The organism is Rathayibacter sp. KR2-224, assembly GCF_049446075.1.
Lineage (GTDB): Bacteria > Actinomycetota > Actinomycetes > Actinomycetales > Microbacteriaceae > Humibacter.
Genome location: NZ_JBMSEB010000001.1, coordinates 1 through 56,211 on the forward strand (window position 1 = coordinate 1; position 56,211 = coordinate 56,211).

Sequence of the window (56,211 nt, forward strand, 5' to 3'; positions counted from 1 at the left end):
AGTGTTTCGGCGGCCATAGCGAGAGGGAAACGCCCGGACACATTCCGAACCCGGAAGCTAAGACTCTCAGCGCCGATGGTACTGCAGGGGTGACCCTGTGGGAGAGTAGGACACCGCCGGACTTCTTCTAGAAAGTGGCCACCCAGCAATGGGTGGCCACTTCTGGTTAACGCGCCGGAACCGCCGGACAGCTCAGGAAGGGCAGTGCACGATGGCACGAGACGACGACGCCGAACGGCGTACGAATCGCGGCGACGGCGAGGACGGTCCGAAGAGATCCGGCAGGCCTGCCGATTCTGGCGCCGGCTCGAGATCCGGTCGTCCGCCGAGCGGCGATCGCGCGCGAGGCCCTCAGCGGTCAGGGCAGCCGGGCGGAGGGTCTTCCCGCGACGGCGGGGGACGCGGACAAGGCTCTGCCGGCGGCGATCGAGACGGCTCTGGCGGGCGAGGTTCGCGGTCCTGGGGAGATGCCAAGAGCAGCCCATCGAGGGGCGGGGCCTCGAAGGGCGGACGGTCATGGAGCGACGGATCGAAGCCGGCGCACCGCCATGAGGGCGATGGTGACGGGCGGCGCTCGGGCGGCAGCGGCATCCGTCCTACTGGCGATGGATCCCGTGGCGGCTTCGCCGGTGGAGACCGTGGCGGGCGCACGTCAGGCGGCGCACGCTGGGGGAATGACGCTCGTAGGGGCGCTGGGGGTGCCGGGCGAGGCTCGCGCGACGGCGCGCCGTCGAGCGGTCGCGACCGCGGTACTTCCGGCAGGAGCAGCACGACCGGTTCCCGCGACGGTGCTTCGTGGGGAGGCGCGGGACGCGGTGCAAGCGGTGACAACAGGCACGGTGGTGCACGTCGCGACGGCTACGGTGCAGGCAAGAGCCGAGAAGGTTACGGGGCCGGAAGCGCCGGAGGCAGTGGCTCCCGGTCGGGAGGTCGCAGCGAGAGAAGAGACGGCCAAGGCGCTGAGGGGCGCAAGTGGTCGTCGGGCAGCAACGCGGGTGACCGAGACAAGGACTCGCGCGGTCGCGGTCAGGCGAGCGGCGACCGTCGCGGTGCACGGCCCGGGTACGGTGAGGGCCGTGGTGAGCGGCCCGCATACGGTGGCAACCGTGGTGCGCGGCCTCCATACGGCGACCGTCAGGGTACGCGGCCGCCACGTGGCGACGGCTGGAGCGGGAGCACGTCGAACGGACGTCCAGGCAGCGCTCCTCGTCGCGGCGACGATCGGCGCGCCGATGACCGTTCCCGGTATGGGCACGATTCCGACTCCGGTTCGCGCAGGCCCGCCTGGGCCGATCGCGGGGATTCCCGTGAGGGCGAGCGCTCGGAGGTGCCGCGCAGCGTCAGGCCCCGGCACGACGATCCCGAGATCCCCGAGGCGATCACGCCGAAGGACCTCGAGAGGGCCGCGCGCATCGAGCTGAAGACCCTCAGCAAAGAGAACGCGGACGAGGTCGCGCGTCACCTGGCGATGGCATCCAATCTCATCGACGAGGATCCCGCGCTTGCCCATCGCCACGCGTTGGCGGCGGCTCGCCGTGCCGGAAGGATCGCGATCGTTCGCGAGACCCTGGCGATCACGGCGTATCAGACGGGCGACTTCGCGCTCGCGCTGCGTGAACTGCGTACCTACCGACGCATCTCTGGCAAGAACGATCAGTTGCCGCTGATGGTCGACAGCGAGCGTGGTGTCGGGCGGCCGGATCGCGCGCTCGAGCTCGGCCGCTCCGTCGACCGGTCTGAGCTGCCGAACGACGTTCAGGTCGAGCTGGCCATCGCCATGTCGGGGGCGCGTCTCGATCTCGGGCAGACGGAAGCCGCGCTGGCCGAACTCGAGATCCCGCAACTGGATCGGCACAAGGCGTTCTCCTACAGTCCAGCCCTGTTCGACGCGTACGCGACCGTGCTCGAGGACCTGGGTCGGGCATCCGAAGCGGCGGCATGGGAGTCCCTCGCCGAGCGTGCTCGCGAAGCACTCGGACAGGACGACGAGGACGTCGTGGTCGTGGACATCGAAGAAGACGAATCGGGCGCGGCCTACGCCGCGGACGACCTCGGTGCGCCGGTGGAGGTTGAGTCCGTCGACGTTGCGCCGGTGGGGGTTGAGTCGGTCGAAGTTTCGCCAGTCGACGTTGGGCCTGTGGACGGTGAGTCGGTCGAAGTTGAGCCCGGCGAGGGTGAGTCGGTCAAGGGCGAAATCGAACGCGACTCGGACGGACCCGGCGACGCGCGGCCGACCGCGGATTCCGCGAGCAGCGGAGAGACATCCGAGGAGCGTGCGGATGGCGAGTGAGCGACGCAGGGGGCTGTTCCGACGGGAACCCGAGAGGTCGCCGCTGGAGGGCGTGGATGTGATCCTCGCCGACCTGGATGGCGTGCTCTACTCTGGCTCCGAGCCGATTCCCCACGCCGTCGATGCCATGAAGGGGGCGCAAGCGCTCGGCATCAGGGTGGGGTGCCTGACCAACAACGCATCCAGAACCGATCGCGCTGTGGCGGAGCAACTGACGGGGCTCGGCTACGAGGTGCGTCCGGAGGACATCATCACGTCGCCCCAGGCAGCGTCGAAGGTGCTTGTCGAGCTCATCCGGCCGGGTGCCACGGTGCTCGTCGTCGGGGGAGAAGGGCTGGTCGCGGTGCTCGAGGAGGCCGGATATCGCGTCACTCGGTCGGCCGACGATCATCCGGCGGCCGTTGTTCAGGGATTCGCTCCCGATGTGGGATGGCGGCAACTGGCCGAGGCGGCATTCGCGCTGGCCGACGAGTCGGTGCACTGGGTCGCCACGAACACGGACTGGACGCTTCCGCAACCACGCGGCGTCGCGCCGGGCAACGGCACACTCGTGTCGGCAGTGCACACGGCGGTCGGGCGCCTTCCGGCGGTGGCAGGCAAGCCCGAGCGCATCATGTACGACCTGGCGGTCGAACGATTCGGGGCGCGTTCGCCGCTCGCGGTGGGGGACCGCCTGGACACGGACATCCTTGGCGCGAACCGGGCTGGAGTCCCTTCGGCTCTCGTGTTGACGGGAATCGACCGCGCCAAGCAGGTGCTGGCTGCAGGCAAGGATGAGCGCCCGCAGTACGTGCTCTCGGATTTGCGTGAACTGAACGAGCCGTACCCGGTGCCGAAGGTCTCTCGTGCGGGCGACGCTGTCGAGGTGCGCGAGGCATCCGTGCGGCTGGAAGGTAACGCGGTGCGCATCGTGCGACGCGGCGACAGCGAGATCGACCTCTTGCGCGCGGCGAGCACGCTGATCTGGACGAGCGGTCGACCGATCTTCACGCTCGACGTTCCGGAAGAGCTCTACGCCTGACGCTTTCGCTCACCCGCCGCATGGTGGTCGGTGACAGGAGCGCGCTTCGCGGTACCGTGGACTGGTGCCTGACGAGACCGGATCCCAGCGTGCCGCGGAGCCTGTCGGAGACGGCGCGCGGTCGATCGATGCGGTGTCGGCAGCACAGGGTGACGGGCCGAAGACGGCCGATCAGTCCGATCGCGAGGTCGATCACGTCGGCGACGAGCTGCTGTCCAGACTGCGTCTGATCGAGGAGCGTCCCCTCGACGAGCGCGCCGACGCGTACACGCGCATCCACCGCGAGCTCGTCGAAGCGCTCGAGGGCGACGACGATCACAGGCAGGATGCCTGAGCAGCGCCTGGATGCCGCGGTGACGGAGCGCGGGCTGGCGCGTTCCCGCACTCATGCCGCGAAGCTCATCGCCGATGGACGCGTGAGCGTGGACGGGCGCGCCGTGGTGAAGGCATCCGCCCGCGTGACGGATCAGAACACCATCTCGGTGGAGGCCGTCGACCATTACGTGAGCCGCGCAGCGCACAAGCTCATCGCGGCACTGGACGGCTTCGGACTCGACCACGTGGTGCGAGAGCCAGGTGTGACCGCGCTGGATGTCGGGGCATCCACAGGCGGTTTCACGCAGGTGCTGCTCGAACGCGGAGCCCAGCGGGTCATCGCCATCGACGTCGGGCACGGCCAGTTGGCGCCCTCCATCGCGTCGGATCCGCGAGTGGTCGTCGCCGAGGGCATCAACGTGCGATTTCTCGACGCGGCGACGCTCGCCGGACTGACGGGCGGGAGCCGGGTCGACATCGTCGTGGGCGACCTGTCGTTCATCTCGCTGTCGCTGGTGCTGCCGCCACTGATCGAGGCGGTTGGCCGTGATGCGGAGTACGTGCTGCTCGTGAAGCCGCAGTTCGAGGTGGGTCGCACGGGCATCCGCGAGGGCATCGTGCGCGATCCCGCGCTGCGGGAGGATGCGGTCACGTCGGTCATGTGGGCGGCGTGGGATCTCGGCATGCCGACCGCAGGCATCCTTCCGTCCCCCGTGGTCGGCACCCACGGGAATCGTGAGTACCTGCTCTGGCTGAGCACACGTGCGGGCCGGCATCCGACAGAATGGTTGGACGAGATCGGCGCGATGGTGGGAGAGTGAGGCGCGTGGACGCACCCGGGCGGTACTTCCTCGTGGTGTCGCACACCGGTCGGGGCGATTCCATCGAGGCCGGCATCCAGGTGTGCAGGCAGCTCATCGCCGCAGGAGTCGTGCCGGTGCTGGGTGCCGACGAGCGCGCCGACCTGGTCGAGGCGGCATCCGATCTTGCGTCACTTGCGATCCTCGGTGACGACATCAAGCCCGAACAGCTCGAGCTCGTGATCGTGCTCGGCGGCGACGGCACCATTCTGCGGGCGGCGGAGACCGTGCGCGGATACGAGGTGCCGCTGTTGGGTGTGAACCTCGGGCACGTCGGCTTCCTCGCCGAGAGCGAGCGAGACGATCTCGAGCTCGCGGTCGCGCGCGCCCTGGCCAAGGACTACACGGTCGAGGAGCGCATGACGCTTTTCGTGCGCGTGAAATGCGGAACCGACGTCGTGTACGAGAGCTGGGCGCTCAACGAGGCGAGCATCGAGAAGGCCAGTCGCGAGCGCATGATCGAGGTCGTGGTGGAGGTGGATGGCAGGCCACTTTCGAGCTTCGGATGCGACGGCGTCGTCATGTCCACCCCGACCGGCTCAACGGCGTACTCGTTCTCGGCAGGCGGTCCCGTCGTGTGGCCGACGCTCGATGCCCTCCTGCTCGTGCCCTTGAGTGCTCATGCTCTGTTCTCACGCCCTCTCGTGGTGGCGGCGGACTCGGTTCTCGCCGTCGAACTCCTGCGTCGCACCGACACGCCCGCAGTGCTGTGGTGCGATGGGCGACGGGCCTTCGACCTCCCCCAGGGAGCACGCGTGATGGTGTCGAAGTCAGATACCCCTGTCACGCTCGCCCGCCTGCATACGGCGCCCTTCACGGATCGGCTCGTGCGCAAATTCAATCTGCCGGTCACCGGATGGCGAGGGCCAAACGCTCGTGATTGAGGAGATCTCGATCCGTGACCTCGGCGTCATCGAGCGCGCCACTCTGCCGCTCGGTGCCGGGTTCACCGCTTTGACCGGAGAAACGGGCGCGGGCAAGACCATGGTGGTCACCGCTCTCGGGCTCCTGCTCGGACAACGCGCGGACAGCGCAGTCGTCCGCTCCGGCAGCCCCCAGCTCTGGGTCGAGGGGAGGTGGCGTGTACCGGTAAACGGCGACGTGGCCGAGCGGGTGCGGGATGCCGGAGGCGACCTCGACGAGGCGGACGAGGCATCCTTCGGCGAGCTGGTGCTGAGCCGGTCCGTGGCGGCCGAAGGACGAAGCCGTGCCGTCGTCGGCGGGCGTGGTGCGCCCGTGAGCGTGCTGGCGGAGCTCGCCGAGCAGTTGGTCGTCGTGCACGGGCAGTCCGATCAGATCCGATTGCGATCCGCGACGGCACAGCGCGAGGCCCTCGACCGATTCGCCGGTGCACCGTTGCTCGAAGCACTCGATGCCTACCGTCAGGCGTACCGCAGGTGGAGCGCCAACCGCGAGGAACTCGCGCAGCTGGTCGATGAGCGCGACCGGCGTGCCAGGGAGGCTGACGACCTGCGGGCGGCTCTGAGCGAGATCGAGGCGGTCGCACCTGAGCCCGGCGAGGACGAGACGCTCGCCGAACAGGCAGAACGATTGACCAATCTGGAGTCGCTGCGGCTCGGCGCAGCGGCGGCGCGGGAGTCGTTGTCTGCTGAGGACTCGGATGGGCCGGATGTGAGAGGTCTGCTCGAGACCGCGAGGCGGGAACTCGAGCGCGCCGGCGTGCACGATCCGGCACTGCAGACTCTCGCGGAGGTGATCGCGGGCCTCGGCTTCCAGGTGGACGACGCGGCCGCGCAGCTCTCCACCTACCTTTCGGCGCTCGACAGCGACGGCGCCCACGATCTGGATGTGATCCAGGAACGCCGAGCGGAACTCGCCGGCGTCGTGCGCAAGTACGGGCCGACCCTTGACGAGGTCATCGAGCGCGCCGCGACCGGTGGCGAGCGCCTGGCCGAGCTCGAGGGCGACGAGGAGCGCATCGAGCAGTTGACCACGTTCGTCGCGAAAGACGCGGAGGAGGTCGAGCGGCTGGCGGCATCCGTCTCCGCGCTGCGTTCGAAGGCGGCAGAGTCGCTCGCGGCCCAGGTGACCGGCGAACTCGCGGCTCTCGCCATGCCGGATGCCGCAGTGGTCATCGACGTGCAGCAACGCGACGAGTACACCCTCGCCGGCCGAGACGCGGTCTCGATCCTTCTCCGCCCGCACGCAGGAGCCGAGGCGCGGCCGCTCGGAAAAGGGGCGTCAGGAGGCGAGCTGTCGCGCGTCATGCTCGCCATCGAGGTCGTGCTGGCCGGGAGCGATCCGGTGCCCACCTTCGTGTTCGACGAGATCGACGCAGGCGTCGGCGGAGCATCCGCCATCGAGATCGGCCGCCGGCTCGCGCGCCTTGCCGAGACGGCTCAGGTGATCGTCGTGACGCACCTCGCCCAGGTCGCCGCGTTCGCGACCAACCACCTCTCGGTGGTGAAGGCGGGTGACGGATCTGTGACGGCCTCCAGTGTGCGGCAGCTCGAAGGCGACGACCGCATCTCGGAGATGGCGCGGCTGCTCTCCGGCCTCACGGACTCCGAGAGCGGTCTCGCGCACGCCCGCGAGTTGCTCGACCTCGCCAGGGAGAGCGTGGGCATCCCGTCATGACGTCGGATGCCACGGTCGGTTGTCTGCAGACGGGCGCGTGCGCCGTCGATGCTGCCTTGTGTGCGTGTCGTCTGTCCAGAGTTGCGCCGTCGGCGCTGATAGGATGAAAGCCCGTGGTGGAAAAAACTGACGCGGGGCTTTTGAACGGCACTACCAAGCACATTTTCGTGACAGGTGGTGTCGTTTCTTCTTTAGGCAAAGGCCTCACGGCGGCCAGCCTTGGCAATCTTCTGACCTCGCGCGGTCTGCGCGTCGTGATGCAGAAACTCGACCCCTACCTCAACGTGGATCCGGGCACGATGAACCCGTTCCAGCACGGAGAGGTGTTCGTCACCGACGACGGAGCCGAGACCGACCTCGACATCGGGCACTACGAACGCTTCCTCGACATCAACCTCAGCCAGGCCGCCAACGTCACCACCGGCCAGATCTACTCCCAGGTCATCGCCATGGAGCGACGCGGCGAATATCTGGGCGACACCGTGCAGGTCATTCCGCACATCACCGACGAGATCAAGCGCAGGATGCGGTTGCAGGCATCCGACGACCCGCGTCCCGACGTCATCATCACCGAGATCGGCGGCACGGTCGGCGACATCGAATCGCAGCCGTTCATCGAGTCGGCACGGCAGGTGCGACACGAGCTCGGCAGGCAGAACTGCTTCTTCGTGCACGTGTCGCTCGTGCCGTACATGAACGCCTCGGGCGAGCAGAAGACCAAGCCGACGCAGCACTCGGTGGCGGCGCTGAGGTCGATCGGTATCCAGCCCGACGCGCTCGTGCTGCGCAGCGACCGGCCCGTCTCCGAGAGCAACAAGAAGAAGATCGCGCTCATGTGCGACGTGGACGAGCGAGCCGTGGTCAACGCCATCGACGTTCCGAGCATCTACGACATTCCGAACATGCTGCACGAACAGGGCCTCGACGACTACATCGTCGACCAGCTCGGCCTCGTGGCAGCCGAGCCTGACCGCGACAGCTGGGAGACGCTGCTCAAGGTCGTGCACGAGCCCAAGCACGAGGTGACGATCGGACTGGTCGGCAAGTACGTCGACCTTCCGGATGCCTACCTCTCGGTCACCGAGGCGCTGCGGGCGGGCGGCTTCGCGAACCGGGCAAAGGTGAACCTGCGCTGGATCGCGAGCGACGGATGCCAGGAACCGGAAGGGGCTGCGCGCGAGCTCGCCGACGTCGACGGTATCTGCGTGCCAGGCGGATTCGGCATCAGGGGCATCGAGGGCAAGGTCGGCGCGCTGCGGTTCGCGCGTGAGAACGGCATCCCGGTGCTCGGCCTGTGCCTCGGGCTGCAGTGCATGGTGATCGAGTACGCGAGGCACGAGGCGGGGCTGGACGACGCATCCTCGAGCGAGTTCGACCCTGACACCCAGCACCCTGTCATCGCGACGATGGCGGAACAGGTTGAGATCATCGCGGGTGGAGACCTGGGCGGCACCATGCGGCTGGGACTGTATCCCGCGAAGCTGCAGCAGGGCTCGATCGTCGCGGAACTGTACGAATCGGCTGAGGCATCCGAGCGGCACAGACACAGGTACGAGGTGAATAACAGCTACCGGGAGCAGATCGCGGATGCCGGCCTCGCATTCTCGGGAACGTCGCCTGACGGGCACTTGGTGGAGTACGTCGAGCTGCCGCGCGACGTTCATCCGTTCTACGTCGGCACACAGGCGCACCCCGAGCTTCGTTCCCGGCCGAACCGCGCGCATCCGCTGTTCCGTGGGCTGATCGCGGCGGCACTCGACCGCCAGGAGTCGACGCGTCTTTTCGAGGTGAAAGAGGATGCCTGACAACAGCACCCACCAGGAGCTCGCGGACGAGCCGTACAGCGGACGGGTGACCGACTCGGAGGTCGTCTACCGCGGACGAGTGTGGGACGTTCGGCGCGACACCGTCGAATTGGGGCACTCCACAGTGGTGCGCGAATACGTCGACCACACCGGAGCCGTCGTTGTGCTGGCGCTCGACGACGAGGATCGGGCGCTGCTGATCAGGCAGTACCGGCACCCGATCCGCTCGAAGGACTGGGAGCTGCCGGCCGGCCTGCTCGACATGGCCGGCGAGCCGCCGTTGGATGCTGCCAAACGCGAGCTGGCCGAAGAAGCAGACGTCGTCGCCGACGAGTGGAACGTGCTCGTCGACTTCGCCAGCACACCAGGCGGGAACAACGAGGTGATCCGGGTGTACCTGGCGAGGGGAGTGCACGCCGCGGACGAGGCGTTCGCGCGCGAGGAGGAAGAGGCGGACATCGAGGTGCGCTGGGTGCCCCTCGAGGAGATCGTGCGCGGGGTTCTGGAGCGTCGCCTCCGCAATGCCCCGCTGGCCATCGCGTCACTCGCCGCGCTGGCGGCGCGCGCCGAGGGGTACTCGACCCTCGGCGCGGCCGACCTGCCGCTCGAGCGGGGATCGTGGCTCAAGCGGCCGCTGGACGGGCGCGCGCACTCGGCACCGCAGTCGGTGGGTTCGGCGGAACCAGGCCGATGACGCCGGACGCCGCGGTCGAGGCGTACCTGCGGCACGTCGGCATCGAGCGCGGACTCTCCCGCAACACGGTCGCGGCGTACCGGCGCGATCTGCGCCAGTATTCCCAGTGGTTGCACGAGCGCGGCATCGCGGAGATGAGCGCGATCGGACCGCGCGACGTGGACGACTACGAACGCCACCTCGTCACTCGTGGCGAGGTGGACGCCGCGCTAGCGCTTGGGCCGGCATCCGTGGCCCGCATGCTCTCGACCGTGCGCGGGCTGCACCGCTTTCTGCTCGACGAAGGAGAGGTGCACGACGACGCGGCACGTGACGTGCGCCCGCCGAAGCTGCCCTCGCGCCTGCCGAAAGCGCTGAGCCTGGCCCAGGTCGAGTCATTGCTTGCAGCGACGGATGGCGACGACCCGGCCCGCTTGCGCGACAAGGCGTTGCTCGAGCTGCTCTACGCGACGGGCGCGCGCGTGTCGGAGGCGGTCGACCTGAACGTGGACGACGTGATCGAGCGCGACGTGATCCGTCTGACGGGAAAGGGAAGCAAGCAGCGCATCGTGCCGCTCGGCAGCTACGCCCGGGATGCCCTCGACGAGTACCTGGTGCGCGTACGGCCGGTCTTCTCGCGGCGCGGCTCGGCGACGCCGGCGCTGTTTCTCGGCGCTCGCGGAGCCCGGCTCAGCAGACAGAGCGCATGGCTCGTCATCAAAGCCGCGGCGGAGCGGGCCGGGCTGACGGCATCCGTTTCGCCGCACACGCTGCGCCACTCGTTCGCGACGCACCTGCTCGAAGGCGGCGCCGACGTGCGGGTGGTGCAGGAGCTGCTCGGCCACTCGTCGGTTGCGACCACCCAGATCTACACGCTCGTCACGGCGGACACGCTGCGCGACATGTACACGACGGCGCATCCGCGAGCGAGGTAGGGCGGACTCAGTCGACCTGTGTCGACTGGCGTTCGATGATCGTGAAATCGGACGTGAAGCTCTCCACGGCCGTGCGTTCAGTCGGCTCCCCGTCGAGGCGCTGCAGCAGGAACCGAACGGCGGAGCCGGCCATGGCTTCCAGATTCACCTTCACCGTGGTCAGCGTCGGCTCGTTGAAACGGGCCTCCTCGATGTCGTCGAATCCGATGACCGCCACATCGTTCGGCACTCTCAGACCTGCGTCGCGCAGTGCCCGGATGGCGCCGAGCGCGAGCGCATCGTTGAACGCCACAACGCCGTCGAACTCGATTCCGCGGTCGAGGGCATCCCTGATCGCGGCTGCCCCGTTCTCGCGTTGCCACAGGCCCGCGTCGATCTGCAGGCCGGGATCGGATGGCAACCCGGCCGCCGTCAGCGCCTCCCGGTAGCCGAGAAGCCTGAGGTGCGCGGGCCCGGCGGAATCACCCGTCCGCAGACCGAGTGCGAGGATGCGTCGCCTGCCACGTGCCAGTAGATGGGCGGTGGCGGCCCGGGCGGCGGACTCGTTCGGCATCGTGACGAAGTCCGTGGCCCATCCGGCGATGGGTTCGCCGAGCAGTACTACAGGCATCGTCACCGTCTCGGCCAGCTCGGTGTTGCCTGCGGTGAGTCCGAGGGCGCTGAAGAGGATGCCGTCGACGAGGCGTGCCCGTCTGCCGCGGAGCAGCTCCAGCTCGGCGCTCGGCCCGCCACCCGATTGCTCGAGAACAACGAGCAGTTCGTGTCGATCCGCGGCCTGGATGACGGCAGCGGCGAGCTCCGAGAAGAACGGGTTGCGGATGTCGGGAACGATCAGGCTGATGGCTCCCACCCGACCGGAGCGCAGGCCGCGCGCTGCGAGGTTGGGCCGGTATCCGAGCTCGTCGATGGCTGTGCGCACGCGGTCGGCCGTGTCTTCGCTGTACTTGCCTTGGCCGCGGACCACGTTGGAAACGGTTTTGATGGAGACCCCGGCCGCGCGCGCTACGTCGACAAGCGTCACCGTCATGAGATCCCCATCGTCAAGGCTGCCAGTGTATTGGTGCATCGACGCGGGAGCCGGCATCCGCGTTCTCCCGAGCCAGACCCCGGAAAACGGCCGCGACGGAGTTCTCGCGGCGCTCCAGTCCGCCTTCTGTCGCCACCAGATCGTAGAGACCCATCGTCAGTCGATGCGCCAGTGGATTGGCCGTGCTGTGCCGCCAGGTCCACTCGATCATGTCGAACAAGGGCCACCAGGTGTATCCGACCACCGGGATGCCTTCGTCGCGGAGCGAGTTCACGGCATCCACCGAGTCGCGCAGCCAGCCGATCCTGCGTTGCTCGGATGCCGTGATGCACGTCTCGCTGAGAACCACAGGGTGGCCGTATCGCTCTGCGTATCCGACGAGCACCTCACGGAGTCCGGCGGTTCCGGCGTCACGGCTGGGACGCGGGTCAGCGAATCCGCCGCGATGGGTGATGCCTGCCTCGAACACCTCTGTTGAGTGCAGCGGGTAATAGTTGACGCCCATGACGTCGGGCGGAGCCGGGCGGGCCGCGATCCTGGCCAGCCGCTCCGCGTCGATGCCGGACGCGATAAGGCCGGCGTGCAGCGCGTGTCCTTCCAGGACGCGGCCATGCATGAGGTCCTCGAAGAGGTAGCGCTCTTCGAGCAGACGGGCCACGTGTGCCGCGTGTTCGGGTGCATCGACGTCGCCCGTGTATCTGAAGCCGGCGTCGACGTGCATGATGACAGCACGGGTGCCGACGGCCCCCCGGATGCCGTCCTGCGCCGATATCGAGGCCTCGGCAAGTGCGACCGCGATGAGGTTCAAGCCGTCCGTGCCCGTGAGGTAGGGCGGCCAGTACCCGTACTCGCCGGTGAACTGGGCATGGATCATGGGCTCGTTCACGGGTGTGTAGTCGGTGACGATGTCCGCATACCGCTCAGCCGTTCTCGCGGCGAACTCCGCGAACCGGCCGGGGAAGTCGCGGTTTGCGAACTCGCCATCGAGCCACAGCGGCGTGCCGTAGTGCAGAAGGTCGACGACCGGGCGGATGCCGAGCTCGACCATCCTGTTCAGCACGCGGTCGGTCCACTCGAAGTCCCACCCGTCGGGCTCCGGGTTGACCCGGTGCCACGGCACACCCCAGCGGAGGAACTCCGCACCTACGCCTCGTGCGAGCTCGAGGTCCGAGCTCCAGCGCGAGTAGTGCTCGGTCAACTCGTATTCGTCGACCGCGCGCTCTCCCGGGCCGCTCTGCGGCACGAACGTGTCCTCGATGCCGAGCCCGAACCGCAGTCGGGCCGGCGTCCACCATGTGTTCACTTGAGTCCTGTCGACGCGACGCTGGTTACGAATCGGCGCTGCACGATCACGAACAGAATCGTGAGCGGAAGCAACGCGATGAGAGAGCCGGCCATCATGACGCCGTACGGCACGATCCCGCTCGGCCCGGTGAGCAGGGTGAGCCCTGACGTGATCGTCGCCATGTCGGATTTCGTCGAGAAAACCAGCGGCCAGAGCAGGTCGTTCCAGTTGTTGACGAAGACGAAGACTCCGAGGGTGAGCAGGGCGGGAACGGCGTTGGGCAACACCACCGAGCGGTAGATGCGCCATTCCGAAGCGCCGTCGATCCTGGCCGCATTGTCGAGGTCTCGCGGCAGCGCGAGGAAGAACTGTCTGAGGAAGAAGATGCCGAAGGCATCCGCCGCCCGGGGCACGATCAGTGCTGCGAACGTATTGATCCAGCCCAGCTGCGCAACCAGCTGGTACAGCGGCACGAGCGTGGCCTGGAACGGGATCATGAGCGTCACCACGATGAGGATCAGAAGCAGTCGGTTTCCCGTGAAGTCGATTCTGGCCAGCGCGTACGCGGCGAGCGAGTCGAAGACCAACGCGCAGACCGTGACCCCTCCTGCGAAGCCGAAGCTGTTCAGGATCAAGCGTCCGAACGGCAGGTCGCGGAAGATCGTGTCGAAGTTGGCAAAGGTCCAGTGCGCGGGCACCAAGGTCGGCGGGAACCCGTTGACCTCCGACGTCGGCTTGAACGCGGTGAAGACCACCACGAGCACCGGGAGCAGAATCGCGAGCACACCGAGTGCGACGAGCAGTCCGACCAGCACCCGTGCGGCGATCGCCGCCGCCGAACGTTCGCGAGTCCTGATCGATGCGCGCACCCGGGCGCCTTCCACGGCGGTCATGCGCCGAGGTCCTTCTCGCGGCGCGCTCCGAGCAGGAACTGCACGAGGCTCAAGACCAGGATGCCGATGAGCAGCACGAACGACAGCGCAGAGGCGATCCCAAGGTCGAGCTTCTCGAATCCGAGCTGGTAGATCTGCGTGACCACGGTGTCGGTCGAGTGATACGGGCCACCCTGCGTCATCACGTAGATCTGGTCGAAGGCCTGCAGCGCCGCGATGAGCGCGAAGATCACGACGAAGGTCATCGTGTTGTTCAGCAGCGGCAACGTCACGCTGAAGAAGCGCCTGAACGGCCCGGCTCCGTCCACGCGAGCCGCCTCGTAGATGCTTTCCGGGATGTCTTGCAACCCAGCCAGGAAGATCACCATGTAGAACCCGAAGTTCTTCCAAACCGCTACGAGCACGACGGCCGGCATCGCCAGAGTGGGCGAGTTCAGCACGTCGCCGATGTGGATGCCCACTCCCTGCAGCCAGTAGTTCAGCAACCCGATCTGCGGGTCGAGGAGGTACTCCCAGGCGAACGCGGCCACAGCAAGCGAGACGATGAACGGAAAGAACAACGCCGATCGGAAGAGCCCGCGGAAGGGAACCGCCTTCGAGTTCATGACGAGCGCGAGGAGGAGGGATACGACGATGACGGTTGGCACGAAGAGAACGGCGTAGAGCGCCGTGTTGCCGAATGCCCGCAGGAGCGCGGGATCCGTGAAGATCTGAATGTAGTTGCCAAGACCCACGAAGCTCTCGGCACCGAAACCGCTCGATTCGAAGAACGACGTTCGGAGTGCCGCGATCATGGGTGCCACGACGAACACCCCGAGAATCGCACACGCGGGAAGGAGAAAGCAGAACGCCGCAACGATGCGACGGGCACGCGGCTGCAGGCTTCCACGCCCGCCGAGTTGCATCGGTGGCCGATACCGCCGCTGGTGCTGAGTGTCGATGATCATCGCACCCTTTCGTAACGCTGAGGGCGGGCGGCCGCGCGAGGCAGCCGCCCGCCGTGGATCACTTCGACAGTGCGGACTGCGCGGCGGTCTGCGCAGTCTTGAGCACGGATGCCGCGTCCTGACCTTCGGATACCGCGTGCTGTGTCGCGTCGTCGACCGCGGAGAGCACATCTGTGCTGTCAACTACTCCGGGAAGCAGCGGCTTCGCGAGGGACGACATCTTGGTCAGCGTGGCCACGACCTCGTTCGACGAGACGGCCGAGGAGGGAATGTCGGTGCGCAGCGGCGGCCATCCGGAGCCGAGGGACCACTTCGTGTCGACCTCCTTGCTGTAGAAGTAGTCGAAGAACTTCTCCGCAGCCGCCTTCTGTGCGCTGTTCGCTTGGGCGGTGACACCCAACGAGACGCCGATCGCCGACGCGGCCTGCGTGACCGGACCTGCGGGCACAGGCGCCAATCCCCACGTGATGTGGTTGTCGCCTGCGACCGCGGGCATCCACGGTCCCGCGATCTCCATCGCGGCCTTGCCTGCTGAGAAGAGGTTGTCCGCCTGCACGCCGGTCAAACCCGCGGGCGAGATGTGGGAATTGCGCACCGCGTCGGCCCAATAGGAGAGCGTCTTCTCGTTCGCCGAGGAATCCACCTTGGCGGTCTTGCCGTCGGCGATGGTTCCGCCGTTCTCGAGGAAGAGCGTCTGCCAGACCCCGTTCGCGACCGTCTGGTGGTCGGGCAGGGCCAGCCCGTACTGGCTGGGGGTGGACGACCCGGCCGGGGTGACGGTGAGCTTCTTGGCGTCGGCGACCCACTCATCCCAGGTCGTCGGGAAGGACGTGATGCCTGCGGCATCGAACATCTTCTTGTTGTAGATGACCGAGAGCGGAACGAAGCCCGTCGGGACGCCGTACTTCTTGCCGTCGACCACTTCCATCGTGACGGCGTTCTTGTTCAGCGCCTTGGCGTTGGAACTCGACGAGTACCAGGAGCTCAGATCTTGCAGAGCTCCCTTGCCTGCGTACACCGGCAGGTCCTCGGCCGGCAACGCGACGAGCTGCGGACCGGACTTAGCTGTCAGGGCGGGCAGGAGCGAGCTCTCGATGACGGCCCACGTCTTGGTCGACTCCTGAACCGTCACCTGATGTTGCGACTTGTTGAAGTCGTCGATGATCTGATCGAGCTTCTTCCCGTCGTCGGCCGTGTAGCCGTGCCACATGGTGAGGGTTACGTGATCTCCGGAGGAGCCGGAGGAACCGGCGCATCCGGCCAGCATGGCCGCTGCCGCGCCGAACGCCGCAATAGCGGCGACTGCTCTCTTCATTGAAAACCAGTGCCTTTCAGCCGGGCGACGCCTTGTCGCCGGCGGGTGGGGGTGAGCGTTTTGGGGGAATGGGTACAACGTTGTACCACGTTGCGGAATTAGTGTCACCCCGACGACGGGCATTGTCAAGTGCCCGACGCGGCCAAGTAGGAGGATGCTTGGGCTGTCCTGCGCACTCGCACGTCACGACGGCGTTCCTGACCGTTCACCATGCAGATGCTCGATAGACTCGGACCCGAATCCACAGCACGAATCGAGCGGAGGAGCCGTGGCGCGTATTCCAGCCGACGAGCAGGAGCTGCCGGGTCTGGCCGGTGCTGCCGTCGAACAGCTGGGGCCCACAGGGCGTCCGCTGCGCCAGTTCCCGACACCGCCAGAGCTCACGTCGCACGGCCCGGCCAGGGTCATCGCCCTGTGCAACCAGAAGGGCGGGGTCGGCAAGACCACCTCGAGCATCAACGTCGGTGCTGCCCTGGCCGATTACGGGCGCAAGGTGCTGGCCATCGACTTCGATCCGCAGGGCGCGCTGTCGGCAGGGCTCGGTGTTCCGACGCACGAGGCAGTGACCATCTACGACCTGCTGCTGTCGAACGCTCATGAGCCGGCCGAGGCCATCCAGCACACCGCCACGCCAGGCCTCGACGTCATCCCCGCCAACATCGACCTCTCCGCCGCGGAAGTGCACCTCGTGAACGAGGTCGCCAGAGAACAGGCGCTCGCCCGGGTGCTGCGCAAGGTGGCGGGAGACTACGACGTCGTGCTCATCGACTGCCAGCCCTCGCTGGGCATCCTGACGGTGAACGCGCTCACGGCGAGCCACGGCGTGCTCATTCCGCTGGAGTGCGAGTACTTCGCGCTGCGCGGCGTTGCGCTTCTCATCGAGACGATCGACAAGGTGCGTGAGCGCCTGAACCCGGCGCTCGAGCTCGACGGCATCCTGGCCACGATGTACGACGCACGCACGCTGCACTCGCGCGAGGTGCTCGAACGGGTGGTCGACGCATTCGGCGACAAGGTGCTCGAGACGGTCATCACGCGTACCGTGAAGTTCCCAGACGCGACGGTCGCCGCAACTCCGATCACCCAGTTCGCGCCCGAGCACCAGGCGGCCGAGGCATACCGTCAGCTGGCGCGGGAACTGGTTTTCCGTGGCGCTGCCGCCTGAGCGAGAGGCGCAGGACGGCACGGATGCCGGCAGTGCGCCGTCGTTCCGTGTCGCGCTCGAAGTGTTCGAGGGGCCGTTCGACCTCCTGCTGAGCCTCATCGGGCGGCACGAGTTGGACATCACCGAGGTCTCGCTCAGCCGCGTCACCGACGAGTTCATCGCTTACCTGCGCGGAATCGACACGGCAGACGAGCTCGACCAGGCCAGCGAGTTCCTGGTGGTCGCCGCGACGCTGCTCGACCTCAAAGTCGCCGGGTTGCTCCCGCAGGGCGAGCTCGTCGACGCCGAAGACGTCGCCCTGCTCGAGGCACGAGACCTGTTGTTCGCCCGCCTGCTGCAGTACCGCGCGTTCAAGGAGGCGTCCACCTGGTTCGCAGGGCGGCTCGAGGCGGAGTGGGGCAGGCATCCTCGCGCGGTGCGTCTCGAAGAGAAATATCGCTCGCGTGAGCCGGAGCTGAAGTGGACCCTCAGCGTCGACGACTTCGCCGCCATCGCCGAACTGGCCTTCGCTCCGAAGGCGATACCGGTCGTCGAGCTGGATCACCTGCATGCGCCGCTGGTGAGCGTGCGCGAGCAGGCCGCACTCGTGGTGTCTCAGCTGCGCCGTGGCGCGCCGCACACCTTCCGGGAGCTCATCGCCGGCGCGGATCGCAAGGGCGTCATCGTCGCCCGATTCGTGGCGGTGCTCGAGCTGTACAGATTCGGCGCTGTGGCGTTCGAGCAGCTCGAACCGCTGGGCGAATTGACGATCAGATGGGTGGCGGATGCCTGGTCAGACGAGAACCTCGCCAACTTGGGAGCGGACTATGGATGATCGAGACGACGAACGCGCGGTCGGCGTGAGCGCCGAGCGGACGGTGACCGAAACCGACAATCCGAGGCCGGCATATGACGTGCCGCGGGCGATCGAGGCGATCCTGATGGTCGCAGACGAGCCACTGCCCCTGGTGACTCTGGCGACGGCCGTCGGTGCGCCGGTCGCCGCCGTGCGGCAGGCGATCGACGGGCTGGTCGCAGATTACGACGGCGACTCCGGCGGCCCGGTGCGGGGCTTCGAGTTGCGCGAAGTGGGCGGCGGCTGGAGGCTCTACGTGCGAGCCGACTATGACGGCCTCGTCACCGACTTCGTCAGCGAACAGGCGCCCGCGAAGCTCTCGCAAGCGGCGCTGGAGACTCTGGCCGTCATCGCCTACCGCCAGCCGATCACGCGTGGCGCCATAGCGTCGATCCGGGCGGTGAACGTGGATTCCGTGGTGCGCACACTGCTGTCGCGCGGCCTGATCACCGAACTGTTCACCGACGCCGAGACCGGCGCCATCAACTATGGAACAACCGACCTGTTGCTGCAGCAGCTCGGCATCAACTCGCTCGACGAGCTTCCACCCATCTCGCCCCTGCTCGCCGACGGCACAGAAGGGTTCGACGGCGATGTGCGCTGACCACGTGCCGGGCGACGGAGCGGACGCCCTGAGCGACTCGGGAGAGCGGCTGCAGAAGGTCATGGCGGCAGCGGGCGTGGCATCCCGCCGTGTCAGCGAGCAGCTCATCGTCGAAGGCAGGGTGCGGGTGAACGGCACCGTGGTGCGAACGCTTGGCGCGCGCATCGACCCCGAGGTCGACCTGCTCGAGGTGGACGGGACCGCCGTGCAGTTGGACTCCTCGAAGCGCTACGTGATGCTCAACAAGCCGACGGGCGTAGTGAGCTCCATGCGGGACGACCGCGGGCGGCCCGATCTGAGCCAATACGCCGACCGCTACGAGGTGCGCCTCTTCAACGTCGGTCGGCTCGACGCCGACACGAGTGGGCTCCTGCTGCTCACGAACGACGGCGAGGCGGCCAATGTGCTTGCGCATCCGTCGTTCGGCGTGACGAAGACCTATATCGCCACAGTGCAAGGGAGCGTTGCTCCGGCCACGCTGTCGCGACTCATGCGCGGAATCGAACTCGACGACGGCGAGATCGCGGCCGACAAGGCACGCCTGGTGCAGGCATCCGCTGGGCAGAGCATCGTGGAGATCACGCTGCACTCCGGACGCAACCGCATCGTGCGTCGAATGCTCGACGCGGTCGGGCATCCGGTGACGGCGCTCGTGCGGCGTCAGTTCGGTCCCCTGAAGCTGGGCAGCCTGAAACAGGGCGCGACCAGGGACCTGACTAAAATCGAACTCGGCCAGGTGCTTACTCTCGCCAGGTCGAAATCGGAGCGAACGTGAATCAGAACCATGCCGCGCGCCTCGACGGCAGCGTGCGCGTCGTGGGCGCCGGCCTACTCGGGGCGTCGATCGGGCTGGGACTTCGTGCACGGGGCGTCGACGTGATCCTCGCGGATGCCTCGCGCGCGGGCCTCAACCTCGCCGTCGACTACGGTGCGGGCCGGGTCGCGCACGAGGGAGACGACCCTGCGCTGATCGTGGTGGCCGTGCCGCCGGATGCCACGGCATCCGTTGTCGCCGACGAACTCGCCGCGTATCCGAACGCTACCGTCACGGATGTCGCGAGCGTGAAGGTCGCGATCCTTGCCGAGCTGGAGGAACTGGCCACGGAAACCGAGGGACTCGAGCTTTCGAGGTACGTGGGATCCCATCCGCTTGCCGGCCGGGAACGCGGGGGAGCGATCGCCGCTCGCGCCGACCTGTTCATCGGCCGTCCGTGGGTCGTCTGCCCTCGACCCGACGTGTCGCGCGAGCGCGTCGGCATCGTGGAACATCTCATTCTCGACCTGGACGCAACGCCCGTCACGCTCGCGGCCGATGAGCACGACGCGGCGGTCGCTCTCGTCTCCCACGCTCCGCAGGTGGTGGCCTCGCTCATGGCGAAACGTCTGAACGGCGCGCCTTCGGCCGCCCTCGGACTCGCGGGCCAGGGCGTGCGCGACGTGACTCGCATCGCATCGAGCGACCCGGAACTGTGGGTGCAGATCCTGTCGGCGAACGCGCCGGCCGTCGTCGAGATCCTGCGTGGGTTCCGCGACGACCTCGACGACGTGCTGTCAGCGCTCGGCGATGTCGAGGCATCCGGTGCGCGTCGCGGGATTGCGCAGGAACTCGCCTCCGGTAACGCGGGCGTCGCCGGTCTGCCGGGCAAGCACGGGCAGGACCGCCGGTTCGCGAGCGTCGTGGTGATGGTGGATGACCGGCCGGGTGAACTGGGCCGGCTCTTCACCGAGCTGGGCGAGATCGGTGTGAACATCGAAGACCTGCGGCTCGAGCACTCGCCGGGTGCTCAGATCGGCCTCGCCGAGCTCGCCGTGCTGCCCGAGGTGAAGATGCGCACAATCGACGACCTGTCGGCCAGGGGATGGAGGATCGCCGGATGAGCCAGGACTTGAACGCCGATGGCGCTCCTCTCGTCGTGGCGGTGGACGGCCCAGCAGGCAGCGGCAAGTCGAGCGTCAGCAAGGCCACGGCTGCCCGCCTCGGCTTCGCCTTCCTCGACACGGGAGCCGCGTACCGCGCGCTCACCTGGTTCGCAGGCCACCGTGGCATCGATGTGGAGCAAGCGGACGCGGTCGTGAATGCGATAGCGGACTTCGACTACCGCATCGACACCGAGCCGGGCAGCCAACGAGTGTTCGTGTGCGAGACCGACATCACCGGCAAGATCCGCGACCCTGACGTGACTGCTCGCGTGAGTGCCGTTGCGCGCATCCCCGAGGTGCGGCTGCGGCTCAACGAACTGTTCCGCGACATTCTCGCGAACACCGATCGAGAGGGCATCGTGGCGGAGGGCCGCGACATCACGACGGTTGTCGCTCCCGATGCGCCCGTGCGCATCCTGCTCACAGCATCGCCCGAAGTACGAGCGGCCAGGCGAGCGGGGGAGCTCGACGGTCATTCCGCAGCGGATGTCGCCGCCCAGCTTCATGCGCGCGACCGTGCCGACTCGCAGGTGGTCGACTTCATGAGCGCCGCTGATGGCGTCACAACGGTGGACTCCACCGACCTGAACTTCGATGAAACCGTCGACGCCGTCATCGGCGTGATCCAGGCGGCCCGTGCCACGAGCGCGGGTGCCGCCATACCGTCCCGAGGAGGAACGGATGTCTGACCAGAGACCATCAGAGCAGAGACCTGCAGAGAGACCGGCGGAACGGCAGGGCGACGAGTTCGAAGCTGGACCGGACGACCTCGCCGAGCGTCTGGCGAACGTCGACGAGGAGTTGGCGCATCAGCGCGCGACCGCCCTGAGGGCTGGTCTCGAGGACTACGACCTCGACGACGCCGACCTCGACGTGCTGGATGCCGTCACCGAGAACCCGGATGAGATCCGCTACCTCCCTGCACTGCCCGTCGTGGCCATCGTCGGACGCCCCAACGTGGGCAAGTCCGCGCTGGTGAACCGCATTCTCGGCCGCCGCGAGGCCGTCGTGGAGGACACCCCTGGGGTGACGCGCGACCGCGTCACCTACCAGGCGGAATGGAACGACCGCCGGTTCAGCATCGTCGACACGGGCGGGTGGGAGCCCGATGCGCGCGGCATCAACGCATCCGTCGCCGCGCAAGCGGAGATCGCCATCGATCTCGCCGACGTCGTGATGTTCGTCGTCGACTCCAACGTCGGTGCCACAGCTACGGATGAACACGTCGTTCGGTTGCTGCGCAAGACCAAGAAGCCGGTCTTCCTCGTGGCCAACAAGGTTGACGACGCGCGGCAGGAGCCGCAGGCGGCCGAACTGTGGTCGCTTGGACTGGGGGAGCCGCATCCGGTCAGCGCTCTGCACGGGCGAGGGGTCGCGGACCTTCTCGACGAGGTGCTGAAGGTGCTACCGACGGAGGCCGCATTCGCCCAGCGTGAGGTGGGCGGACCCCGCCGTGTCGCCATCGTCGGCCGGCCGAACGTTGGCAAGTCCAGCCTCTTGAACAAGGCGGCTGGCGAGGAGCGCGTGGTCGTCAACGAGCTCGCCGGAACGACGCGCGATCCCGTCGACGAGCAGATCGAACTCGGCGGCCGGGTGTGGCGGTTCGTGGACACCGCGGGCATCCGTCGCAGGGTGCACCTGCAGCAGGGTGCGGACTTCTACGCCTCGCTGCGCACGAGCACCGCTCTGGAGAAGGCCGAGGTGGCCGTTGTCGTGCTCGACGTCTCCGAGCCGATCAGCGAGCAGGACGTGCGCATCATCGACCTCGTGCTGGAGAGCGGCCGCGCACTCGTACTGGCGTACAACAAGTGGGACCTGCTCGACGACGACCGGCGCAGATACCTCGAACGTGAGATCGAGCAGGACCTGGCACACGTATCATGGGCGCCGCGAGTGAACATCTCGGCACGCACCGGACGTCACCTGGAGAAGCTCGTCCCTGCGCTGGAGACGGCGCTCGAGTCGTGGGACACGCGCATTCCGACCGGCAAGTTCAATGCGTTCCTGGCCGAGCTGACGGCGGCGCATCCGCACCCCGTGCGCGGAGGCAAGCAGCCTCGCATCCTGTTCGGAACGCAGGCATCCAGTCGCCCGCCGACATTCGTGCTATTCACGACCGGATTCCTCGACCCTGGCTACCGCAGGTACATTCAGCGCAGGCTGCGTGAGATCTACGGCTTCGAGGGCACGCCCATCGTGCTCAACATGCGCGTGCGGGAGAAGCGGCGGCGCTGAGCCGCCGCTTCCGTGGAGGCCATTTCTGGCCTCCACGCCGCACGCGCCGCGGTCGTCTCGGCCGCGGTCGGCCAGCAGGGCGGCTCTGCCGCGCGGCCGATGCGGGAGAAGCGGCGGCGCTGAGCCGCCGCTTCCGTGGAGGCCATTTCTGGCCTCCACGCCGCACGCGCCGCGGTCTACCGCAGGTTGTGTAGCAGCCACAGGCCGCGCATCGAAACCGCGCGACCCACTGTTCAGACTCGTCCGGGGGTGCGGGTTTCGATACGCGCGCTTCGCGTGCTACTCAACCGGCGGTGGGGCGACGGCTTCGCGTGCTACGCAACCGGCTCCTGTTCAGAGTTCGCCCGCCTTGACGGCCTTGCGTACCGCCTTGTGATCCTCGACGCATTGTTCGGCGTATGCGGATGCCCATTCCACGACAGCGGAATCGAACGGCGTGCCACCGCCGAGGTATCCGGCGATGAACGGCGCGGAGGGGGACTGGGCGTGGGCTCGGGCGAGCACCGCGCCGCATGCGTTCACGTATTCGGTGAACGGCCGGAAGTCGAGCGTCTCCGTGTCGATCGAGACGTTTTGGTCGCGGAACTGCCGCAGGTAATACTCGTGCCCGTTGTGCGTCAGCCACCCGAGGAACGGATCGCTGACGGCCTGCAGCACGTGCTGGTTGGCCACGACGCGGTATCCGTGTTCGGATGCGCCTGGGCGCGACGCAAATGCGGGCGCGCACGCGGTGGCGGCTTCGCCGAACTCGACGGCCGCCGACTCCGTCGCCTCCTTCAGCTGCAGCACGAGCGACTCGCCCGCCGGCCCCGAGAGCACGATGATGTAGCACCGCGTGCCCACGCTGCCGACGCCGACGACTCTGCGCACGACATCCGTCGGCACGTATTGCGACAACAGCACGGCGATGTCTGAGGGAACGGTCTCGACGTAGTCGTGCAAGACCCGCAGGAGTTCCTGCTCGACGTCTTCGGGAACGTGGGTCAGCACCGGAGGGTTCTCGACGATGGTCGTCGAGCCGTCTTCGGCGCGCTCCGTGATCTTGCGCACAACACGTGCCGAGGTGCGGCGGGACGCCGCTTCGATGGCGTGGTCCAGGATCTTCTGCGAGCTCGCCGCGCGCTGGCCCCGGTGCACGTCGGCGCGTATGTAGTAGCGCTCCAGCACGCTCAACTGCGTGATCTGGCGGAGAGTGATGCGGTAGCTCGCCGCGGCCTCGAGCGCGGCGGTCTGCACCTTCGACTCCTTGAACCCGCGCTGCCGCGCGGCCACGACGACGCTCGCGACGAAGCGTTTCACATCCCATTCCCACGGTCCGTAGGCGGACTCGTCGAAATCGTTGAGATCGAAGACGAGAGAGCGCTCGGGGGAGGCGTAGATGCCGAAGTTCGCCACGTGCGCGTCGCCGCAGATGGTGACGTTCACTCCGGTTCGGGGTGCGTCACGCAGGTCGGCTGCCTGGATGGCCGCCGAACCGCGGTAGAACGCGAACGGGCTGGCCGTCATCCGTTCCAGGCGCAATGGAACAAGCTCGGCCACGCGATGCTCGTGTTGCTTGCGCAGAATGCCGACGGGATCGCGATGCTCAGGCGGCGTGTAGGCGGCATGAGCCGAACGCGGCAGTTCGCCACGCGCCGCTTTGCCGGCCTCGAACAGTTCCGAAGCGCTGCGGACGGTGTCATGCTCGAATCGCAGGCGTCCGTCTTTTGCGCTCATGGATGCTCCTCGTATTCGGGTGCTGTGGTGGGCGAATCGGCATCTACACGTTCCCACGGTTCTGTGCCGCCGTCGATGACGCGGAAGATGGGGTGCGGTCGGATGCTCGGCTCGGCTAGCAGCGGTTCTATGCGTTCGGGCGCTCTCAAGCGGTACTTGCCCGCGAGGTGCTCACGTTCGTATTCGAGCTGACCCGAGGTGATCGCCAGGAGGATGCCGGGATCCGGCTCGGAGGTGACGCGCGAGCGGTCGAAGTGGTAGCCGCGGGCATCCGCTTCATCGGCGATGGCGTTGAGGTAGTTCGCGATGGCGCCGGGGTGTGCGCGGAAGCGCTCGAGCTGCGGATGACTGCGATAGCCGCGTGTGGTGCCGGTCAGCACTCGCTGGGCGAGAAGGGATTCGCGCCAGCACGCGACGAGTCCCACGGCGTCCAGGTACTGCGGGTGCAGGCTCCAGAGACGCATGCAACAAGCCTAGGGCTGCGCGGCAGGCGCCGCTCCGTGCTTCGGGATGCCGCGGCTAGGCCTCAAGGCGCACGACGGCGCGTCCCAGCTTCGGGCGGGAGACGACTTCGAACCCCGCGGCGACGAATGCCGAGAGCACGCCGTGGTAGAGCTCTGCCGAGGATGCCTTGCGCTCGGCGGGGTCGGCCGGGTACGCCTCGATCACGCGTGCTCCCGAATCGCGCGCACGGTCCACCGCTGCCGACAGCAGGGCCGACGCGATGCCCCGGCGACGGAAGCCGACACGCACGACGAAGCAGGTGATGGCCCAGACGCTCTCATCGTCATGGGATTCCGAACTGCCTTGCATGACGATGCGGCTCGTGCGGAGGCGAGGGTAAGCGGCGCGCGGCTCTACCGCCACCCAGCCGGCCGGTTCCCCGTCGGCGTATGCAATCAGCCCGGGGCCGGGACTCTGGCGCGCCTGCTCGCACAGCGCCGACTCGAGAGCAGGGACTTCGGTCTCGCGCCACTGTGCATTCGACAGCTTGAAGAACTGGCACCAGCAGGTGGCCGGATCTCCTCGCGTGCCGAACACGGTCCGCACGTCATCCCATTGAGCGTCCTCGACGGGGACGACACGGATGCCTGCACTCGCCTCGCTGCGCGCCTTCGCTTCCATCTCACGACGGTATCGCGAGCCGACGACGTCGGGTCGGACCTGTTTGCAGGGGAGGAATCCGAACGTGAGTGGATAGTCACCGTGGTGCGGTGGGGCTCTTTGAAACCTGTAAACTGTCCAGGGCCGTTCTTGGACGGCTACGGGATGTGGCGCAGCTTGGTAGCGCACTTGACTGGGGGTCAAGGGGTCGCAGGTTCAAATCCTGTCATCCCGACGTTGTGACGAAAGGGCTCGGCCTCAGGCCGAGCCCTTTCGTCACATTTCATACATGTCTGGCCGGTTCGGGCCGGGCACGGTGTGAGCCGCGGGTCGCGGGAAGCACGGGGTGCGATGGCAACGCCCCTGAGGCCACATCCGGTATCCATAGAGGATGAGCAACGACGCCGCAGCCACCGAACCCGCCACCTTCGCGATCATCGGCAGCGGCTTTCGCGCCGAAGCGTTCCTCAGGGTGGCGCAGGCTCTGCCTGACCGTTTCCGGGTGAGTGCAGTGATGGCGCGCCGGGCCGAGAGCCGCCAGGCGATACGTGACCGGTGGTCCGTCGACGTGGTCGACTCGATCGACGACCTGCGCCAGGACCGGCCGGACTTCGTTGTCGTCGCGGTCAGCCCGTCCGTCTCGACCGCGATCGTTCTCGCCCTCACGGATGCCGGTCATGCCGTGCTCACCGAGACGCCCGTCGCACCCGACGTCGCCTCGTCGCTCGCGTTGGCGAGCGCCGTTCGTGCGGGGGCGCGCATCCAGGTGGCGGAGCAGTACCACCTGGAGCCGCTCATCTCCGCTCAGCTTGCAGTGGTGCGGCGAGGGATCCTGGGTGACGTGTCGGAGGCATCCGTGTCGATCGCGCACGACTATCACGGCGTGAGCCTCGTTCGGCGGTTCCTCGCTGTGGAGTTCCAGAATGCCCGCATCACCGCACGGCGCTTCGTCGAGCGGCTGCAGGACGGCCCGGGCCGGCAGGGCGATCCGGTGGAAGACCGTGCCGTTGAAGGCATCCGAACGTCCGCATGGCTCGAGTTCGACGGCGGCGTACACGGCACGTACGACTTCCACGACCAGCAGTACCGCTCCTGGATCCGTACGCCCTCCTTGCAAGTGCGCGGCTCACGCGGCGAGCTCAGAGACGAGACCGTCCGACACCTGCAGGATGCCTTCACGCCGGTGACGAGTCACCTCGAGCGTGTGGAGGCGGGAGCCGCCGGCAACCACGAAGGAAGCTTTCTGCGCTCCTACTCGTTCGAGGGCGCCGTCGTCTACGACAACGTGTTCCGTCCCGCACGGCTCGCCGACGACGAGCTCGGCATCGCTGCGCTTCTCGAGCGGATGTCCGGCTACGCGCACGGCGGCCCGGATGCCTACAGCGTGGCCGAGGCGGCACAGGACCAGTACCTGCAACTCGAGATGCGCCGGGCTATCGAATCCGGCGCGACCATCGAGACCAAGACGCAGGCGTGGGCGGACGTGTGAGGCGGCGTTACCGCCGGTGTCATCGACCGTCGGCTAGCGCCGAGCGGGCTGCTCAGACGACGGCATCCATTCCCACGTGACGCTCTGTTGCGTTCCGTTCCCCACTGTTACCGGGGCGCCCGAACGTGGCTCTGTGCGCCAATAGTGTTGCGCTACCCGCAGGCGGCATCAAGGTCGCCGGAGCGTGCACGCATCGTCGCGTCAGGCAATCTCCGTCCGGTTGCAGCGACCACAGCTTCTTGTCGCATCACTGGATCAGGAACCTGCCTGTACCCGACGCGTCATCGCGCCGTCCCCTTCGCCACCAACTGCGGAACCCCCACCGCCCAACACAAGAGGAAGTCACCCCATGAAGAAGGTCCTTCAACGCGCAGCCGTCGTTTCCCTCGCTGGCTTCATGGCGATGGGCCTCGCTGCGTGCAGCGGTGCCGCCTCTGCGTCGTCCACGGGAGATTCGGGCAAGAAGAGCACGGTGTACTTCGGTGTTTCGGCCGCCGAGACCGGTCCGTACGCGCAGTACGGGCAGCAGTTCAAGGAGGCCTTCGACCTCGCACTCGAGCAGGTGAACGCGAGCGGCGGCATCAACGGCCACCCGGTCGCCCTCAAGTACGAGGACTCCCAGTCCGACCCGAAGCAGTCGGTGCCCGTCGCGCAGAAGTTCGTCGGCGACAGCAGCATCGCGCTCGTGTTCGGCGACTACTCGTCGGCGGCATCCATCCCGGCCTCTCCGATCTACACGGCGGGCAAATTGCTGCAGTACGGCTTCAACAACTCCAACCCCGACTTCACGGCAAAGGGTTCCGAGTACCAGTGGTCCTCCTCGATCACGACGAGCGACACGTACACCTGGACCGCTGACTACATCAAGAAGCAGGGCATCAAGTCGGTCGGGGTGACGTACCTCAACACGGCCGACTGGGGCATCCCTGCCTACCAGTCGTTCAAGGCCGAGGCCAACAAGATCGGCCTGAAGATCACCGACGCCGAGGGTGTGCTCGACACGGCGGATGACTACAAGCCGTCGCTCATCAAGGCGGTGGCGGGTAAGCCGCAGGCCTTCGTGCACATCGGCTACGGACCGGATGCCTCCAAGATCGTCACCCAGCTGCGCGCCATCGGCTACAAGGGCACCTTCTTCGGCGGCCAGGACGAGGAGTCGTTCGACAGCACGCCCGACGCCCAGGGCGCCATCAACGGGTCCGAGTTCCTTGAGACCAGCAGCGACCCGGCCGTCAAGGCCTTCGTGAAGGCGTTCAAGAAGAAGTATCCGAACGAGAGCGACGTGACGAGCTTCGAGGCCGGCGCATACGACGCGCTGCACGTCGCCGTGGCCGCGGCCAAGGTCGGCGGAACGACGCGGGAGGGCATCCTCAACGGCTTCAAGAAGGTCAAGGATGTTCCGAGCGTCGTCTACGGCAAGATCACGTTCGACCCGAGCACGCGCCGCGTGAAGTCGCCGCAGCTCACGCCCACCATTCTCAAGGGCGGCAAGTGGGTCGCGTACAACGGCTGATCGCGGCTGCAGCAGCAGGCACGCGAACCCATGCTTGACACTCTGATCGCCGGCCTGCTCCGAGGGAACGTCTACGCCCTCGGAGCGGTCGGCATCTCCCTCGTCTTCGGCGTCATGAACGTCGTCAACTTCGCCCAGTTCTCGTTCTTCGGGCTGGGCGCCATGCTCACCTGGTTCTTCGTCGCGCGGCTCGGGCTATCGTTCTGGCTCGCGCTTCCCCTCGTGCTCATCGTCTGCGCGGCGCTCGGCCTGCTGATCAATGTTGCCGTCGTGCGACCACTGGCGAAGTACCTTCCGCTTGCGGCCATGCTGTCGACGTACGCCGTGTCTCTGATCCTCGACAACAGCTCGCAGGCGGCCTTCGGCGCCAACTCGAGAGTGTTTCCGCAGGTGCTGCAGACGGCGAACCTGCACATCGGCAACATGCGCTTCGGCACGGCGGATGTCGTCATGCTCGGCGTCACGGCCGTCGTCATGGTGGCGATGTCGATCTTCCTCAAGTACGGCAAGATCGGCCGAGCGATTCGCGCCACCGCACAGGACCAGGAAGCCGCCCTGCAGATGGGCATCCCCGTCGCGCTCGTGCAGCACCTCTCGTTCGTCATCGCATCGGCGCTGGGCGGGCTCGCGGGCATCTTCATCGCCCTCTACGTGGGTGTCGCCGATCCCACGTCCGGCCTCAGCACGGGTATGACGGCGTTCGTCGCGGCGACGCTCGGTGGCCTCGGGTCGCTCGTCGGTGCGGTCATCGGCGGCTTCGTTCTAGGCATCCTCGAGTCGTTCGGCATCTACATCTTCGGCGGCAGTTCAGACCAGATCATCGTCTTCGTCATCCTCATCGCGGTGCTCATCATCCGTCCTGGGGGTCTGCTGGGCAAGGTGCCGCTCATCTCCAGCGAACCGCTGACCGGCACCTTCCTCGGCAGGGGGCGGCCGTTCAAGATCCCGAAGTGGGTCTGGCCCGTAGCGCTGGCCGTCGCGGCCATCGGCATCCCGCTGATCGGCAACGACTACGTGCTCAGCACGGGTACACAAGTGCTGGTCTACGCGATCATCGCTGCCGGTTTCACCGTGACCGCCGGCCAGGCGGGCGTGATGGCCCTCGGCCAGGCCGGACCCATCGCGATCGGGGCATACACCTCTGCGCTCATCACGCTGTACCTTCATGTGCCGTTCTGGTTCGCCCTGCCGATCGCAGGGCTCGCCGCGGCGGTCATCGCCTCGATACTTTCCTCGCCCATCTGGGGAGTGAAGGGTCACTACATCTCGATTGCCACGCTGGGCATCGGCATCGTGATCGTTGCCGTCATCCAGCTCGTCGTACCGCTCGGCGTGCAGGGCATCCCGTGGCCCAAGATCGGCGACACGATCCTGTTCACGGCTCAGGACTTCTACTTCATCGACCTGGCCGTGCTCGTCATCACGTTGCTCGTGATGTGGCGCATCCGTCGTTCCCACCTCGGCAGGGTCATCTCGTCTGTCGGCGCAGACGAGGTGGCGGCGCTGGCGTCGGGTGTGCGTGTGCGGGACTACAAGGCGCTCGCTTTTGCGGTCTCGGCGTTCTTCGCGGGCATCGGAGGGTCGCTGCTCGCGCACCAGTACACCTACATCGATACGTCGATCTTCTCGATGCTCATGTCGCTCGTGGTGGTCACGATCGTCATTCTGGGCGGCGTGAACCTGCCCTACGGCGCAGTGCTCGGTTCGATCATCCTGATCGGCGGCCTCGAGGCGCTGCGGTTCACAGACGAGCTGCGCATCGTCATCTACGGTCTGGTGCTGATCCTCGCGGTGCGGTTCCGCCCTGGAGGCATCCTGGTGAGGAAGTCATGAGCGACGCCCTGCTCGAAGTCCGCGATCTCGAACGTCACTTCGAGGGCCTTAAGGCGGTGGACGGCGTCTCCTTCACCGTCGCGCCGCACGAAGTGGTCTCCATCATCGGGCCCAACGGCTCGGGAAAGACCACGACGCTCAACCTCGTCACCGGAACCATCCGGGCCAACGGCGGAAGGATCACTCTCGACGGCAGGGACATCGGGCACGCGGACACTGCGCGCATTGCCGAGGACGGCATCGCCCGCACCTTCCAGAACGGCCGGGTATTCGCGACGTTATCGGTCGCGGACAACATCGAGGTAGGCATCCACTCGACGCTGCACGCCAGCCGGCCGTTCCGCAGCCTTTCGCACCTGTTCCTGCTCCGGTGGATTCCGCTGCTCGGGGAGCTGTTCATCGCGATCGTGGGAACGCCGGCCTCCCGTAGAGAACGCAAGGTCATTGACGCCACCATCGAGGAGGAGATCGAACGGTTCGAGGCTCGCCTCGGGCCGCGTCGAGACGATCCGGCCTACACGCTTAGTTACGCGAATCGTCGCCGCACCGAGATAGCCCGAGCTCTCGCGCTGAAGCCGAAGCTGCTCGTGCTCGACGAGCCGACGGCCGGCATGAACCAGTCGGAGACCGCCGAGGTGCTGGAGCAGCTGCTGCAGTTGAAAGCCGACGGTCAGGCCATCCTGCTCGTCGAGCACAAGCTCGACCTCGTGATGCGGGTCTCCGATCGCATCATCGTGATGGACGGCGGCCGCATCATCGCTGAAGGCGAGCCCGAGCAGGTACGACGTGACCCGGCTGTGATCGAGGCGTATCTCGGCCGCCGTCGAGGACTCGGCGGGGAGGACATCCGATGACAGAGCTGCTCGCACTCGACGACGTCAACGTCTACTACGGCCCTTTCCATGCGCTACGCGGAAACACCCTCACCGTGGGAGAGGGCGAGATCGTCTCCCTCCTCGGCGGCAACGCGAGCGGCAAGTCCACGACGATGAAGACCATCCTCGGTCTGACCTCGGTGAAGTCGGGATCCGTGCGCTTCGGCGGGCGGGACATCACGCGAGCATCGACGCGCCATCGCATCAAGGCGGGCATCGCTTCGGTGCCGGAGGCCCGGCGTGTGTTCCCGCAGCTGACCGTCGACGAGAACCTCCTCACGGGCGCGTACACGCGCACCGACCGCGCCGGGGTCGCGGATGACATCGAGCGGATGCGCGAACAGTTCCCGCGCCTGGCCGAACGCCGCAGGCAGGAGGCCGGCACCCTCTCCGGGGGCGAACAGCAGATGCTGGCGTTCGCGAGGGCCCTGATGAGCAAGCCGAAGCTCATCTGCATGGACGAGCCGACGATGGGGCTCTCGCCCAAGCTCGTCGATCAGGTTCTCGACACGATCGTGCGCATCAACAGCGAACTCGGCGTCGCCGTGCTCTTCGTCGAGCAACAGGCGGAACTGGCGCTTTCGATCGCATCCCGCGGCTATGTGCTGGCGACCGGCGCCATCGTGCTGCAGGGGAGTGCACGCGAGCTGCTCGACGACCCGCAGATCCAAGAGGCGTACCTCGGAAAGGGAAACCAGTCATGACGGCATCAGGTAGCGGGCCGCGGCTCGGCTACTTCACCCGGCTCCTCGACGACGTCGAGCCGCTGCAGCGGTACCGAAACGCCATAGCTCAGTTCGTGCGAGCCGAGGAACTCGGGTTCGACACGGCCTGGGTGGCACAGCACCACTTCCATCGCGACGAAGGCGGACTGCCGTCCCCGTTCGTGCTGCTCGCACAGGCGGCAGCACTGACGTCGCGCATCGTGCTCGCAACCGGCATCGTGACGCTTCCACTGGAGGCGCCGCTGCGCGTGGCGGAGGATGCCGCGGTGCTGTGGCTGCTCTCCGACGGCCGGTTCGAACTCGGCATCGGCTCCGGTGGTACCGCGACCTCGTTCCCGCCCTTCGGCCACGCGCCGGAGGACCGCCCGGCCATCTATGCCTCCCACAAGGAGACGCTTCTGCGGGCGCTGGGCGGCGAGGTCCTCACGACCGACGGCGGAGCGCTCTACCCTCCTGCGCCGCTGCTCGCCGGAAGCATCTGGGAGGCGACGTTCTCGGCGTCCGGAGCCGAACGGATCGGGCGCGAAGGCCACGGCCTGATGCTCTCTCGCACGCAACCCCGCCGCGAGTACACGGGACGCGGTTCCGCCGCAGACCAGGTAGCGATCGTGGATGCCTACACGGCGGCGCTGCCGACCGGGGTGGAGCCGCGGGTCATGGCATCCAGATCTGTGCTCGTGGTCGACACCGAAGAAGAGGGCAGGCGCTGGCGGGAACAGGGGATCGCGCGATCGCTTGCCGCACTTGCCACGCAGGGTGTTCCGGTGCCGGACGACGTCGACGATGCAGACGTTGCCGCGTACCTCGACCTGCACATCGGGATGCCCGAGCAGGTGCTGGAGAGCCTTTCCGCGGATCCGATCCTTCCGCGCGCGAGCGACATCGTCTTCCAGCCGCACCCCGTTGACCCGCCGCACGAGGTCGTGCTGCGGTCGCTCGAGCTCACGGCCGGGCAGGTCGCTCCCGCTCTGGGCTGGACGCCGCGGCACTGAATCTCACCTTTCGAGAAAGGAACCCCATGGCCATCGACGTGATCGACCAGCTGGTCGGCATCAATGAGGGCGACGCGCTCTTCGCGCTTCGAGCGCAGCGCGCCGAAGCGAAGCGGAACGCCCAAGCGAGCTACGACGCGCTCTTCGCGACCGACGAGCTCGAGCATGCGAACCGCCCGGAGCGGCTCGCGATCGCGTATTGGGCCGTCGCCCTCGCCCACAGCGACACAGCATCGCACTACCGCGACCTTCTTACCGCGGCGTCGCCGGAAACGCTGTCGGCGCTGGATGACGCTCTGCCGGGAGCGATCACGACCGGACCGTACGGCGACTACCCGGACGGCCCGCTGTCGGCGGAAAACGTTGACGGCCTGCACTGGGAACCGTCCTCCGACCTCGTCGAGGCCGTCGGGCCGAAGCTCGCCGCGGCGCTCGCGCACACGCATCTGCTGACCTACCGCCCAAGGGATGCTTCGGCGGACGCCCTGCAAGCACTGCTCGACGCCGGCTGGACCACAACAGGCATCGTCACGCTCTCGCAGCTCGTATCGTTCCTCAACTTCCAGCTCCGAGTGGTCGCGGGGCTCAGCGTTCTGAAAGGAGAGCTGTGATGCCAGAACAGGTCATCCGCCACAGCTTCGAAGCGCCCAAGGTGTTCACTCAGGAGCAGCTGGGCTGGGAGCCGTGGCTCGAGCCGCTGCCCGTCGATGAGCTGACGGACCGTCACTACGCGGGTCTCGTCGACAAGGCACGTGCGAACAGCCCGTACTTCCGGCTGCTCGTACGCGATCCGGACATCCTCGGAGCCCGCACCCGCACCGACAACGACATCTTCTACAACGAGAAGGGCGGCCTGAGCCGTGCCCAGCGGGAGCTGTCGGCGGCGAGCGCGTCGCGGACAAACGGATGCCTGTTCTGCGCATCCGTGCACGCCCGTTTCGCCAGCCACCACTCGAAGCGCACGGACGACGTGCAGCGGCTGCTCGACGAGGGCACCTCGGCCCGGCAGGACGACCCGCAGTGGAGGGCGACGATCGACGCATCTGTCGTCTTGACGCAGACGCCGGGCGAGTTCAGCGCTGAGAACGTGCGCCAGCTGCGCGACGCGGGACTGGACGACCTCGCCATCGCCGACGTCATCCACGGTGCGGCGTTCTTCAACTGGGCCAACCGCCTCATGCTGTCTCTCGGGGAGCCGACGGCGCCCGCGTCCTGACCTCCCGGCTGTCAACGGGGTCCCGCACAGGATGCCGTCGATCTAACGTGGGTGCCTTGCGGGCGAGCGCCCGCGCAGACGACGTGAGGAGCATTCATGGACAGCGACGAGGGCATCCACATCGAGTCGGACGACGCGGCCGATGCTGCCATCCCCAGCCCGGACACCGAGCCTCGCGACCCTGAGGACATCGGCGAGGCCGACCCGCTCCCCGAGGAAGACGTCGAGGCGGAAGAGGCGGAGGAGCTCGAGGCCGACGGGTTCGGCATTCCCGACGAGGCTCAGCCGGAGAGCCAGGGCGAGGACCCGTTCGAAGTGGAGCTCGGCGACGAGGGGCAGGGCGACCTGGCGCCCGAAGACCTCTAGCCTTCGTGCGCTGCCGAGCCGGCCGCCTCGAGGTCGCCCACGAAGCGGTCGAAGGCCTCGTCGAAGCCTTCCTTTCCCCGGAGGCGCAGCACTGCGGAAGGGTGCGTCGTGACGAACACGGCCGCATCGGGCGCGGCATCCGGCCCGTCGAACCGTTGACCGCGTGCCCGCGAGATGGGGATCGGGCGGCCCAACACGGCTCGCACGGCCGTGGCGCCGAGGCACACGACGACGCGTGGACGCACGACGTCGAACTCCGCCTCGAGCCAGGGGTGGCAGGCGACGATGTTGCCAACCTCCGGCTTGTCGTGGATGCGCCGCTTGCCTGAGACGTGGTGCCTGAAGTGCTTCACCGCGTTCGTGAGATACGTGCTCTCGCGGTCGATGTGCGCGGCCTCGAGTGCCTCGTCGAGCAGCCGCCCGGCAGGCCCGACGAACGGTTCGCCCGTCGTGTCTTCGTGATCGCCCGGCTGCTCACCCACGAGCATGATGCCGGCGGATGCCCGCCCCTGCGAGAACACCACGTGCCTGGCATCCCGCCACAGCTCGCACCCGTGACACGAGGCCGCGGCCGAACGCAGTGCGCTCAACGTGTGCCGCTCTGGCACCCAGCGCTCAGCACCCGGCCGCTCGACATCACCTGCTGACGACATGGCTCCATGGGAGCACCATGCCGGACGAGTCGCGACGGCTTGCGCTGCGCAGACGGGTCGCCTAGGTGGCTGGGTCTTCGTCGTCGCTCGGATGCTCGGCCAGGTACCGCTCGATGCGACGGTCGGGGATGAGCCAGATGACGGCCACGGCAACGAAGGGCAGCAGCCCGAGCCACGGCACGACGAACGCCAGCCCGATGCCGAGTGCGTACAAGACGGGGGAGACCCAGCCTTTGACGTCGCGACCGATGGCCTCACGCAGCCTGTCTCCTCCGGGTCCCCGTGCGATCACGGCCTGCAAGATGCTGTACGCGATCGCCGCCGCAAGCAGATTGATGCCGTAGACGATGGTCGGCACGGTTGCCACGCGGCTCTCGGTGAGCCATGCCGTCGTGAAGGGATAGAGCGAAAGCCAGAACAACAGATGGAGGTTCGCCCACAGCACCTCCCCGCTCACCCGCGGATGCAGCTGGAAAAGATGGTGATGGTTGTTCCAGTAGATGCCGATGTAGATGAAGCTGAGCAGGTAGGTGAGCAGACCCAGTCCTGAGGTGTTCACCAGTGACGCGAGGCTGTGTCCGGTCGGCACCGCGAGGCCGAGCACCATGACGGTGATGACGATGGCCAGAACGCCGTCGCTGAAGGCCTCGAGGCGCGACGACCTCATGCGAACAGTCCCATTGCACCGTGCGGCCGGGACGCCACCGTCGCGTCGCCAGGTAGCCTCGACAACACCATCACAGTGGGCAGCCTACGGTTCCCTGCAGCGGTTGAAGGCAGCGCGCCGAGGTCGCCGCGCGAGAAAGGACGTCGAGTGTCTCTTGCAGAACTCCTGGTGACGCCGCTCGGATGGCTGTTGCGCGGCAAACGCTCCGACCCGCAGCGCAGCGTGCGATTCGCTCCCGAACTGGCCGGTCAGGGCATCCTCACCGTCACCTCGCCTTCGTTCGAGCCCGGAGCCACCATTCCGAAACGCCATTGCGCCGGCGTAAGGGACGGGAATGTGTCTCCTGCTCTCCAATGGAGCGGCGTCCCGGCCTCCACGAGGCAGCTGCTCCTGATCCTCGAAGACACGGATGCTCCGTTCACGGCCCCGATCATCCACATGATCGCGCTCCTCGATCCCGACACCGACGCAGTGGGTGCAGCATCGACCGGAGGCATCGAGGAGGGCGCGCTGACGCCCGGGAATCTGGCCGTGCACTACATCCCGGCGTTCCGTGGCTGGGTCGCGTACCAGGGGCCCCGACCGCTGCCCGGGCATGGTGCACATCACTACGGCTTCCACCTCTTCGCGCTCGACAGGGCCTTCGACTCCCACGACTTTGCCGGTCTGCAGCAGCTCCTGCCGGGTGTCGCCGGCCACGTGCTCGGCGCGGGAGTGCTGGTGGGTACGAGGCGAGCCTGAGCGGTCGCCGAGGGCAGGCCGTATCGCTGCTCTGATCCGCCCCGCTGAAGGGGACAGCGTGCGTATCGTGGAGCATGACGCCTTCGCACGAGTCGTACCCCGTCACCCCCGAACCCACCCCGTGGTCCAATCCCGGCCCCGATTCCGCCTCACCCGCGCCGCAGATCCGCACACTCGGGGAGCTGAAGGCGTCCGGGCACGTGCAGAAGTCACTACGCGCCGAGGTGCGCGATAACCTGCTAATGAAGCTTCGGACGGGTGAGGATCCGTGGCCAGGCGTGCACGGCTTCGAGAGCACGGTCATCCCTCAGCTGGAACGCGCGCTCCTCGCCGGGCACGATGTGGTGCTGCTCGGCGAGCGCGGGCAGGGCAAGACGCGACTACTGCGTACGCTGGGCGGCCTGCTCGACGAGTGGACGCCGGTCATCGGCGGGTCGGAGTTGGGTGAGCATCCCTACGAGCCCATCACTCATGCATCCGTCCGCCGCGCGGCCGAACTCGGCGACGATCTGCCCGTTGCGTGGCGTCACCGCAGCGAGCGTTACGTCGAGAAGCTCGCGACACCCGACACCTCTGTGGCAGATCTGATCGGCGATGTCGACCCGATGAAGGTCGCCGAAGGGCGCTCGCTCGGCGACCCCGAGACCATCCACTTCGGGCTCATCCCGCGCAGCCATCGGGGCATCGTGGCCATCAACGAACTGCCGGACCTGGCCGAACGCATCCAGGTCTCCATGCTCAACGTGATGGAGGAGCGCGACATCCAGATCCGCGGATACGTCGTGCGCCTTCCGCTCGACGTGCTTGTCGTCGCCAGCGCCAACCCGGAGGACTACACGAATCGCGGGCGCATCATCACGCCGCTGAAAGACCGGTTCGGCGCCGAGATCCGCACGCACTACCCGAGACAGCTCGAAGCCGAAATGGCAGTGATCAGGCAGGAGGCCGACCTGGTGGCGGATGTTCCCGACCACCTGATCGAGATCCTCGCTCGTTTCACCCGCAACCTGCGCGAGTCGAGCTCGATCGACCAGCGCAGCGGTGTGAGCGCCCGGTTCGCGATCGCGGGTGCCGAGACGATAGCCGCCGCCGCGCTGCATCGAGCGACCACACGCGGTGAGGAAGAAGCGGTGGCGCGCACGGTGGACCTGTCGACGGCTGTCGATGTGCTCGGCGGCAAGATCGAGTTCGAGACAGGGGAGCAGGGCAGGGAATCCGAGGTGCTGACGCACCTGCTGCGAACCGCAACGGCGGACGCCGTGCGCGCCCATCTGCGGGGCATCGACTTCGGGCCGCTCATCGCCGCCATTGAAGACGGAGCCATGGTTGCCACCGGCGAGCGCGTCACGGCGGCGGAGTTCCTCGACGGACTCCCGATGCTCGGCGAGTCACCCGTGTACGACGAGATCGTCGAGCAACTGGATGCCCGCACCGACGGCGAACGCGCGGCCGCCATCGAACTCGCGCTCGAGGGCCTCTACCTCGCGCGCAAGATAGGCAAGGACACCGACGGGAGCGAGACCATCTATGGCTGAGCATCCGGGCGGGCCGGCACGCCTAGAGGACTCGGGCCACGGGGGCCGTGCCCCACGTTCGCCGCTGAGCAGATTCCACAGGTACCAGGGCGGCGACCCCCTCGCACCGCCGGTCGACCTCGCCGAGGCGCTCGACGCGATAGGCGAAGACGTCATGGCCGGGTACTCGCCGGAGCGCGCCATGAACGAGTTCCTACGGCGCGGAGGCCGCGACCAGAAGGGTCTGGACGATCTCGCCAGACGCGTGGCGGAGCGACGCAGGGACATGTTGAGGCGACACAACCTCGGCGGCACGCTGCAAGACATCCAGAAGCTGCTCGAGCATGCCGTGCTCGAGGAACGCAAACAGCTCGCCCGTGACGTCGACATGGACGACACCGACCGCTCCTTCGCCGAGATGCGGCTGGAGAGCCTGCCCGCCTCGACCTCGGCCGCGGTGAACGAGCTCAGCGACTACGACTGGCGCTCGCCGCAGGCACGTGCCGACTACCAGAAGATCAAGGACATGCTCGGGCAGGAACTGCTCGGGCAGCGGTTCTCCGGCATGAAACAGGCGCTGCAGAACGTCACAGACGAAGACCGGCAGTCGGTGAACGAGATGCTCTCCGACCTCAACCAGCTGCTGGACAAGCACAGGCGCGGCGAAGACACCCCAGAGGACTTCGACGAGTTCATGAGCAAGCACGGGCAGTACTTTCCGGAGAACCCGCAGAACGTCGACGAACTCATCGATGCACTCGCCGCCCGCTCGGCCGCAGCCCAACGCATGCTCAACTCGATGACCGACGAGCAGCGTCAGGAACTCATGGAGCTGTCCGCCCAGGCCTTCGGGTCTCCGCAGCTCATGGAACAGCTGGCCGATCTCGACGCCAACCTGCAGGCTCTGCGGCCCGGGGAGGACTGGAGCGGATCCGAGCGCTTCGACGGGGATGAGCCCCTCGGCCTCGCCGAGGGCACCCAGGTGCTGTCCGACCTCGCGGATCTCGACGAACTCGCCGAGCAGCTGTCGCAGGCGTACGACGGCGCCCGCCTCGACGACATCGACCTCGACAAGCTGGCGAACCAGCTAGGCGACGAGGCAGCGGTGGATGCCCGCACCCTGCGCGACCTCGAGCAGGCGTTGCGGCGCAGCAACACGTTCCGCCGGGATTCCCGCGGCAACCTGCAGCTCACCCCGAAGGCGATGCGGCAGTTGGGGCAATCACTCCTGCGCGACATCGCGGAGCGGATGTCGCGGCGCAAGGGAGAGCGCGACGTTCGGCTCACCGGCGCGGCGGGCGAGGCATCAGGTGGCACCAAACCGTGGGAGTTCGGCAGCACCGAGCCGTGGGACATTCCGCGCACCATGCTCAACGGTGTGCTGCGGCGGGCATCCGGAGACCAGGGAACCGCACGTCGCATCGAACTGGACGACATCGAGGTGGAGGAGACCGAGTCACGCACGCAGGCCGCCGTCGCCCTGCTGGTCGACACATCGTTCTCGATGGCGATGGACGGCAGGTGGGTGCCCATGAAGCGCACGGCGCTCGCGCTGCACACGCTCATCCGCACCAGGTTCCGTGACGACCGTCTGGAGCTCATCGGGTTCTCGAGGCACGCGCAGGTGATGGAGATCGAGGAACTGACCGGGCTCGATGCCATGTGGGACAAGGGCACCAACCTGCACCACGCGCTACTGCTTGCCAATCGGCACTTCCGCAAGCATCCCGACGCGCAGCCCGTGCTGCTGGTCGTGACCGACGGCGAGCCGACGTCGCACCTCGAGCCGGACGGGTCGGTGCGGTTCGCCTACCCGCCGCACCCGATCACGATCGCCCACACCGTGGACGAGCTGGATGTCTCCATGCGGCTTGGCGCGCAGATCACGATCTTCCGCCTCGGCTCCGACCCTGGCCTCGCACGCTTCGTCGACGGGCTCGCGAAGCGGGTGAACGGGCGCGTGGTGGCGCCTGAGCTCGAAGACCTCGGGGTGGCGGTGGTGGACAGCTACCTGGGATCGCGTGGCTCACGCGGCTCACGCTCGGATCGGCCGTCCACCGACGACTACGGCGGGTTCGACGGCGGCTACGGCGGCGGCTACGGCGACGGTTGGTTCGGCGGCCGCGGATTCTGGGTCGACCAGTAGCACGGGGCTGATCGCACACCTCATGCATGGAATCCGTTAGCGTCCTGCCGCCTGCCGTGAGGATTCCGTGAGGAGAGCGCGCGCGCCCGTGCAGGGCGAGTTCGATGTCACTCGGTCGTGATCTGCGACCCGCTGCCGCTCATCGCGGTGCGCGACTCGAACGGAGCATCCTCGTGCTTGACGTCGTCTGCATTCTCGGCATCGTCGCCCTCGGCGTCGTCGTCGCCCTCGTTTCCAGGGCGGTGGAGAAGCTGTGACCTTCTTCGTCGTGCTGTCTGCGCTGCTGGCTGCGGCATCCCTCGTGTACCTCGTGTACGCCCTCGTGAAGCCGGAGAAGTTCTAGATGGTGCTCTGGCTCTTCCTCGCTCAGCTCGGCACGGTCGCGCTGATGCTCGCGCTGTGCTTCCGGCCGCTCGGCGACTACATGGCGCACACCTTCACGTCGCGCAAGGACCTCCGCGTGGAGCGCGGGGTGTACCGGCTCATCGGTGTCGACTCTGGCTCCGAGCAGAGCTGGCCGATCTACCTGCGAAGCGTGCTGGCGTTCTCGATCGTCGGCGTTCTCATCGTGTACCTGCTGCAACGGCTGCAAGCGTGGCTGCCGCTCTCGCTCGGGCTGCCTGCTGTGCCCGAAGGGCTGTCGTTCAACACCGCGATCTCGTTCGTCACCAACACGAACTGGCAGTCCTATTCGCCAGAGACGACGGTCGGATACACGGTGCAGATGGCGGCTCTGACCGTGCAGAACTTCGCCTCGGCGGCTGTGGGTCTGGCCGTGGCGATCGCGCTGGTGCGCGGATTCGTGGCACATCGCTCAGGCACGATCGGGAACTTCTGGGTCGACCTGACGCGCGGCGTGCTTCGCATCCTCCTGCCGCTGTCGGTGCTGTTCACCCTGGTGCTCATCGCCGGGGGCGCCATCGAGAACCTGAACGCCGCGCAGAGCGTGCACACGCTGGCGGGGGCGACGCAAAGCATCCCAGGCGGTCCCGTCGCCTCGCAGGAGGCGATCAAATTGCTCGGCAACAACGGGGGCGGGTTCTTCAACGCCAACTCGGCGCATCCCTTCGAGAATCCCACCGCGTGGACGGGCGTCGTCGAAGTGTTCCTCATGCTCCTGATCCCGTTCAGCCTTCCGCGCACGTTCGGCACCATGGTGGGCGACAGGCGTCAGGGATACGCGGTGCTGGCGGCGATGGGAGTGATCTTCGCGGCATCCGTCTCGCTCTTCACCTGGATCGAGAGCACGACGGGCGGAGCCGCCACCGCCGCCGCCGGCAACGCAATGGAAGGCAAGGAGCAGCGCTTCGGCATCCTGGGCTCCACGCTGTTCGGCACGACGAGCACACTCACCTCATCAGGAGCGGTCGACGCGTCGCACGACAGCCTGACGCCTCTGGGCGGCATGATGACGATGATCAACATGATGACCGGGGAGGTCGCGCCTGGCGGAATCGGCGCCGGGCTCTACGGCATCCTCGTCATGGCGATCGTGGCCGTGTTCCTCGCAGGGCTCATGGTGGGACGCACTCCGGAGTACCTGCGCAAGCGCATCGGGGCCAGGGAGATCAAGCTGGCCAGCCTGTACTTCCTCACCACCCCCACCCTCGTTCTCGCCGGAACGGCGCTCAGCTTCGCCATCCCCGGCGTCGTGCAATCGGTGGAGAAGACCACGGTCTTCAACCCTGGCCAGCACGGCTTCTCCGAGATCCTCTACGCCTTCACCTCGGCAGGCAACAACAACGGCTCGGCATTCGGCGGCATCTCGGCGAACACGCCATGGATGAACGCGGCGCTCGGAACCGTCATGTTCCTCGCCAGGTTCCTGCCCATCGTGTTCGTGCTGGCGCTCGCCGGGTCGCTCGCCGCCCAGGAACGCCTGCCCGTCACGGCAGGCACCCTTCCCACGCATCGGCCGATGTTCGTCGGCCTGCTCGTCGGCACGGTCCTCATCGTCGCCGCTCTCACGTATTTCCCGGTGCTCGCGCTCGGGCCCCTTGCAGAAGGACTGAACTGACCATGACCACTGTTCCCGTGCAACCGACCGACGAACAGGTCACCACCCCGCAGCGGCCCGAGAAGACGTCGGGCGGCGCGTTCAACGCCAGACAACTGGTGACGAGCCTTCCGGATGCCCTGCGCAAGCTCGATCCACGTCAGATGTGGCGCAACCCCGTGATGTTCATCGTGGAGGTGGGCGCCGCGCTCACCACGGTGCTCGCCATCGCGCAGCCGTTCCTAGGGCGCCAGGTGTCGGGAGGCACCGCCACTTCGGTCGCCTTCACCTGGTGGATCGCCGTATGGCTGTGGCTGACCGTGATCTTCGCCACGCTCGCCGAAGCCGTGGCCGAGGGCCGCGGTAAGGCGCAGGCCGTCAGCCTCCGCAAGACGCGAACGACCACGACGGCCAACCGCATCGTGGGCTACGGAGACGACGACCCGGCAGCACTTCACGCTCCCGTCACCCAGGTGCCGTCGGCCGAGCTCACGCTGGGCGATGTCGTGGTGGTGAAGGCCGGCGAGCTGATCCCCGGCGACGGCGACATCGTGTGGGGCATCGCCTCCGTCGACGAGTCGGCGATCACAGGCGAATCGGCCCCTGTCGTGCGTGAGTCCGGGGGAGACCGGAGCGCCGTCACGGGCGGCACACGAGTGCTCTCCGACCGCATTGTCGTGCGCATCACCTCGAAGCCGGGCGAGACGTTCGTGGACCGCATGATCCGTCTGGTCGAGGGCGCGGCGAGGCAGAAGACGCCCAACGAGATCGCTCTGAACATCCTGCTCGCGGGCCTGACCATCGTCTTCGTGGTGGTCATCCTGGCCCTCGGCCCGGTGGCAGGCTTCGCGAACGCCACACCGACGGTTCCGGTGCTCGTCGCGCTTCTGGTGTGCCTCATCCCCACCACGATCGGTGCGCTGCTGTCGGCCATCGGCATCGCAGGCATGGACCGGCTCGTGCAGCACAACGTGCTCGCGATGTCGGGCCGGGCCGTCGAGGCGGCGGGCGACGTGGGAACGCTCCTGCTCGACAAGACCGGCACCATCACGTACGGCAATCGGCAGGCAAGTGAATTCCTTCCGGTCGCGGGCACAACGCTCGACGAGCTCGCGGATGCCGCGGCGCTGGCCTCGCTGACCGACCCGACCCCCGAAGGCTCTTCCGTCGTCGTCCTGGCGACGAGTCTCGACAGGCCGGTTCCCTCGTCGATCACGGGCGAGGCCGTGCCGTTCACGGCGCAGACCAGGATGAGCGGCGTTGATCTCGCCGACGGGAGCTTCATCCGCAAGGGGGCGGCGAGCGCGGTGCTGAGGTGGGCCGAGGAGGCCGGTCGGGTGGAGGCATCCCTGCGATCGCAACTCGACGAGCTGGTTCAGTCGATCTCGCGTTCAGGCGGCACGCCGCTCGTCGTCGCGAGGCGCTCTGCGGACGGACGCACGGACATCCTGGGCGTCATCCATCTGAAAGACGTGGTCAAGTCCGGTCTCGCCGACCGGTTCGCGGATCTGCGGCGCATGGGAATCCGCACCGTCATGGTGACGGGCGACAACCCGCTCACGGCGAAAGCCATCGCCGCGGAGGCCGGAGTCGATGACTTTCTCGCCGAGGCCACGCCAGAGGAGAAGCTCGCCCTCATCCGCGCCGAGCAGGAGGGCGGCAAGCTCGTCGCCATGACGGGCGATGGAACCAACGACGCCCCAGCGCTCGCCCAGGCCGATGTCGGCGTGGCCATGAACACGGGAACGTCGGCCGCAAAAGAAGCGGGCAACATGGTGGACCTCGACTCCGACCCCACCAAGCTCATCGACATCGTCTCGATCGGCAAGCAGCTGCTCATCACGCGCGGGGCGCTCACGACCTTCTCGATCGCGAACGACGTGGCGAAGTACTTCGCCATCATTCCCGCCATGTTCGTCGGCGTCTTTCCCGGGCTGCAGGCGCTCAACGTGATGCAGTTGCATTCGCCGTCCTCGGCCATCCTCTCCGCCGTCATCTTCAACGCGCTCATCATCGTGGTGCTCATTCCGCTGGCACTGCGCGGCGTGCGCTACCGGCCGTCGTCGGCATCCCTGCTGCTCGGGCGGAACCTGCTGGTGTACGGGCTCGGCGGCATCATCGCCCCGTTCGTGGGCATCAAACTCATCGATCTGCTCGTCGCGCTCATTCCCGGGTTCTGACGAGCTCCGCATGCCTCGCAACTCGACTCAGACGGCCGAACGGGCCGGACAAGAAGGAGAACTGCCATGAATCCCACCCTGCGCGGCGCTGGACGCCAGTACTGGGTCGCAGTGCGCACCATGGTCGTGCTGACCGTGGCGCTGGGCGTCGTGTACCCGCTCGTCATGACGGGAATCGGCCAGCTGACCATGCCCGTGCAGGCGAACGGTTCACTCGTCGCAGTGAACGGCAAGACGGTCGGATCGAGCCTCATCGGCCAGTCGTTCACCGACGCCAAGGGTGCGCCGCTGCAGCAGTGGTTCCAGTCGAGACCCTCCGCCGCAGGCAACGGCTACGACGCCGAGGCATCAGGCGCCAGCAATCTCGGGCCGAACAACCCGGCCCTGACCAAGGCGATCGACGCCCGTAAGGCCGGAATCGAGAAGCTCGACGGCGTGGATGCCGCGAGCATCCCGCCTGACGCGGTGACGGCATCCGGATCGGGACTCGACCCGCACATCAGCCCGCAGTATGCGCTGCTGCAGGTAGCTGCCGTGGCTCGGGCCAGAGGCATCTCGGAATCGAAGGTGGAAGAGCTTGTGAAGTCTAGGATTCAGGGGCGGGACCTCGGTTACCTCGGGGAGCCGACGGTGAACGTGCTGCAGCTGAATCTCGCGCTGTCGAAGATGGATCCCGAGGGGGACGAGACGCACAAGTGAGCAGGGGCAAGCTGCGGGTGCTGCTCGGCGCCGCTCCCGGTGTCGGCAAGACCTACGCCATGCTCGAAGAGGGCAAGCGGCTGGCGGACGGCGGCAAGGATGTCGTGGTCGCCGTCGTCGAGACGCACGGGCGGGTCGCCACTGCGACCATGCTCGAAGGCCTCGAGGTGGTTCCCCGTCGCTCGGTTCTGCACCGCGGCGTCGAACTCACCGAGATGGACCTTGATGCGGTCCTCGCACGGGCGCCTGACGTCGCCCTGGTCGACGAGTTGGCGCACACCGACGCGCCGGGCGGAAGGCATGAGAAGCGCTGGCAAGACGTGCAGGAGCTGCTGGACGCCGGCATCACCGTCGTCTCGACCGTCAACATCCAGCACATCGAATCGCTGAACGACGTCGTCGAGCAGATCACGGGCATCAGCCAGCAGGAGACGATTCCCGATGCCGTGCTGCGCGCAGCCGACCAGGTCGAGGTGGTCGACCTGGCTCCCCAGTCCCTCCGCGACCGGCTCGCCGAGGGGCTCGTGTACCCGGCAGCGCGAGTGGATGCCGCCCTGTCGAACTACTTCCGGCTCGGCAACCTCACGGCATTGCGCGAGCTCGCGCTGCTCTGGCTCGCCGACGAGGTGGACAGCGCGCTGCAGACCTACCGTCGCGAGCACGGCATCGACAGCAAATGGGAGGCGAGGGAACGCGTCGTCGTCGCTCTGACCGGGGGACTGGAGGGGGAGACGCTGCTGCGCAGGGGCGCGCGAATCGCCGCACGATCGAGCGGAGGGGAACTGCTCGCCGTTCACGTGGTGAGCGATGACGGGCTGCGGGAGCGGCATCCGCGCGCCCTTGCCGAGCAGCGGGCGCTCGTGGAGAAGCTCGGCGGCGCGTACCACGAGATCGTCGGCTCGGACATTCCCGCGGCACTCGTCGATTTCGCGAAGGCCGTCAACGCCACCCAGCTCGTGATCGGCGTCTCCAGACGGTCGCGGTTGCTCGCACTCCTCACCGGCCCTGGCATCGGCGCGACTGTCATTAGGGCCTCAGGCGACATCGACGTGCACATCGTGTCGCATTCGGCTGCCGGAAGCCGGCAGCTCGTGCTTCCCCGTGCCCGTGGTGCGCTGAGCGTTCGGCGCCGGTTGTACGGCTTCGCGGTGGCACTCGTCGCCGGACCGCTGCTCAGCGTGCTGCTCTGGCTGTTCCGCAGCCCGGACGCCCTGACGAGCGACGTGCTCGCCTTCCAGCTGCTCGTGATCGTCGTCGCCCTCATCGGCGGCATCTGGCCTGCACTGTTCGCCGCCGTGCTGTCCGGGCTCACGCTCGACTACCTCTTCGTGGCACCGCTGTACACGATCACGATCGCCCAGCCCGTGCACCTGCTCGCACTTCTGCTCTACGTCGTCGGCGCTGCACTCGTCAGCCTCGTGGTCGACCGCGCTGCCAGACGCACGAGGTCGGCCCATCGCTCGGCCGCTGAGTCCGACGTGCTCGCCACGGTGGCCGGGGGCGTGATCCGCGGCGACGACGCGGTGCACGCGCTCGTTCAGAGGGCGCGCGAGGCGTTCGGGCTGACTCTGGTGCGTCTCGTCTCCGCTGACGGAGCCGTCATCTCGGAGGAAGGGGAACCGGGCGCCGAGGCGTTGCGTACCGTTGAGCGCGTGGGCGAGAGAGGAACGCTCGAGCTCTACGGAGCCGAGCTGTCGGCATCCGACCGTCGCGTGCTGTCGGTGATCGTCACGCAACTGGATGCCGCCCTCGAGCATCGCGAACTGAGCGAGACCGCGATCCAGCTGAAGCCGCTCGCCGAGACGGACCGAGTGCGCTCGGCGCTCCTCGCAGCTGTCGGGCACGACCTCCGCAGGCCGCTTGCGGCGGCGACCGCTGCCGTGACGAGTCTGAGTTCGGCCGACGTGCGGTTGAGCGGCGAGGATCGGGATGCCCTGCTCGAGACCGCGAAGGACAGCCTGGCGAACCTCGACGCGCTCGTGACCAATCTGCTCGACGTGACGCGAGTGCAGGCCGGAGCCCTCGCGGTCTCGCTGCGCCGCGTCGAGATCGAGGACCTGCTGCCCGCCGCGCTCGAGGAGCTCTCGGCACCGCCTGGAAGCGTTGACCTCGATGTGCCGGAGAACACGCCTGCGGTGCTCGCCGATCCAGTGCTGCTGCAACGCGTTCTCGTCAACCTGCTGGCCAACGCCCTGCGGTACTCGCCCGCCGGAACACCGCCTCGGCTCGGCGCGAGCGTCTTCGGCGAGGAGCTGCAGGTGCGCATAGCCGACCGCGGTGCCGGCGTTCCCGAGGAGCGGAAGGATGCCATCTTCCAGCCCTTCCAGCGCGAGGGGGACACCGACAACACGACGGGCATCGGGCTCGGACTGGCGTTGTCGAAGGGTTTCGTGGAGGGGATGGGCGGCACGCTCGCTCCAGAGGACACGCCAGGGGGCGGCCTCACGATGGTCGTGACGCTCCCGCTGTTCTCGGACGCCACGCGTCAGACGGACGCAGGGCGGGCATCCGCTGCGCCCCTCGTGCACGAGCGTGAGGAGGAACGCGGATGAAGATCGTCGTCGCCGACGATGACAGGCAGATCCTCGGCGCGCTGCGCATCATCCTCACGGCCCGCGGATACGACGTCGTCATCGCATCGGACGGCAAGCAAGCTCTGGACCGGGTGATCGACGACCATCCCGACCTGGTCGTGCTCGACCTCGGCATGCCGGCGCTCGACGGGCTCGCCGTGATCGAGGCGATCCGCGGCTGGAGCACGGTTCCGATCCTGGTGATCTCGGGCAGAACCGACTCCGCGGAGAAGGTGGAGGCGCTTGATCGCGGAGCGGACGATTACGTGACCAAGCCGTTCGCGACCGACGAGCTTCTGGCGCGCATCCGTGCCCTCGTGCGCAGGATGCCCGCAGCAGACGACGAGCCGCGCGTCGCGTTCGGCGACGTGCTCGTCGACCTCGGTGCCCGACGCGTCACCAAGGCGGACCAGCCCGTGCGCCTCACGCCGACGGAATGGCAGATCCTGTCACTGCTCGTGCGGAATCCGGGCCGCCTGGTCACAAGGGAGGCGATCCTCACCGAGGTCTGGGGACCACATCACACCTCCGACTCCGGCTATCTGCGCTTGTACCTGGCGCAGCTGCGCAAGAAGCTCGAGCCCGAGCCGTCGCGCCCCCGCTTCCTCATCACGGAAGCGGGCATGGGATACCGTTTCGTCCCTGCCGGACAGACGGAGTGACACGCGCCTAGGCTGGACCGGGCCACTGCTCGTACGCTGGAGTGGCACGGTCTGACAGGAGGTGCCCAATGGCGGAACGCGACGACCTGCGCGGCACCCGTGCCAGGGGCCGCGCCACAGCTCGCACGGTCGCGAAGGCGCCGATGACCGTCGACGAGGCGCTGCGCATCGAGCAGCAGCTCGAGCGGGGCGCTCTGGACCTCTCGCTCCCGGGCACGCGCGACATCGTCGCCGAGGCGCACCGGGTGCGGCTCAAGGCCGAGCTGTGGGGTGCCGACCGTAGAGACGAGCGCCGCCGTCAGGCGAAAGGCACCGTCGTGGTCGTGTGCGCGTTCATCGTCGTAACTGTCGTGGGCCTCGTCGCCTGCCTCGCAGTGACCGTCTGAGGGACTGGTCTAGGAGAACTCCTCGACCGCCCGGCGACCGGCGTCGGCCGTCTTCTGCAGAAAACCGGTGATGAGTTCCAACTCGGCGGGGGAGTAGTCCGCGCAGACGGCATCCAGCTGCGCGTTCATGCCCTCGTAGTGCCTGAACACCTCGCCGATGGCATCCTGGCGCGCGGAGACGACCACGGCGCGCCGGTCGTTCTCGTCGCGCTGCCTGGCGATCCATCCGCCCTTCTCCAGTCGATCGATCACGCCCGTCATCGTCGCCGGATGCACACCCACACGCCTCGCCAACGCGCTCGGGCTCGCCGGCCCGTGCTGGGCAAGGAGGTCGAGGCAGTCCAGGTCGACGTCGCGCAGCTCGACGCGTACCGAGACGTGGTGCGACAACAGCGCGATCTGGTTGTTGACATCGCGGAAGCGTCGCTTGAGCTCTGCGGTGATGCGTCGGTGGTCCCGGTGGTCTGTGTTATTCATTCTCGTATCCGTATAGTATGATTATCATATTATCTCGTATTCGACGATAGGGAGAATCTAGTGAAGATCGTGGTGTTCGGCGCGAACGGGCCGACGGGCCGGCTCGTCACGCGCTTGGGTCTCGAGCGTGGCCACGTCGTGACCGCTGTGACGCGATCGCCCGAGGTCTTCCCGCTCACGCATCCGCGTCTGCGGGTGGAGCGGGGCGACGTCTATCGGCAGCAATCGGTGACGACTGCCGTGGCTGGACAGGATGCCGTTCTGTCCGCTCTCGGCGTGCCGTACAGCAAGCAGGAGATCACCACGTACTCGGTCGGGGTCACGACCATGCTGCACGCGATGGCCGAGCATGGCGTGCGCCGCATCGTCTGCGTCAGCTCCAGCGCTGTCGACGCGGCGGCCGGTCCGCACGGCGGCTTCTTCTTCGAGCGGATGCTGCAGCCGTATGTGACGCGGGTGCTGGGGAAAACGCTGTACGACGATATGAAACGCATGGAGGCGCTCCTCGCCGACAGCGCGGTGGATTGGACCGTGATGCGCCCGTCCGGCCTCTTCGACGCGGATGCCGTCAGCGACTACCGAATCGCCGAGCGCTACCTGCCGCAGAAGTTCACCTCCCGCATCGATCTTGCCGACGCCATGCTTCGGCAACTGGACGACGACCGCTTCGTCGGCGCGACTGCGGCGGTCGGCACTCTCGCCGGAGCGCCGTCGGTTGCGCAGCTCATGATGCGGGAGGCGTTCAAGCGCCCGCCGAAGCGAGTCGAGGCATCCGGCGCCACCGGTTGACCTCTTGACGGGCGCCTCCGATCGGCATAACGTGCAACCAAATGGTTGTACGTGAACGGAACGAAATCCTCTCCGATGTCGAGATCGACCGGATCTTCCATGCGCTGGCCGACGCGACTCGACGCGACATCGTGGCGCGCACCCTTCGCGGCGACCAGTCGATTTCAGCCCTGGCCGGCGGATACGCGATGAGTTTCGCAGCGGTGCAGAAGCACGTCGCTGTGCTCGTCTCCGCGCAACTCGTGAGCAAGGAGCGGCGGGGGCGCGAGCAGTTGGTGCGGGCGCAACCGGCGGTCATCCGCCGCGCCAATGAGCTCTTGAACCGATACGAGGCGATCTGGGTGGAACGCGCGGCCGGGATCGAACGCATCCTGGCCGGCGACATCGAGTCGCCTCTTACCCCGGCAAGCGCAGTTGACGCGGAAGGAATGCACCGATGACGGTGATCACTGTCGACAGAGACACCGAGAACCTGACCATGACGTTCGTGGCCGAGTTCACGGCCCCGCCCGAGCGGGTCTGGCAGGTGTGGCAGGACCCGCGCCAATTGGAACGGTGGTGGGGTCCGCCCACGTGGCCTGCAACGTTCGACGAACACAACCTCCGTGTTGGTGCACGGAGCGCGTACTACATGACGGGACCGCAGGGCGAGAAGGCCCACGGTTGGTGGACGATCACGCTCGTCGAGCCGCCCAGTCGGCTGGAGTTCGACGACGGTTTCTCCGACGACGACGGCTCGCCGTCCGAGGGCATGCCCGTGACCCGCACCGAGGTGATCCTCGAATCGGTCGAGCTCGGAGTCCGAGGCGTTGGCACTCGCATGACCACGGTCAGTCGTTTCGCGAGCATCGACGAGCTCGAACGGCTGGTTCAGATGGGCATGGAGGAGGGCATGCGACTGGCGCTTGGCCAGATCGATGACCTCCTCGAGGCCGTGCGGTGAACGAAGCGGCCGGCAGACGCAGGAACACGACAAGAAACACGACAAGCAATACAACAAGGAGGAATCGACCATGCCCGATATCGCACCCATCCAGCCATGTCTGTGGTTCAACGACCAGGCGCGCGAAGCGATGGAGTACTACGTAGACGTGTTTCCCGACTCGCGCATCGTCTCGATCGACGAGTATCCGGATGAGAGCCTCGACGAACACTTCGCCGGAATGTCCGGCAAGGTCATCAACGGCCGCTTCACGCTGAACGGCGTCGACTTCGTCTGCCTCGACGGCGGCCCCCTGTTCACCTTCAACGAGGCGATCTCGTTCGTGGTCGGCTGCGCCGACCAGGCCGAGATCGACGAGTACTGGGCGAAGCTCTCGCATGTGCCAGAGGCCGAGCAATGCGGCTGGTGCAAGGACCGGTTCGGCGTGAGCTGGCAGATCGTCCCTAGGAACATGTCAGAGCTCACGCGCACTCCGGATCAGGTCCAGGTCATGATGCGCCAGAAGAAGATCGTGATCGAAGAGCTGGCGAATGCCTGACCATCCTCCCTGCATCGGAGCGGGCCGAGGCGCCGCGCGTACACTCGAAAACAGGTATTCCCAGACCTTGACCGCCTACTGATCGGCGTGCCGCAGATGCGCGGTGCAGGCGGGAGGATGCCATGACCAGCCATGGCGTCGGGACGAGTTCGGGTGCGGTTCGCAGCACGGTCTCTCGTGCGGAACGGCCGGGCAACGACTACACCGAACTGGCCGCCGACATCCGCGCATCCGGGCTCCTGCGGCGACGATACGGCTACTACTGGACGAGGCTCATCGCCGTCCCGCTCGCGTATGGTGCCTGTTTCGCACTGTTCCTCTGGGTCGGCAACTCCTGGTGGCAGCTCGCCGTCGCCGCCCTGCTCGCCGTCGTGTTCACCCAGACGGCGTTCCTGGGGCATGACGCGGCACACAGGCAGATCTTTCGTTCGGGCAGATGGAACGACTGGATCAGCCTCATCCTCGGAGGCCTCTTCATCGGCATGAGCTACGGGTGGTGGCAGCACAAGCACACCAAGCACCACGCGAACCCGAACCGCCAGGGCTACGACCCCGATATCGATCTGCCCGTCATCTCGCTGACGCACGAGCAGGTGACCAGGCATCGCCCTTGGCCGCTGCCGTGGGTGTTCTCGCACCAGGGCGTGTTCTTCTTTCCGATCCTGTTCCTCGAGGGCATCTCTCTGCACGCCTCGAGTGTGCGCCGCGTGTTCGCGCGCGAACCGCTTGCGCGGAGACCGGTGGAGATCGCTTTCCTCATGGTGCGCCTGGTGGGCTACCTGGGCATCCTGTTCCTCATGCTGCCGCCAGGCAAGGCGGGAGCCTTCCTCGGTGTGCAACTGGGCCTGTTCGGCTTCTACATGGGCATGTCATTCGCGCCGAACCACAAGGGGATGCCGCTGGTTCCAAAGGACATGCGACTGGGCTTCCTGCGCAGGCAGGTCATGATGAGCCGCAACATCCGGGGAAGCCGCGTGCTCGACTTCGCGATGGGCGGGCTCAACTACCAGATCGAGCATCACCTCTTCCCATCGATGCCGCGTCCGCATCTGAGACGCGCCGCTCCCGTGGTGCGCGGCTATTGCGCGAGCAGGGACGTGCCGTACGTCGAGACGGGGCTCTTCGAGTCGTACCTGATCGTCTTCCGCTACATCAATCGGGTCGGCCTCGGAGACAAGGATCCGTTCGCGTGCCCGCTGCTGGAGGCGCGGCAACTCACTCTGCCGATACCCGAGCCGCCGATGCCCGAGTCGCTGATGCCTGCGGCGCCAACGTCTGGGGCGCCGATATCCCAGGCGCCAGAGGTGACGACTCCGCAGGCCGTGACTCCCCGAGCGCGGAGCTGAGCACGGTCACCGAAGACGTCACTCTGCGGCGGTGCCTGATCAGCCAGACGACGTCGCGCCCGAACGACTCGACGAGGAGCAGCAGCGCGATGAGCACAAGCACGGCGTCGATGCCCGGGAGCAGTCCGGATGCCGCGGCCGTGAGCGCGATGCCCTGCGCCGCCGTCACGACTTTGCGCCAGTATCGCGGCGGGAGCACTGCGCGGAACCACGGCAGAACCCAGCCGACGGCGACGAACGTGTAGCGCATCAGGCCGATGGCGAGCACCCAGCCGCCGAGGGACTGCGCGACGAACGCGCTGAGAACGAGGAGGAGGAACGCATCCACCTCCATGTCGTAGCGGGCGCCGAGTTCGGAAGCGGACCGGGTGCGGCGCGCTACCCATCCGTCCACCGCGTCAAGCGCAAGGGCGGGGATGGTGAGAGCTACCAGGAGGGGCACCGAGACCGGCGCGATCAGCGAAGCTGCGACCATCGCAGTGATCAGCCCGACGAGTGCCGAACGCACGGTCGTCACCACGTTGGCCGCACCGAACCGCACGGTGCGTCTGCGGCGGAGACCGACGCCGAGGAGCGTGTTCGCAACGACGGCGTATCCGACAGCGACCACCCACGCCACCGGCGGCAGCGGATCGACGAGGCTCACTACCGCGGTCGCGCCGATGCCGGCAGCTGCCGCGGCGGCCGGTATCCGGTGAACCGATCTCATGGTCGTCCTCGTGTCTTCTGCATGGCCCCTCATGGGTTAAGACGCGATTGGGTACCGGAAGGTTCAGTACGGGTCGAATCGGTTCTGTAATCGGATTCGGCGATCAGGATCGGCAGCAGCCGGATTCGGCAGCAGTCGGGGTGTACAGAGGGAGGCACGTGACCGAGGCAACCGCGTTCTGGGTCGAACGACCGGGAGTCGGGGCGCTGCGTACACAGACCCTCCCACCGGTCGGCGACGACGAGGTGCTCGTGCGCACGACATTCACCGGGATCAGCAGGGGAACCGAGACCACCGTGTTCCTCGGCAAAGTGCCAGCGGGTGAACGTGAACGCATGCGCGCACCCTTCCAACACGGCGACTTTCCCGGCCCTGTCGAGTACGGCTACCTGAACGTGGGAGTCGTCGAGAGCGGACCGGGCGAGCTGCGCGGTCAAGCCGTGTTCACGCTGTTCCCTCACCAGTCGAGTTTCGTGGTCCCCGCCGACGCGGTGCTGCCGATCCCCGACGGCGTCCCTGCGCGCAGAGCCGTGCTCGCGGGGTCGGTCGAGACCGCACTGAACGTGCTCTGGGACGCTTCGCCGCTGGTCGGCGACCGCGTCGCCGTGATCGGCGCAGGGATGATCGGATGCTGCGTCGCACGGCTGCTGCGCGGCATCCCGGAATCCCAGGTGACGCTCGTCGACGTCGACCTGTCTCGTCGTCGGGTGGCCGAGTTGCTGGGCGTCGGGTTCGCCGAGCCGAACGAAGCGCCGCGCGACTGCGATGTCGTGGTGGACGTGAGCGGAGCGGCATCCGGGCTGCAGCTCGCGCTCGAGTGCGCCGCGACGGAGGGCGAGGTGATCGAGGCGGCCTGGTTCGGGGACCGGCCGGTGAGCATCAACCTCGGCTCGGACTTCCACTCGCGGCGACTCTCGATCCGCTCGAGCCAGGTCGGCATGGTCGCACCGCGTCGCAGGGGCCGCTACAGCACGAGGGACCGGCTCGCGCTCGCGCTGCGCATGCTGCGCGACCCCGCGTTCGACGCTCTGCTGAGCGGGGAGTCCTCATGGCGCGACCTGCCGCAGGTGATGGCAGCCCTGGCCGACGGCACTTTTCAAGCAGACGGCCGGCCTGTGCTGTGCCACACGATCGATTGGGAGGGCGCATGACGTTCACGGTGACGGTGCGAGACCACATGATGGTGGCGCACAGCCTGTCTGGCGAGGTCTTCGGCCCAGCACAACGGCTGCACGGCGCGACCTTCGTCGTCGACGCGTCGTTCAGTGCCGGCGCCTTGGGCCCGGACGGCATCGTCGTCGACATCGGGCTGGCCTCGGCCGCTCTGCGCGAGATCACCGGCTCGCTGAGCTACCGCAACCTGGACGACGAACCGCAGTTCGAGGGTATGAACACCACGACCGAGCAGCTCTGCCGTACCATCGCGGATGCCCTTGCCGAACAGGCCGCGGCAGGTGGACTGGGCGAGACGGGGCGGGCCCTTTCCGGCATCGCGGTCACATTGCATGAGTCGCACATCGCCTGGGCGACGTACGAGAGGACGCTGTGAGCGGCGCGCGTGGCAGGCCGACCGGCAGCGTGCACTTCCTCGTGCCAGAGGGGGTGGACGATGCTGCCAGAGTCAGCGGCGGCAACGTCTACGACCTCGCGCTTCGCGACGGTCTGAAGGGACTCGGCTGGGATGTGAGGCTCGAGCCGATCCGACCGGGGGAGCCGTCGATGGCGAGCCTGCTTTCGACTCTGGGCGACGGCTCCCTGGTGCTGGTCGATGGTCTGCTCGCGGCGCAGGCTCCTGACGCTCTCGTGCACCACTCCCGGCGCCTCAGGCTCGTGGCGCTCGCGCACATGATCTCGGCGTCCGTGGCCCCGGCGCACGAGCGGGCTGGGGCCGGCGAGCGTGAACGCCGCGCACTCCGTGCGGCGCGAAGAGTCGTCACGACGAGCCGGTGGACGAGGGACGCCTTGGTCAGCGCGGGAGCAGCTCGGGCCGCCGACATCACGGTTGCGCGACCAGGCGTGTCCCCGGCGCCAGCGACCGTCGGCTCGTCCGACGGTGGCCGGCTGCTGTGCGTGGGAGCCCTCGCCCCGCACAAGGGACAGGACGTTCTGGTTCACGCCCTCTCCGGCATCGACGCGGATGTTGAATGGACCTGCACCTTCGTCGGCTCCCTCGATACGGACCGCGGCTTCGCGGCGGCGCTCCGGGCCAGGGTGGAATCCGTGGGCCTCGCGGATCGCATTCGCTTCACCGGCGTGCTGACCGGTGGGCAGCTCTTAGACGTGTATGCCGCAGCAGACCTTCTGGTCGCGCCGTCTCGGGCCGAGAGCTTCGGTATGGCGGTCGCGGACGCCGTGGCCAGGGGCATCCCCGTGTTCGCGAGCCGAACGGGTGGACTGCCGGAGGCGATCGGCGGAAGCGGAGCGGGCGTGCTCGTGCCGCCTGATGATCCTTCCGCGCTTCGCGCCGCGCTTCTGCGCTGGTGGACGGATGCCGCGTGGCGCTCCGACCTGAGAGCTCGAGCTGAGCGCGGTCGCCTCACGGCGCCGTCATGGCTCGACACCGCGCGTACCGTCGCGGCGGTGCTCGCCGACCTTTCGTCCTACGACGATGTTCCCGTGGCGGTCGGGAGGCCGGCATGA

General features: G+C 67.3%; 56 protein-coding genes, 1 tRNA gene, 1 rRNA gene and 1 pseudogene (1 of these 59 only partly in view). 47 read left to right on the forward strand and 12 right to left on the reverse strand.

The features are described 5' to 3' along the window. Positions 1-5 precede the first annotated feature (5 nt). From rrf to xerD, 10 genes are all read left to right on the forward strand, one after another. Positions 6-122, forward strand: a 5S ribosomal RNA gene (gene rrf / locus ACO2Q7_RS00005). Positions 123-1,327: 1,205 nt separating this feature from the next. Beyond that, positions 1,328-2,290, forward strand: coding sequence for a hypothetical protein (locus ACO2Q7_RS00010; RefSeq protein ID WP_423353601.1), 963 nt, complete (start codon positions 1,328-1,330; stop codon positions 2,288-2,290). After that, positions 2,280-3,311 carry an HAD-IIA family hydrolase gene (locus ACO2Q7_RS00015; RefSeq protein WP_423353602.1) on the forward strand — a complete coding sequence of 344 codons (1,032 nt, stop codon included), beginning with the start codon at positions 2,280-2,282 and terminating at the stop codon, positions 3,309-3,311. Before ACO2Q7_RS00010 ends, ACO2Q7_RS00015 begins: the two co-directional genes overlap by 11 nt. A 64-nt stretch (positions 3,312-3,375) precedes the next feature. Continuing rightward, a complete protein-coding gene (locus ACO2Q7_RS00020; protein ID WP_423353603.1) occupies positions 3,376-3,645 on the forward strand; it encodes a hypothetical protein in 270 nt (89 codons plus the stop codon). Then, positions 3,638-4,447, forward strand: coding sequence for a TlyA family RNA methyltransferase (locus tag ACO2Q7_RS00025; RefSeq protein WP_423353604.1), 810 nt, complete (start codon positions 3,638-3,640; stop codon positions 4,445-4,447). Before ACO2Q7_RS00020 ends, ACO2Q7_RS00025 begins: the two co-directional genes overlap by 8 nt. Before the next feature lie 5 nt (positions 4,448-4,452). Further along, a complete protein-coding gene (locus ACO2Q7_RS00030; protein WP_423353605.1) occupies positions 4,453-5,370 on the forward strand; it encodes an NAD kinase in 918 nt (305 codons plus the stop codon). Beyond that, on the forward strand, positions 5,363-7,084 hold the full coding sequence (gene recN, locus ACO2Q7_RS00035; protein ID WP_423353606.1) for a DNA repair protein RecN: 1,722 nt from the start codon (positions 5,363-5,365) through the stop codon (positions 7,082-7,084). The genes ACO2Q7_RS00030 and recN overlap by 8 nt, the downstream gene beginning before the upstream one ends. Before the next feature lie 116 nt (positions 7,085-7,200). Then, a complete protein-coding gene (locus tag ACO2Q7_RS00040) occupies positions 7,201-8,889 on the forward strand; it encodes a CTP synthase (protein WP_423355917.1) in 1,689 nt (562 codons plus the stop codon). Continuing rightward, positions 8,882-9,583, forward strand: a complete 702-nt coding sequence (locus tag ACO2Q7_RS00045) for an NUDIX domain-containing protein (protein ID WP_423353607.1) — start codon at positions 8,882-8,884, stop codon at positions 9,581-9,583. The genes ACO2Q7_RS00040 and ACO2Q7_RS00045 overlap by 8 nt, the downstream gene beginning before the upstream one ends. Next, the gene (gene xerD, locus ACO2Q7_RS00050) at positions 9,580-10,497 is read left to right on the forward strand and encodes a site-specific tyrosine recombinase XerD (RefSeq protein WP_423353608.1); all 918 of its coding nucleotides are present in this window, start codon (positions 9,580-9,582) and stop codon (positions 10,495-10,497) included. The genes ACO2Q7_RS00045 and xerD overlap by 4 nt, the downstream gene beginning before the upstream one ends. 7 nt (positions 10,498-10,504) lie before the next feature. Here the strand turns inward: xerD and ACO2Q7_RS00055 are convergent, their stop codons facing one another. The 5 genes from ACO2Q7_RS00055 to ACO2Q7_RS00075 are packed head-to-tail and all read right to left on the reverse strand — an operon-like array spanning position 10,505 to position 15,964. Then, a complete protein-coding gene (locus tag ACO2Q7_RS00055; RefSeq protein WP_423353609.1) occupies positions 10,505-11,524 on the reverse strand; it encodes a LacI family DNA-binding transcriptional regulator in 1,020 nt (339 codons plus the stop codon). A 13-nt stretch (positions 11,525-11,537) separates the two neighbouring features. Beyond that, positions 11,538-12,827 carry a family 1 glycosylhydrolase gene (locus ACO2Q7_RS00060; protein WP_423353610.1) on the reverse strand — a complete coding sequence of 430 codons (1,290 nt, stop codon included), beginning with the start codon at positions 12,825-12,827 and terminating at the stop codon, positions 11,538-11,540. Then, the gene (locus tag ACO2Q7_RS00065; RefSeq protein ID WP_423353611.1) at positions 12,824-13,702 is read right to left on the reverse strand and encodes a carbohydrate ABC transporter permease; all 879 of its coding nucleotides are present in this window, start codon (positions 13,700-13,702) and stop codon (positions 12,824-12,826) included. Before ACO2Q7_RS00065 ends, ACO2Q7_RS00060 begins: the two co-directional genes overlap by 4 nt. Continuing rightward, positions 13,699-14,649, reverse strand: a complete 951-nt coding sequence (locus ACO2Q7_RS00070) for a carbohydrate ABC transporter permease (RefSeq protein ID WP_423353612.1) — start codon at positions 14,647-14,649, stop codon at positions 13,699-13,701. The genes ACO2Q7_RS00065 and ACO2Q7_RS00070 overlap by 4 nt, the downstream gene beginning before the upstream one ends. A gap of 58 nt (positions 14,650-14,707) precedes the next feature. Then, positions 14,708-15,964: an extracellular solute-binding protein gene (locus tag ACO2Q7_RS00075; RefSeq protein WP_423353613.1), complete on the reverse strand. Its 1,257-nt coding sequence runs from the start codon at positions 15,962-15,964 to the stop codon at positions 14,708-14,710. A 277-nt stretch (positions 15,965-16,241) separates the two neighbouring features. On the opposite strand from ACO2Q7_RS00075, the gene ACO2Q7_RS00080 reads away from it, so the two are divergent. The 7 genes from ACO2Q7_RS00080 to der are packed head-to-tail and all read left to right on the forward strand — an operon-like array spanning position 16,242 to position 22,723. Beyond that, positions 16,242-17,129, forward strand: a complete 888-nt coding sequence (locus tag ACO2Q7_RS00080; RefSeq protein ID WP_423355918.1) for a ParA family protein — start codon at positions 16,242-16,244, stop codon at positions 17,127-17,129. After that, positions 17,113-17,943 (forward strand): segregation and condensation protein A, encoded by an 831-nt coding sequence (locus ACO2Q7_RS00085; protein ID WP_423353614.1) that lies wholly within the window; start codon positions 17,113-17,115, stop codon positions 17,941-17,943. The genes ACO2Q7_RS00080 and ACO2Q7_RS00085 overlap by 17 nt, the downstream gene beginning before the upstream one ends. Beyond that, a complete protein-coding gene (scpB, locus tag ACO2Q7_RS00090; protein ID WP_423353615.1) occupies positions 17,936-18,568 on the forward strand; it encodes an SMC-Scp complex subunit ScpB in 633 nt (210 codons plus the stop codon). The genes ACO2Q7_RS00085 and scpB overlap by 8 nt, the downstream gene beginning before the upstream one ends. Then, positions 18,558-19,343 (forward strand): pseudouridine synthase, encoded by a 786-nt coding sequence (locus ACO2Q7_RS00095; protein WP_423353616.1) that lies wholly within the window; start codon positions 18,558-18,560, stop codon positions 19,341-19,343. The genes scpB and ACO2Q7_RS00095 overlap by 11 nt, the downstream gene beginning before the upstream one ends. Beyond that, entirely contained in the window at positions 19,340-20,446 is a 1,107-nt protein-coding gene (locus ACO2Q7_RS00100; protein WP_423353617.1) for a prephenate dehydrogenase, read from the forward strand. Before ACO2Q7_RS00095 ends, ACO2Q7_RS00100 begins: the two co-directional genes overlap by 4 nt. Further along, complete coding sequence (gene cmk, locus ACO2Q7_RS00105; RefSeq protein ID WP_423353618.1) at positions 20,443-21,177, forward strand: (d)CMP kinase; 735 nt, start codon at positions 20,443-20,445, stop codon at positions 21,175-21,177. Before ACO2Q7_RS00100 ends, cmk begins: the two co-directional genes overlap by 4 nt. Continuing rightward, a complete protein-coding gene (gene der / locus ACO2Q7_RS00110; RefSeq protein ID WP_423353619.1) occupies positions 21,170-22,723 on the forward strand; it encodes a ribosome biogenesis GTPase Der in 1,554 nt (517 codons plus the stop codon). Before cmk ends, der begins: the two co-directional genes overlap by 8 nt. A gap of 333 nt (positions 22,724-23,056) precedes the next feature. On the opposite strand, the gene ACO2Q7_RS00115 is transcribed toward der, so the two are convergent. Genes ACO2Q7_RS00115 through ACO2Q7_RS00125 form a run of 3 tightly spaced genes read right to left on the reverse strand, consistent with a single transcriptional unit; the run spans position 23,057 to position 25,564 of the window. After that, positions 23,057-24,439 carry a DUF2252 domain-containing protein gene (locus tag ACO2Q7_RS00115; RefSeq protein ID WP_423353620.1) on the reverse strand — a complete coding sequence of 461 codons (1,383 nt, stop codon included), beginning with the start codon at positions 24,437-24,439 and terminating at the stop codon, positions 23,057-23,059. After that, entirely contained in the window at positions 24,436-24,903 is a 468-nt protein-coding gene (locus tag ACO2Q7_RS00120) for a pyrimidine dimer DNA glycosylase/endonuclease V (RefSeq protein WP_423353621.1), read from the reverse strand. Before ACO2Q7_RS00120 ends, ACO2Q7_RS00115 begins: the two co-directional genes overlap by 4 nt. Positions 24,904-24,958: 55 nt before the next feature. Further along, entirely contained in the window at positions 24,959-25,564 is a 606-nt protein-coding gene (locus tag ACO2Q7_RS00125; RefSeq protein ID WP_423353622.1) for a GNAT family N-acetyltransferase, read from the reverse strand. Between the two features lie 140 nt (positions 25,565-25,704). On the opposite strand from ACO2Q7_RS00125, the gene ACO2Q7_RS00130 reads away from it, so the two are divergent. The 10 genes from ACO2Q7_RS00130 to ACO2Q7_RS00175 all read left to right on the forward strand — a co-directional run bounded on the left by ACO2Q7_RS00130 (position 25,705) and on the right by ACO2Q7_RS00175 (position 34,552). Further along, positions 25,705-25,778, forward strand: a tRNA-Pro gene (locus tag ACO2Q7_RS00130). Positions 25,779-25,934: 156 nt separating this feature from the next. Then, a complete protein-coding gene (locus ACO2Q7_RS00135; protein WP_423353623.1) occupies positions 25,935-27,032 on the forward strand; it encodes a Gfo/Idh/MocA family protein in 1,098 nt (365 codons plus the stop codon). Positions 27,033-27,381: 349 nt separating this feature from the next. After that, on the forward strand, positions 27,382-28,545 hold the full coding sequence (locus tag ACO2Q7_RS00140) for an ABC transporter substrate-binding protein (protein WP_423353624.1): 1,164 nt from the start codon (positions 27,382-27,384) through the stop codon (positions 28,543-28,545). Between the two features lie 30 nt (positions 28,546-28,575). Beyond that, positions 28,576-30,378 (forward strand): ABC transporter permease, encoded by a 1,803-nt coding sequence (locus ACO2Q7_RS00145; protein WP_423353625.1) that lies wholly within the window; start codon positions 28,576-28,578, stop codon positions 30,376-30,378. Continuing rightward, on the forward strand, positions 30,375-31,232 hold the full coding sequence (locus ACO2Q7_RS00150) for an ABC transporter ATP-binding protein (RefSeq protein WP_423353626.1): 858 nt from the start codon (positions 30,375-30,377) through the stop codon (positions 31,230-31,232). The genes ACO2Q7_RS00145 and ACO2Q7_RS00150 overlap by 4 nt, the downstream gene beginning before the upstream one ends. Continuing rightward, the gene (locus tag ACO2Q7_RS00155) at positions 31,229-31,957 is read left to right on the forward strand and encodes an ABC transporter ATP-binding protein (RefSeq protein ID WP_423353627.1); all 729 of its coding nucleotides are present in this window, start codon (positions 31,229-31,231) and stop codon (positions 31,955-31,957) included. Before ACO2Q7_RS00150 ends, ACO2Q7_RS00155 begins: the two co-directional genes overlap by 4 nt. Continuing rightward, positions 31,954-32,970, forward strand: coding sequence for a putative FMN-dependent luciferase-like monooxygenase (locus ACO2Q7_RS00160; RefSeq protein WP_423353628.1), 1,017 nt, complete (start codon positions 31,954-31,956; stop codon positions 32,968-32,970). The genes ACO2Q7_RS00155 and ACO2Q7_RS00160 overlap by 4 nt, the downstream gene beginning before the upstream one ends. Positions 32,971-32,996: 26 nt before the next feature. Continuing rightward, positions 32,997-33,581, forward strand: coding sequence for a CMD domain protein (locus ACO2Q7_RS00165; protein WP_423353629.1), 585 nt, complete (start codon positions 32,997-32,999; stop codon positions 33,579-33,581). After that, entirely contained in the window at positions 33,581-34,186 is a 606-nt protein-coding gene (locus ACO2Q7_RS00170; protein WP_423353630.1) for an alkylhydroperoxidase domain protein, read from the forward strand. The genes ACO2Q7_RS00165 and ACO2Q7_RS00170 overlap by 1 nt, the downstream gene beginning before the upstream one ends. Positions 34,187-34,282: 96 nt before the next feature. Next, positions 34,283-34,552 carry a hypothetical protein gene (locus ACO2Q7_RS00175; protein WP_423353631.1) on the forward strand — a complete coding sequence of 90 codons (270 nt, stop codon included), beginning with the start codon at positions 34,283-34,285 and terminating at the stop codon, positions 34,550-34,552. Here the strand turns inward: ACO2Q7_RS00175 and ACO2Q7_RS00180 are convergent. Both ACO2Q7_RS00180 and ACO2Q7_RS00185 read right to left on the reverse strand, forming a co-directional pair. Continuing rightward, positions 34,549-35,205, reverse strand: coding sequence for a UdgX family uracil-DNA binding protein (locus tag ACO2Q7_RS00180; protein ID WP_423353632.1), 657 nt, complete (start codon positions 35,203-35,205; stop codon positions 34,549-34,551). The two genes, ACO2Q7_RS00175 and ACO2Q7_RS00180, sit on opposite strands and share 4 nt — an antisense overlap. Before the next feature lie 61 nt (positions 35,206-35,266). After that, on the reverse strand, positions 35,267-35,872 hold the full coding sequence (locus ACO2Q7_RS00185; RefSeq protein ID WP_423353633.1) for a TMEM175 family protein: 606 nt from the start codon (positions 35,870-35,872) through the stop codon (positions 35,267-35,269). Between the two features lie 147 nt (positions 35,873-36,019). On the opposite strand from ACO2Q7_RS00185, the gene ACO2Q7_RS00190 reads away from it, so the two are divergent. The 11 genes from ACO2Q7_RS00190 to ACO2Q7_RS00240 all read left to right on the forward strand — a co-directional run bounded on the left by ACO2Q7_RS00190 (position 36,020) and on the right by ACO2Q7_RS00240 (position 48,769). Then, positions 36,020-36,613: a YbhB/YbcL family Raf kinase inhibitor-like protein gene (locus tag ACO2Q7_RS00190; RefSeq protein WP_423353634.1), complete on the forward strand. Its 594-nt coding sequence runs from the start codon at positions 36,020-36,022 to the stop codon at positions 36,611-36,613. A gap of 74 nt (positions 36,614-36,687) precedes the next feature. Further along, positions 36,688-38,148 carry a sigma 54-interacting transcriptional regulator gene (locus ACO2Q7_RS00195; RefSeq protein ID WP_423353635.1) on the forward strand — a complete coding sequence of 487 codons (1,461 nt, stop codon included), beginning with the start codon at positions 36,688-36,690 and terminating at the stop codon, positions 38,146-38,148. Further along, a complete protein-coding gene (locus tag ACO2Q7_RS00200; RefSeq protein WP_423353636.1) occupies positions 38,141-40,273 on the forward strand; it encodes a vWA domain-containing protein in 2,133 nt (710 codons plus the stop codon). Before ACO2Q7_RS00195 ends, ACO2Q7_RS00200 begins: the two co-directional genes overlap by 8 nt. Positions 40,274-40,377: 104 nt before the next feature. Next, the gene (locus ACO2Q7_RS00205) at positions 40,378-40,530 is read left to right on the forward strand and encodes a hypothetical protein (protein ID WP_423353637.1); all 153 of its coding nucleotides are present in this window, start codon (positions 40,378-40,380) and stop codon (positions 40,528-40,530) included. Beyond that, positions 40,527-40,616, forward strand: a complete 90-nt coding sequence (gene kdpF, locus ACO2Q7_RS00210) for a K(+)-transporting ATPase subunit F (protein ID WP_423353638.1) — start codon at positions 40,527-40,529, stop codon at positions 40,614-40,616. The genes ACO2Q7_RS00205 and kdpF overlap by 4 nt, the downstream gene beginning before the upstream one ends. Continuing rightward, on the forward strand, positions 40,617-42,290 hold the full coding sequence (gene kdpA, locus ACO2Q7_RS00215) for a potassium-transporting ATPase subunit KdpA (protein ID WP_423353639.1): 1,674 nt from the start codon (positions 40,617-40,619) through the stop codon (positions 42,288-42,290). It abuts the gene before it with no gap. A 2-nt stretch (positions 42,291-42,292) separates the two neighbouring features. Next, entirely contained in the window at positions 42,293-44,449 is a 2,157-nt protein-coding gene (kdpB, locus tag ACO2Q7_RS00220; protein ID WP_423353640.1) for a potassium-transporting ATPase subunit KdpB, read from the forward strand. Between the two features lie 66 nt (positions 44,450-44,515). Continuing rightward, complete coding sequence (kdpC, locus tag ACO2Q7_RS00225; RefSeq protein WP_423353641.1) at positions 44,516-45,148, forward strand: potassium-transporting ATPase subunit KdpC; 633 nt, start codon at positions 44,516-44,518, stop codon at positions 45,146-45,148. Then, a complete protein-coding gene (locus ACO2Q7_RS00230) occupies positions 45,145-47,700 on the forward strand; it encodes an ATP-binding protein (protein WP_423353642.1) in 2,556 nt (851 codons plus the stop codon). The genes kdpC and ACO2Q7_RS00230 overlap by 4 nt, the downstream gene beginning before the upstream one ends. Next, positions 47,697-48,383: a response regulator gene (locus ACO2Q7_RS00235; protein WP_423353643.1), complete on the forward strand. Its 687-nt coding sequence runs from the start codon at positions 47,697-47,699 to the stop codon at positions 48,381-48,383. Before ACO2Q7_RS00230 ends, ACO2Q7_RS00235 begins: the two co-directional genes overlap by 4 nt. Positions 48,384-48,451: 68 nt before the next feature. Beyond that, positions 48,452-48,769, forward strand: a complete 318-nt coding sequence (locus ACO2Q7_RS00240; protein ID WP_423353644.1) for a hypothetical protein — start codon at positions 48,452-48,454, stop codon at positions 48,767-48,769. A gap of 9 nt (positions 48,770-48,778) precedes the next feature. Here the strand turns inward: ACO2Q7_RS00240 and ACO2Q7_RS00245 are convergent, their stop codons facing one another. Next, a complete protein-coding gene (locus ACO2Q7_RS00245; protein WP_423353645.1) occupies positions 48,779-49,246 on the reverse strand; it encodes a MarR family transcriptional regulator in 468 nt (155 codons plus the stop codon). A 60-nt stretch (positions 49,247-49,306) separates the two neighbouring features. Here ACO2Q7_RS00245 and ACO2Q7_RS00250 point away from each other — a divergent pair, with 60 nt between their 5' ends. The 5 genes from ACO2Q7_RS00250 to ACO2Q7_RS00270 all read left to right on the forward strand — a co-directional run bounded on the left by ACO2Q7_RS00250 (position 49,307) and on the right by ACO2Q7_RS00270 (position 52,862). Next, positions 49,307-50,035 (forward strand): NAD(P)-dependent oxidoreductase, encoded by a 729-nt coding sequence (locus ACO2Q7_RS00250; protein WP_423353646.1) that lies wholly within the window; start codon positions 49,307-49,309, stop codon positions 50,033-50,035. 41 nt (positions 50,036-50,076) lie between these two features. Next, complete coding sequence (locus tag ACO2Q7_RS00255; RefSeq protein WP_423353647.1) at positions 50,077-50,475, forward strand: ArsR/SmtB family transcription factor; 399 nt, start codon at positions 50,077-50,079, stop codon at positions 50,473-50,475. Next, positions 50,472-50,978 (forward strand): SRPBCC family protein, encoded by a 507-nt coding sequence (locus ACO2Q7_RS00260; protein WP_423353648.1) that lies wholly within the window; start codon positions 50,472-50,474, stop codon positions 50,976-50,978. The genes ACO2Q7_RS00255 and ACO2Q7_RS00260 overlap by 4 nt, the downstream gene beginning before the upstream one ends. Positions 50,979-51,048: 70 nt before the next feature. Further along, the gene (locus tag ACO2Q7_RS00265; protein ID WP_423353649.1) at positions 51,049-51,516 is read left to right on the forward strand and encodes a VOC family protein; all 468 of its coding nucleotides are present in this window, start codon (positions 51,049-51,051) and stop codon (positions 51,514-51,516) included. Positions 51,517-51,638: 122 nt separating this feature from the next. Then, a complete protein-coding gene (locus tag ACO2Q7_RS00270) occupies positions 51,639-52,862 on the forward strand; it encodes a fatty acid desaturase family protein (protein WP_423353650.1) in 1,224 nt (407 codons plus the stop codon). An 88-nt stretch (positions 52,863-52,950) separates the two neighbouring features. Here ACO2Q7_RS00270 and ACO2Q7_RS00275 read toward each other — a convergent pair. Then, positions 52,951-53,604: pseudogene (locus ACO2Q7_RS00275) on the reverse strand (CDP-alcohol phosphatidyltransferase family protein); the annotation flags it as partial. 125 nt (positions 53,605-53,729) lie between these two features. Here ACO2Q7_RS00275 and ACO2Q7_RS00280 point away from each other — a divergent pair. Continuing rightward, a complete protein-coding gene (locus tag ACO2Q7_RS00280; protein WP_423353651.1) occupies positions 53,730-54,722 on the forward strand; it encodes a zinc-dependent alcohol dehydrogenase in 993 nt (330 codons plus the stop codon). Then, a complete protein-coding gene (locus ACO2Q7_RS00285; RefSeq protein WP_423353652.1) occupies positions 54,719-55,120 on the forward strand; it encodes a 6-pyruvoyl trahydropterin synthase family protein in 402 nt (133 codons plus the stop codon). Before ACO2Q7_RS00280 ends, ACO2Q7_RS00285 begins: the two co-directional genes overlap by 4 nt. After that, positions 55,117-56,211: a glycosyltransferase family 4 protein gene (locus ACO2Q7_RS00290; protein WP_423353653.1), complete on the forward strand. Its 1,095-nt coding sequence runs from the start codon at positions 55,117-55,119 to the stop codon at positions 56,209-56,211. The genes ACO2Q7_RS00285 and ACO2Q7_RS00290 overlap by 4 nt, the downstream gene beginning before the upstream one ends. Next, positions 56,208-56,211 carry the 5' portion of an SAM-dependent methyltransferase gene (locus ACO2Q7_RS00295; RefSeq protein ID WP_423353654.1) on the forward strand. Its footprint extends 812 nt past the window's final position, so only the first 4 of its 816 coding nucleotides appear in the window; it begins with the start codon at positions 56,208-56,210; the stop codon falls past the right edge of the window. Before ACO2Q7_RS00290 ends, ACO2Q7_RS00295 begins: the two co-directional genes overlap by 4 nt.

Bases quoted from the DNA above. Each gene is read 5' to 3' on its own strand.
- ACO2Q7_RS00015 (WP_423353602.1), top strand. From the start codon at position 2,280: ATGGCGAGTGAGCGACGCAGGGGGCTGTTCCGACGGGAACCCGAGAGG.
- ACO2Q7_RS00025 (WP_423353604.1), top strand. From the start codon at position 3,638: ATGCCTGAGCAGCGCCTGGATGCCGCGGTGACGGAGCGCGGGCTGGCG.
- ACO2Q7_RS00045 (WP_423353607.1), top strand. From the start codon at position 8,882: ATGCCTGACAACAGCACCCACCAGGAGCTCGCGGACGAGCCGTACAGC.
- xerD (WP_423353608.1), top strand. From the start codon at position 9,580: ATGACGCCGGACGCCGCGGTCGAGGCGTACCTGCGGCACGTCGGCATC.
- ACO2Q7_RS00055 (WP_423353609.1), bottom strand. From the start codon at position 11,524: ATGACGGTGACGCTTGTCGACGTAGCGCGCGCGGCCGGGGTCTCCATC.
- ACO2Q7_RS00065 (WP_423353611.1), bottom strand. From the start codon at position 13,702: ATGACCGCCGTGGAAGGCGCCCGGGTGCGCGCATCGATCAGGACTCGC.
- ACO2Q7_RS00070 (WP_423353612.1), bottom strand. From the start codon at position 14,649: ATGATCATCGACACTCAGCACCAGCGGCGGTATCGGCCACCGATGCAA.
- ACO2Q7_RS00075 (WP_423353613.1), bottom strand. From the start codon at position 15,964: ATGAAGAGAGCAGTCGCCGCTATTGCGGCGTTCGGCGCGGCAGCGGCC.
- scpB (WP_423353615.1), top strand. From the start codon at position 17,936: ATGGATGATCGAGACGACGAACGCGCGGTCGGCGTGAGCGCCGAGCGG.
- ACO2Q7_RS00095 (WP_423353616.1), top strand. From the start codon at position 18,558: ATGTGCGCTGACCACGTGCCGGGCGACGGAGCGGACGCCCTGAGCGAC.
- cmk (WP_423353618.1), top strand. From the start codon at position 20,443: ATGAGCCAGGACTTGAACGCCGATGGCGCTCCTCTCGTCGTGGCGGTG.
- der (WP_423353619.1), top strand. From the start codon at position 21,170: ATGTCTGACCAGAGACCATCAGAGCAGAGACCTGCAGAGAGACCGGCG.
- ACO2Q7_RS00115 (WP_423353620.1), bottom strand. From the start codon at position 24,439: ATGAGCGCAAAAGACGGACGCCTGCGATTCGAGCATGACACCGTCCGC.
- ACO2Q7_RS00120 (WP_423353621.1), bottom strand. From the start codon at position 24,903: ATGCGTCTCTGGAGCCTGCACCCGCAGTACCTGGACGCCGTGGGACTC.
- ACO2Q7_RS00125 (WP_423353622.1), bottom strand. From the start codon at position 25,564: ATGGAAGCGAAGGCGCGCAGCGAGGCGAGTGCAGGCATCCGTGTCGTC.
- ACO2Q7_RS00135 (WP_423353623.1), top strand. From the start codon at position 25,935: ATGAGCAACGACGCCGCAGCCACCGAACCCGCCACCTTCGCGATCATC.
- ACO2Q7_RS00140 (WP_423353624.1), top strand. From the start codon at position 27,382: ATGAAGAAGGTCCTTCAACGCGCAGCCGTCGTTTCCCTCGCTGGCTTC.
- ACO2Q7_RS00145 (WP_423353625.1), top strand. From the start codon at position 28,576: ATGCTTGACACTCTGATCGCCGGCCTGCTCCGAGGGAACGTCTACGCC.
- ACO2Q7_RS00150 (WP_423353626.1), top strand. From the start codon at position 30,375: ATGAGCGACGCCCTGCTCGAAGTCCGCGATCTCGAACGTCACTTCGAG.
- ACO2Q7_RS00155 (WP_423353627.1), top strand. From the start codon at position 31,229: ATGACAGAGCTGCTCGCACTCGACGACGTCAACGTCTACTACGGCCCT.
- ACO2Q7_RS00160 (WP_423353628.1), top strand. From the start codon at position 31,954: ATGACGGCATCAGGTAGCGGGCCGCGGCTCGGCTACTTCACCCGGCTC.
- ACO2Q7_RS00165 (WP_423353629.1), top strand. From the start codon at position 32,997: ATGGCCATCGACGTGATCGACCAGCTGGTCGGCATCAATGAGGGCGAC.
- ACO2Q7_RS00170 (WP_423353630.1), top strand. From the start codon at position 33,581: ATGCCAGAACAGGTCATCCGCCACAGCTTCGAAGCGCCCAAGGTGTTC.
- ACO2Q7_RS00175 (WP_423353631.1), top strand. From the start codon at position 34,283: ATGGACAGCGACGAGGGCATCCACATCGAGTCGGACGACGCGGCCGAT.
- ACO2Q7_RS00180 (WP_423353632.1), bottom strand. From the start codon at position 35,205: ATGTCGTCAGCAGGTGATGTCGAGCGGCCGGGTGCTGAGCGCTGGGTG.
- ACO2Q7_RS00185 (WP_423353633.1), bottom strand. From the start codon at position 35,872: ATGAGGTCGTCGCGCCTCGAGGCCTTCAGCGACGGCGTTCTGGCCATC.
- ACO2Q7_RS00195 (WP_423353635.1), top strand. From the start codon at position 36,688: ATGACGCCTTCGCACGAGTCGTACCCCGTCACCCCCGAACCCACCCCG.
- ACO2Q7_RS00200 (WP_423353636.1), top strand. From the start codon at position 38,141: ATGGCTGAGCATCCGGGCGGGCCGGCACGCCTAGAGGACTCGGGCCAC.
- ACO2Q7_RS00205 (WP_423353637.1), top strand. From the start codon at position 40,378: ATGTCACTCGGTCGTGATCTGCGACCCGCTGCCGCTCATCGCGGTGCG.
- kdpA (WP_423353639.1), top strand. From the start codon at position 40,617: ATGGTGCTCTGGCTCTTCCTCGCTCAGCTCGGCACGGTCGCGCTGATG.
- kdpB (WP_423353640.1), top strand. From the start codon at position 42,293: ATGACCACTGTTCCCGTGCAACCGACCGACGAACAGGTCACCACCCCG.
- kdpC (WP_423353641.1), top strand. From the start codon at position 44,516: ATGAATCCCACCCTGCGCGGCGCTGGACGCCAGTACTGGGTCGCAGTG.
- ACO2Q7_RS00235 (WP_423353643.1), top strand. From the start codon at position 47,697: ATGAAGATCGTCGTCGCCGACGATGACAGGCAGATCCTCGGCGCGCTG.
- ACO2Q7_RS00240 (WP_423353644.1), top strand. From the start codon at position 48,452: ATGGCGGAACGCGACGACCTGCGCGGCACCCGTGCCAGGGGCCGCGCC.
- ACO2Q7_RS00245 (WP_423353645.1), bottom strand. From the start codon at position 49,246: ATGAATAACACAGACCACCGGGACCACCGACGCATCACCGCAGAGCTC.
- ACO2Q7_RS00255 (WP_423353647.1), top strand. From the start codon at position 50,077: ATGGTTGTACGTGAACGGAACGAAATCCTCTCCGATGTCGAGATCGAC.
- ACO2Q7_RS00260 (WP_423353648.1), top strand. From the start codon at position 50,472: ATGACGGTGATCACTGTCGACAGAGACACCGAGAACCTGACCATGACG.
- ACO2Q7_RS00265 (WP_423353649.1), top strand. From the start codon at position 51,049: ATGCCCGATATCGCACCCATCCAGCCATGTCTGTGGTTCAACGACCAG.
- ACO2Q7_RS00270 (WP_423353650.1), top strand. From the start codon at position 51,639: ATGACCAGCCATGGCGTCGGGACGAGTTCGGGTGCGGTTCGCAGCACG.
- ACO2Q7_RS00285 (WP_423353652.1), top strand. From the start codon at position 54,719: ATGACGTTCACGGTGACGGTGCGAGACCACATGATGGTGGCGCACAGC.